At 43.7% G+C, this 57,671-nt stretch carries 45 protein-coding genes (2 of these 45 cut by a window edge); 24 read left to right on the top strand and 21 right to left on the bottom strand.

Annotated features, from left to right (window positions below; translation table 11 throughout):
• The 7 genes from BACINT_RS09760 to BACINT_RS09730 form a co-directional block, all read right to left on the bottom strand.
• Window positions 1-443: the beginning of an immunity 22 family protein gene (locus tag BACINT_RS09760; RefSeq protein WP_007662659.1), read on the bottom strand. Its footprint begins 454 nt before the window's first position; 443 of the gene's 897 nt are visible here — the first part of the coding sequence; it begins with the start codon at window positions 441-443; the stop codon falls past the left edge of the window.
• A 76-nt stretch (window positions 444-519) separates the two neighbouring features.
• Complete coding sequence (locus BACINT_RS09755; protein WP_007662658.1) at window positions 520-1,194, bottom strand: hypothetical protein; 675 nt, start codon at window positions 1,192-1,194, stop codon at window positions 520-522.
• A 42-nt stretch (window positions 1,195-1,236) separates the two neighbouring features.
• Entirely contained in the window at window positions 1,237-1,752 is a 516-nt protein-coding gene (locus tag BACINT_RS09750) for an ankyrin repeat domain-containing protein (RefSeq protein WP_007662657.1), read from the bottom strand.
• Between the two features lie 90 nt (window positions 1,753-1,842).
• Window positions 1,843-2,190, bottom strand: a complete 348-nt coding sequence (locus BACINT_RS09745) for a hypothetical protein (protein ID WP_007662654.1) — start codon at window positions 2,188-2,190, stop codon at window positions 1,843-1,845.
• A 69-nt stretch (window positions 2,191-2,259) separates the two neighbouring features.
• Entirely contained in the window at window positions 2,260-2,772 is a 513-nt protein-coding gene (locus BACINT_RS09740) for an ankyrin repeat domain-containing protein (protein WP_007558978.1), read from the bottom strand.
• 290 nt (window positions 2,773-3,062) lie between these two features.
• Window positions 3,063-4,283, bottom strand: a complete 1,221-nt coding sequence (locus BACINT_RS09735; protein WP_007662653.1) for an IS91 family transposase — start codon at window positions 4,281-4,283, stop codon at window positions 3,063-3,065.
• 116 nt (window positions 4,284-4,399) lie between these two features.
• Complete coding sequence (locus BACINT_RS09730; RefSeq protein ID WP_007565622.1) at window positions 4,400-5,518, bottom strand: tyrosine-type recombinase/integrase; 1,119 nt, start codon at window positions 5,516-5,518, stop codon at window positions 4,400-4,402.
• 312 nt (window positions 5,519-5,830) lie between these two features.
• Here BACINT_RS09730 and BACINT_RS09725 point away from each other — a divergent pair, with 312 nt between their 5' ends.
• From BACINT_RS09725 to BACINT_RS09705, 5 genes are all read left to right on the top strand, one after another.
• Window positions 5,831-7,288, top strand: a complete 1,458-nt coding sequence (locus tag BACINT_RS09725; protein WP_007558960.1) for a DUF3945 domain-containing protein — start codon at window positions 5,831-5,833, stop codon at window positions 7,286-7,288.
• 3 nt (window positions 7,289-7,291) lie between these two features.
• Window positions 7,292-7,507 carry a hypothetical protein gene (locus BACINT_RS09720; protein ID WP_004319199.1) on the top strand — a complete coding sequence of 72 codons (216 nt, stop codon included), beginning with the start codon at window positions 7,292-7,294 and terminating at the stop codon, window positions 7,505-7,507.
• Window positions 7,508-7,522: 15 nt separating this feature from the next.
• Complete coding sequence (locus BACINT_RS09715; RefSeq protein ID WP_007662652.1) at window positions 7,523-9,622, top strand: type IA DNA topoisomerase; 2,100 nt, start codon at window positions 7,523-7,525, stop codon at window positions 9,620-9,622.
• A 143-nt stretch (window positions 9,623-9,765) separates the two neighbouring features.
• Window positions 9,766-10,215, top strand: a complete 450-nt coding sequence (locus BACINT_RS09710; protein WP_154291651.1) for a DUF1896 family protein — start codon at window positions 9,766-9,768, stop codon at window positions 10,213-10,215.
• A complete protein-coding gene (locus BACINT_RS09705; protein ID WP_007662650.1) occupies window positions 10,202-16,324 on the top strand; it encodes a helicase-related protein in 6,123 nt (2,040 codons plus the stop codon). The genes BACINT_RS09710 and BACINT_RS09705 overlap by 14 nt, the downstream gene beginning before the upstream one ends.
• A 63-nt stretch (window positions 16,325-16,387) precedes the next feature.
• On the opposite strand, the gene BACINT_RS09700 is transcribed toward BACINT_RS09705, so the two are convergent.
• From BACINT_RS09700 to BACINT_RS09675, 6 genes are all read right to left on the bottom strand, one after another.
• Window positions 16,388-17,401, bottom strand: coding sequence for a PDDEXK nuclease domain-containing protein (locus BACINT_RS09700; protein ID WP_007662649.1), 1,014 nt, complete (start codon window positions 17,399-17,401; stop codon window positions 16,388-16,390).
• A gap of 135 nt (window positions 17,402-17,536) precedes the next feature.
• Window positions 17,537-17,863 carry a helix-turn-helix domain-containing protein gene (locus BACINT_RS09695; RefSeq protein ID WP_004295487.1) on the bottom strand — a complete coding sequence of 109 codons (327 nt, stop codon included), beginning with the start codon at window positions 17,861-17,863 and terminating at the stop codon, window positions 17,537-17,539.
• Window positions 17,864-17,866: 3 nt separating this feature from the next.
• Window positions 17,867-18,178: a helix-turn-helix domain-containing protein gene (locus BACINT_RS09690; RefSeq protein WP_004295488.1), complete on the bottom strand. Its 312-nt coding sequence runs from the start codon at window positions 18,176-18,178 to the stop codon at window positions 17,867-17,869.
• A gap of 398 nt (window positions 18,179-18,576) precedes the next feature.
• The gene (locus BACINT_RS09685; RefSeq protein WP_007662647.1) at window positions 18,577-19,437 is read right to left on the bottom strand and encodes an RteC domain-containing protein; all 861 of its coding nucleotides are present in this window, start codon (window positions 19,435-19,437) and stop codon (window positions 18,577-18,579) included.
• Between the two features lie 105 nt (window positions 19,438-19,542).
• Entirely contained in the window at window positions 19,543-20,400 is an 858-nt protein-coding gene (locus tag BACINT_RS24780) for a helix-turn-helix transcriptional regulator (RefSeq protein ID WP_007662646.1), read from the bottom strand.
• 358 nt (window positions 20,401-20,758) lie between these two features.
• Window positions 20,759-22,147 (bottom strand): MFS transporter, encoded by a 1,389-nt coding sequence (locus tag BACINT_RS09675; RefSeq protein ID WP_007662645.1) that lies wholly within the window; start codon window positions 22,145-22,147, stop codon window positions 20,759-20,761.
• Between the two features lie 159 nt (window positions 22,148-22,306).
• Here BACINT_RS09675 and BACINT_RS09670 point away from each other — a divergent pair, with 159 nt between their 5' ends.
• The gene (locus BACINT_RS09670) at window positions 22,307-22,720 is read left to right on the top strand and encodes a BT0820 family HAD-type phosphatase (protein WP_007662641.1); all 414 of its coding nucleotides are present in this window, start codon (window positions 22,307-22,309) and stop codon (window positions 22,718-22,720) included.
• 92 nt (window positions 22,721-22,812) lie between these two features.
• Here the strand turns inward: BACINT_RS09670 and BACINT_RS09665 are convergent, their stop codons facing one another.
• The 3 genes from BACINT_RS09665 to uxaC all read right to left on the bottom strand — a co-directional run bounded on the left by BACINT_RS09665 (window position 22,813) and on the right by uxaC (window position 27,916).
• Window positions 22,813-25,149 (bottom strand): GumC family protein, encoded by a 2,337-nt coding sequence (locus BACINT_RS09665; RefSeq protein WP_007662639.1) that lies wholly within the window; start codon window positions 25,147-25,149, stop codon window positions 22,813-22,815.
• 32 nt (window positions 25,150-25,181) lie between these two features.
• Window positions 25,182-25,886 (bottom strand): polysaccharide biosynthesis/export family protein, encoded by a 705-nt coding sequence (locus BACINT_RS09660; protein WP_007662638.1) that lies wholly within the window; start codon window positions 25,884-25,886, stop codon window positions 25,182-25,184.
• 623 nt (window positions 25,887-26,509) lie between these two features.
• On the bottom strand, window positions 26,510-27,916 hold the full coding sequence (gene uxaC, locus BACINT_RS09655) for a glucuronate isomerase (protein WP_007662636.1): 1,407 nt from the start codon (window positions 27,914-27,916) through the stop codon (window positions 26,510-26,512).
• Between the two features lie 237 nt (window positions 27,917-28,153).
• Between uxaC and BACINT_RS09650 the strand changes: the two genes are divergently transcribed.
• The 4 genes from BACINT_RS09650 (at window position 28,154) to BACINT_RS23310 (ending at window position 34,864) form a co-directional block, all read left to right on the top strand.
• Window positions 28,154-29,215: a LacI family DNA-binding transcriptional regulator gene (locus tag BACINT_RS09650; RefSeq protein WP_007662635.1), complete on the top strand. Its 1,062-nt coding sequence runs from the start codon at window positions 28,154-28,156 to the stop codon at window positions 29,213-29,215.
• A 40-nt stretch (window positions 29,216-29,255) separates the two neighbouring features.
• Complete coding sequence (locus BACINT_RS09645; RefSeq protein WP_007662634.1) at window positions 29,256-30,695, top strand: tagaturonate reductase; 1,440 nt, start codon at window positions 29,256-29,258, stop codon at window positions 30,693-30,695.
• 373 nt (window positions 30,696-31,068) lie between these two features.
• Window positions 31,069-31,587: a hypothetical protein gene (locus BACINT_RS09640; protein ID WP_007662633.1), complete on the top strand. Its 519-nt coding sequence runs from the start codon at window positions 31,069-31,071 to the stop codon at window positions 31,585-31,587.
• A complete protein-coding gene (locus BACINT_RS23310) occupies window positions 31,565-34,864 on the top strand; it encodes a DUF6443 domain-containing protein (protein ID WP_007662632.1) in 3,300 nt (1,099 codons plus the stop codon). Before BACINT_RS09640 ends, BACINT_RS23310 begins: the two co-directional genes overlap by 23 nt.
• 664 nt (window positions 34,865-35,528) lie before the next feature.
• Here BACINT_RS23310 and BACINT_RS09630 read toward each other — a convergent pair.
• Together BACINT_RS09630 and BACINT_RS09625 are read right to left on the bottom strand one after the other, a co-directional pair.
• The gene (locus tag BACINT_RS09630) at window positions 35,529-36,050 is read right to left on the bottom strand and encodes an FHA domain-containing protein (protein WP_007662631.1); all 522 of its coding nucleotides are present in this window, start codon (window positions 36,048-36,050) and stop codon (window positions 35,529-35,531) included.
• Between the two features lie 48 nt (window positions 36,051-36,098).
• Window positions 36,099-37,232, bottom strand: coding sequence for an HU domain-containing protein (locus BACINT_RS09625; protein WP_007662629.1), 1,134 nt, complete (start codon window positions 37,230-37,232; stop codon window positions 36,099-36,101).
• A gap of 268 nt (window positions 37,233-37,500) precedes the next feature.
• Between BACINT_RS09625 and BACINT_RS09620 the strand changes: the two genes are divergently transcribed.
• The 14 genes from BACINT_RS09620 (at window position 37,501) to BACINT_RS09555 (ending at window position 52,392) form a co-directional block, all read left to right on the top strand.
• The gene (locus BACINT_RS09620; RefSeq protein WP_007662622.1) at window positions 37,501-38,304 is read left to right on the top strand and encodes a polysaccharide biosynthesis/export family protein; all 804 of its coding nucleotides are present in this window, start codon (window positions 37,501-37,503) and stop codon (window positions 38,302-38,304) included.
• A gap of 12 nt (window positions 38,305-38,316) precedes the next feature.
• Complete coding sequence (locus BACINT_RS09615; RefSeq protein WP_007662621.1) at window positions 38,317-39,873, top strand: GumC family protein; 1,557 nt, start codon at window positions 38,317-38,319, stop codon at window positions 39,871-39,873.
• 4 nt (window positions 39,874-39,877) lie between these two features.
• Window positions 39,878-41,062 (top strand): hypothetical protein, encoded by a 1,185-nt coding sequence (locus BACINT_RS09610; RefSeq protein ID WP_007662619.1) that lies wholly within the window; start codon window positions 39,878-39,880, stop codon window positions 41,060-41,062.
• On the top strand, window positions 41,037-42,347 hold the full coding sequence (locus BACINT_RS09605) for a lipid II flippase MurJ (protein WP_007662618.1): 1,311 nt from the start codon (window positions 41,037-41,039) through the stop codon (window positions 42,345-42,347). The genes BACINT_RS09610 and BACINT_RS09605 overlap by 26 nt, the downstream gene beginning before the upstream one ends.
• Before the next feature lie 11 nt (window positions 42,348-42,358).
• Window positions 42,359-43,366 (top strand): glycosyltransferase, encoded by a 1,008-nt coding sequence (locus tag BACINT_RS09600; RefSeq protein WP_007662617.1) that lies wholly within the window; start codon window positions 42,359-42,361, stop codon window positions 43,364-43,366.
• A complete protein-coding gene (locus BACINT_RS09595; protein ID WP_007662616.1) occupies window positions 43,332-44,225 on the top strand; it encodes a glycosyltransferase in 894 nt (297 codons plus the stop codon). The genes BACINT_RS09600 and BACINT_RS09595 overlap by 35 nt, the downstream gene beginning before the upstream one ends.
• Window positions 44,226-44,236: 11 nt before the next feature.
• On the top strand, window positions 44,237-45,427 hold the full coding sequence (locus BACINT_RS09590) for a glycosyltransferase (RefSeq protein ID WP_007662615.1): 1,191 nt from the start codon (window positions 44,237-44,239) through the stop codon (window positions 45,425-45,427).
• Window positions 45,428-45,466: 39 nt separating this feature from the next.
• Window positions 45,467-46,489, top strand: a complete 1,023-nt coding sequence (locus tag BACINT_RS09585; RefSeq protein WP_021967698.1) for a radical SAM protein — start codon at window positions 45,467-45,469, stop codon at window positions 46,487-46,489.
• Window positions 46,486-47,583: a glycosyltransferase family 4 protein gene (locus tag BACINT_RS09580; RefSeq protein WP_007662613.1), complete on the top strand. Its 1,098-nt coding sequence runs from the start codon at window positions 46,486-46,488 to the stop codon at window positions 47,581-47,583. Before BACINT_RS09585 ends, BACINT_RS09580 begins: the two co-directional genes overlap by 4 nt.
• 56 nt (window positions 47,584-47,639) lie before the next feature.
• A complete protein-coding gene (locus tag BACINT_RS09575) occupies window positions 47,640-48,260 on the top strand; it encodes an exopolysaccharide biosynthesis polyprenyl glycosylphosphotransferase (RefSeq protein ID WP_007662612.1) in 621 nt (206 codons plus the stop codon).
• A gap of 61 nt (window positions 48,261-48,321) precedes the next feature.
• Window positions 48,322-49,701, top strand: a complete 1,380-nt coding sequence (locus BACINT_RS09570) for a capsule assembly Wzi family protein (RefSeq protein ID WP_007662610.1) — start codon at window positions 48,322-48,324, stop codon at window positions 49,699-49,701.
• Window positions 49,702-49,705: 4 nt separating this feature from the next.
• Window positions 49,706-50,254 carry a dTDP-4-dehydrorhamnose 3,5-epimerase gene (gene rfbC / locus BACINT_RS09565; RefSeq protein WP_007662608.1) on the top strand — a complete coding sequence of 183 codons (549 nt, stop codon included), beginning with the start codon at window positions 49,706-49,708 and terminating at the stop codon, window positions 50,252-50,254.
• A gap of 5 nt (window positions 50,255-50,259) precedes the next feature.
• The gene (locus tag BACINT_RS09560) at window positions 50,260-51,573 is read left to right on the top strand and encodes a UDP-glucose dehydrogenase family protein (RefSeq protein WP_007662606.1); all 1,314 of its coding nucleotides are present in this window, start codon (window positions 50,260-50,262) and stop codon (window positions 51,571-51,573) included.
• Between the two features lie 21 nt (window positions 51,574-51,594).
• Window positions 51,595-52,392 carry a DUF4738 domain-containing protein gene (locus BACINT_RS09555; RefSeq protein ID WP_007662604.1) on the top strand — a complete coding sequence of 266 codons (798 nt, stop codon included), beginning with the start codon at window positions 51,595-51,597 and terminating at the stop codon, window positions 52,390-52,392.
• A gap of 13 nt (window positions 52,393-52,405) precedes the next feature.
• Here BACINT_RS09555 and BACINT_RS09550 read toward each other — a convergent pair whose 3' ends face one another.
• The 3 genes from BACINT_RS09550 to BACINT_RS09540 form a co-directional block, all read right to left on the bottom strand.
• Window positions 52,406-53,692, bottom strand: coding sequence for a DEAD/DEAH box helicase (locus BACINT_RS09550; RefSeq protein ID WP_007662596.1), 1,287 nt, complete (start codon window positions 53,690-53,692; stop codon window positions 52,406-52,408).
• A 79-nt stretch (window positions 53,693-53,771) separates the two neighbouring features.
• Window positions 53,772-55,409 carry a RagB/SusD family nutrient uptake outer membrane protein gene (locus BACINT_RS09545; RefSeq protein ID WP_007662594.1) on the bottom strand — a complete coding sequence of 546 codons (1,638 nt, stop codon included), beginning with the start codon at window positions 55,407-55,409 and terminating at the stop codon, window positions 53,772-53,774.
• Between the two features lie 11 nt (window positions 55,410-55,420).
• Window positions 55,421-57,671, bottom strand: the 3' portion of a protein-coding gene (locus BACINT_RS09540) for a SusC/RagA family TonB-linked outer membrane protein (RefSeq protein WP_007662592.1). Its footprint extends 482 nt past the window's final position; only the last 2,251 of its 2,733 coding nucleotides appear in the window; the start codon falls outside the window, past its right edge; the stop codon is at window positions 55,421-55,423.

Raw genomic sequence — 57,671 nt, 5'->3', positions numbered from 1 at the left:
TCGGTTGTGCCAATCCAAATCATATATTCTAATCCAGCATTAGACCCTTGCATTCCTTCAGGCGACAGTTCAAACTCAAACGTACCAAGATAAGTCATGGTTGTGGTATTCTCTGCCTTCTTAGGAGATATACCCTCACGACAATTATAGCAGATAACAGCATTTGCCATTGTAATATTTTTATCAGCTATCGACAGACTTATCTTTTGGGTATCAGCAGGAATAAGGTTAAGTAATCCTGCCAAGCCGTCAGATGTGAATTTCATAATAAGAAAATCCTCGTCATAATCCATCACGCCCAGTTCCTTGCAGAACTGGCAGCGAAGTTCCTTATTATCTTCATCGTAATCTTTCCACCATTGGCGGAAAGCCGATTGATCCATATATTTCTCAAAGTCAGCTTCGGAATCGAATTGACCGACCCATATCATTATCTTACTCATTTTCTTTTTTTATTTTTCAAGCGACTAATGTTCGGCGGATAAACCACCTTAAAAGTTTCATCTGTTTGTTATCGACCTATTTTATTTTTAGTTTTTGACTATATGCAAGTATTACAAAACGATTATCTAATCCACAATCAATTACATCATTCTTTTCTAATTGAGAATAGGCTTTTACAAATCTATTTCGACATTTACTTGAATGTATGTAATGATTGAAGTAGTTCTCGGCTTGTTCCTTTTCACCATATCTCAACATATATGGCAGGGCAAGGAGAGAGTCTTTCGTGTATTGATTGAAACAACAGCCATGTTGCGTAATGAAGTCAATAGCCATTTGTCTATTCTCAAATAAATCAAATATCGGACAAGCATATTTTTCAAGTAAATCAATTATTGTTTTTATTGATGGAGCATAGCTTAGTCCGGCAAGATCCCAAGATTGATATTGATTTATTGGCGATAGGTATCCAATATGATTATGATATACTAAGCCATCATCATTGACATTGAGATTCTCTTCTTGCACCCACTTTTTCAAGTTTTTACAGGTAATCGTAATCAGTGGATATATAGCCACACTACAAGATGAATTATATACACTTGAACGAAACCATATTTCAAAAGTCAAATTTTTGTCTTTTGAAATCTTTTTCAAACATTGTCCATTTTTAGACGGCTTAAATCCCATTGCGATAAAAGGAATAGCTATCTCATTGCAGGCTTTAATAAATATATCTCTTGGTTTCATTTCTTGTTCTTTTCAGGTCGATAATGTTTGGCAGCGTTCCACTTATTCAGTCGGTTTGCTGTTTGTTATCAAATTCTCATTTATCCATTTCTTTACTTTTTTCGTTACAAATGACATTGGAGAAACACCTGAATTATTATTCACTGTTATATCTGCACCATTTTCCAATAATGTAATCGCAGATTTGTCATTTCTATCAAAAATGGCAATGAATAGCGGGGTACGACCATTTTCTTCTTGGATATTTAAGTTTGCCTTTGACCCTGCAAGAAGTTCTATAATTTCCGGGCTATTCTCTTGAGCAGCGAAATGCAACGCCGTCCACCCAGAGTCATCTTGCAAATCCAAATTCAAACCATTCATTTTGTATTGCTTTATTAGTTCAATGGCAAACGTACTCTTTCCTTCGACAATGAAATTCATTAATAGATTTCTTCCATCTCTATCCACAAAATCACATCCATACTTATCCACAAATGATATGACTTTTGTAAAATCATCTTCGTCGAATAATTCAAACATCAGATCTTCTGCTTCTTCGTTATATTTTGTACTCATAACTGCTTTATTTTAGAATTTGATAATGTTTGTCAGCGTTCCGCTTATTCAGTCGGTTTGCTGTTTGTTATCAGAACAAAATGAATGATTTTATAAAAGCATAAATTCATTTGCTTCCACGTCAATAGCCCTGCAATTCCAATGCGAGCATAATTGTTTCACGAAGTGCAAGATTGCTTCTTCATTTTCACCTCCATGAAAACATAGATGTATATTTTCAATACTTTCATTATCGTTCCAAGAAATCTCCACGCCACACTCGTTGTCTAATTGCAGTATCATTTCGCTATCCGACAAATTATCATCAGAAATAATAAAAGTGTTCTGCATCCAATCCACGAACGCATTTCTATCTGTTATAGGCAGTGTTTCATCCACATCCGACAAATCTGATTCATCGTTCAATGGCGTTTTTATTAAAATGATAGACCAACTCATATTTTTTTATTTAATTAGTTCATGTTCTATTTTTTATGCACTGATAATGTCCGGCAGCGTGCCACTTGTTCAGTCGGTTTGCTGTTTGTTATCGTTGTTAAAGAATCTTCTTACATCATAATTTGCGATAGTTCTTGCCAATGATTTAGGAGATACTCCATTGTTGTTCTCTATATCGGGATTAGCTCCATTTTTCAAAAGGTGTTCGATAAAAAAGCCATCTCCCTTGTATTGCATAACAGCTTCCCATAAAGGAGTATTACCATTTGCATTTTGCATATCTATATCTGCATTATGATTCAGGAGTAATTCAAAAATACCTTTCAACTGATATTGAACAGAAAGATATAATGCAGTGCGTCCGTCTTTCCTTTTTTCATTTATATCCAACCCTTTTTTTACAAATTCGGGTATAATTACACCTGCGGGATGTACGATACTCTTGTAATTCATTATATAGTAATGAAGTAGATTACTCCCATATTTATCTTTACTATTTATGTCATAATCTATTAGAGCTTGTATAAACCTGTTTGAGTCATCACTCAATAATTCAAGTTTCATATCTTCTATTGTTCTCATTTCTTTGATTCTAATGTAAACAACGATAATGTTTAGAGGATAGCCGACCGTTTAGGGCGGTTCATCCTCATGTTCGAGACAATTTTTATTTCCTTTATTACATACTATATAGAACTTCAATTTTTGACTGCTGTTTCCGGCAGAAAGAGGTGTGAAGTTCATGCCCGCACCCCGTTCGTTTCATTACTGCTCTTATCCGTATTTCATTCATTTTTCAGTTCTCCTTTCTTTCTTTTCATGGGATTTCACTGTTCTTGTTCACGGCAGGACATAGCTATCCCATGTTGCTGTCATGCCGCTTTTTTCCGGTGTATGTCGCAATGCTCCAGTATTACCGTGTATGTCATGCCGCCACCCGTTACCGTGGTATGGCTGTAAACTCTCGTCCGTCCGCAACGTTCGCAGAAGTACGGGTTTTCATATCCGCTTTCTGCCTGTTGCAACTCAGCTTCCTCTATCTCGCTTTCATCCCGTCCGAAGTATTCTTCCGGCAGGCTGCCTTTATTGGAATAGAAGCCGTAGTACCTCACGATGCGGAAATAGCGCAGTGGAACGTGTTGCAGCAGCCGGGGGAAGAACTCCCGGTAGTGCAGTGTCAGTTCCTTTTCAACCGGGTTCCTCCTGTCGGGTGAGTTTTTGTAATCACGGTAACGGAATGAAATGTTTTCGCCGTCCATTGCCGTAATCTTGTACTCGCTCAGACACGCCCGTTTGGAATACCTGCCCACATATTGTATCACCTGTTCCGGCATCTGTATGGGCTGCTCCAAATGTACAATCCAGTCCTTTTTGTTCACCACCTTTTTGATGAAGCCCATAAACTCCATGCGGTCGTGGAAATCATGCTCCAACCTGCCCGCATCGAACAACCCTATCAGGGCGTGTTCAAACTTGTAGCGGAATACCTTACAGATAGAGGGGATATGCACGTAGTCATGTTCGGGGATGACTATCTTACCGTCGTTATCTATGCCGCCCCATGACATAATCATGTGCGTGTGTACATGGAGCTGTTTCGTTTCCCCGTAGGTATGCAGTACGGCAATCACTCCGGTTTTCAAGCCGAACTTGTGCATCATCCAGTCTTTCAGCGTTTCAGCCGAAGTACGCATCAGTATATTCAGCATTTCTTTCCTGTTGCGCTTCACCAAGTCCAGCAGGATATGCGGCAAGGTCATCACCACATGGCGGTGCGGCACCCGCAGCATCTTTTCTTTCATGCGTGCCGCCCATTTCAGCGTGTCACGCCAGCCGCATGACGGGCAAAAACGGTGTTTGCAACTATGGCTGATTTCCCGTACTTCCCCACAATCGGGACAAACGTATGTGTCTATCCCCAAAGTGGTTGTGCGACATACACGGATAGCGTTCACCGCCTTGTACTGTTCGGGGGTGATGTACTCCGCCGGGTGCTGTGCGTATTCATCCCACCACCGATTGAAGAAATCGGACAAGCGGTACTTCTTTTCTTTGCAACCGTCTGTATATATGTCGTTTAGCACTTCTTTCATAGCTCGCACACAAATCCTTTTTTACTCTATTTCAACATCTAATCTTTTGATTATTAGTTGTTTATTGTCTTGAACGTTATACTATCAGCCGATTTGGCTGTTATTTTCTTTAAGTATCAGACCTCGTCTTCCTCCATCAACAGATCGTCCAACGGGCTTTTGATATTGCTTTTGAAAGTGTCGGCTATGTGGACATACCTTTCCGTTGTCTTGATGTTGTTATGTCCCATAAGCTCTTTCACAATCTTGATGTCGGTTCCTTGCTCCAGCAAGTGGGTGGCGAACGAATGGCGCAGCAGGTGCGGATAAATCCGTTTCGTGATTCCCGCTTCCCGGGCCGCTGCCTTCAGCCGTTTCGACACGATACTCTCGGTGAAAGGTTCGCCCGGTCTGTGTTCAAAAAGCCACACTTTCGGTTTGTATAGTCTGTTATATTCCGTCAGCTTTTTCATCAACGGTTTTGATAGCAGGGTGTAGCGGTCTTTTTTTCCTTTACCCTGCCGCACCCGTATCAGGGAGCGGGATTCGTTGATGTCGCCGGGTTTCAGTTCCAGCAGTTCGCTGATGCGCAATCCTGCGGAATAGAGTATGGAGAACATGCAGAAGAAGCGCAGGTCTGTCACCGTCGCGTCGAGTATCTTCTTTATTTCCTCCTTGCTCAACACGTCGGGCAGCGTCTTCTCCCGTTTGGCACGGTTCACCTTGTAACACCGCCGTTCCTGACCGAGAACTTTCTCGTAATAGAACTTGATGGCGTTGATACGCTGGTTTTGCTGGCAGGAGGATATGTTTTTCTCGTGGATGAGATACAGCAGGTAGTCGTTTATCTCGCCGGGGGTAACCGTTTCAATCTTACGCCCCTCGAAATGCTGTTGGAAATCGCGGAAATAGGAGGTATATACCCTTACGGTATGGTCACTGTAACGCACTTGCTGAAGTTTTTCCAGATAGCCTTCCGGCAGTGGCGGCCGTTTGTCTTCCTCTTTACGGGGGGCGGTTTCCTTGATGGCAGAATAGTCTATAAACGCCATTTTCACATAGCGGTCGAAGAACTCGGCAAGCACGAAATCTTCTGCCGGCAGATAAGCCCTGCCGCCGACAAGCAGTACGTTTTCTTCCTTCGACAGCGACAAGCGGATGTCATTGTCATTACCGAAAGTCACTTCGACAAATTCTCTCCCGTTTCTTATCACCGGAGAAAGTTTGATCTTGGTTTTTGGGGTATATATTTCCATGCCTCACGTTTTGTCGGATATTGAAACCCGTTTTCGCAAATTTATAAAAAAACACGGGTTATCCATGCGCTTTATTGACATTTAACAATAGATCCCGACTACCTGACAATAAGGTGAGGAGCCACGAAAATACCCTCTGCCAAATCCGTCCTTCCCGGCACTCCGTTTCTCCGATTTCCTCTGCCCTGCGCCACAAGCGGCCACTTCTGTGCCCGATGCTTCCATAGCCTTTCCAACTCTTTTACGTTCAGCCGGTTCCCCTTACTTTCGTTCCCGCATCGCTATTGGTGCTAACTAAAAACACTCGTAATTATGGACGAAAACGTAAAGAACGACGCTAAACAAGTCATGCTCGTTCAGAATGCCGACGACGGACGACTGCAAGCCGTTACCGGCGTGGATCGGGACGGCAATATCCAGACCGCCGACCCCACGGATCAGAATGTGGCGAGCCTGCTGAACGTGAACACGCAGGATTCAGCCCTCGAAGCCTTCTTCAAAAAGTTCATGGAACAGGCCCAGAACCCCGTCCACACGGGTATCTTCGTCATGACGGAGAATGCCCTGAACAAACTTATCCGCATCGACTTCGACCCGGAGATTCTGGAAAATTACCGTATCGACCCCTCCGAACGGCTTCAGACGCAGGAGCAGCGGCAGTTCGAGCCGCTGGACGTCACGAAGATAGACCTGGCGGATATGGAGAAGAAAGGTATCCGCATGGAGGACATCGAGCCGCACCTGAAAGCCATGTCTTACGGACATAAATCCAACGGGCTGGTGGAGATGAACCCCGAACTGGAGAACGGGATGCGTGTTTCCACCAAAGGGCGCGTGTCGCTCGAAGAGCAGGCGGACGGCTCGCTGCGCGTCGTGCCGCATTACTGGCAGGAACGGCCCGACCTCGACGCCCCCTTCCACGGGGTGCTGCTCGACGAGGAGGCGAAAACGAACCTGATGAACACCCGCCACGCCGGGAAAGTGATCGACCTGGAGCTGGAGCCGGGCAAGCTCACGCCCTGCTACGTGTCGATAGACAAATGGACGAACACGCTGGAACCCATGCCCGTTTCGCTACTCGAAAAACGTGCCCGCATCAAGGAGGCCGACCTCTCGGAAGGCAAGCAGATGGATTTCTACGGCGGCGGCAAGGTGTTGCTCGAAGGATATACCACCCGCGCGGGTTATAAGCGGGATGCCTATATCCAAATCGACGCGGCCGAACGTAACTATTCCTTTACCTACGACGGTTTGGATCGCAACCGCTACGCCCAGGAGAACAAGGAGATTTACCGCCAGAAGGCCGCCGAGAAAAACGGACGGCAGGAAACTACGGCCTCCGAACGACAGCCCACGCTCACGATTCACCGGACAATCCTCAAAGCCTCCGTGCCCAAAGAGGCTTATGACCAGTGGACGGAAGCGGTGAATGATCCCTCCAAGCGGGCGGATGTCAAGGCTTTCTACATCAAGGGCATGGTCAAGGACGGGCAGGGTGAGCCGTTCAACGCCTGGGTCAAGCCCAACTTCGAGCGTAACAAGATGGACTTCTTCCGCTGGAATCCCGACCGTGCGAAACGGCAGGGAGCGGAGGTCAAACCCGCCGTTGAAAGCCGTACCCAGGTCGCCGTCAATTCCGAGGGCAAGACCGTCGAAGCGGTCAAAGGTGTGAAAGAGCCGCTCAAGCAGGGACAGCAGGAAGCCACCCCGACGCAGAAGAAAAATTACCGCAGCAGCAAAAAGAGCAACTCCAAAGGTGTCAAGGTATAACGTATGAAATGGTTCTACATGCAGGCCGGAGCCATGCCGCTCCTGATCGCGGCGCTGGCCGCCTTGTACCTCCGGCCGGGTAAACGCAGCCCCCCGGAGGAGGCGGACGACGGACGGCAGTATTACGACGGGAACGGCAACCATGTCTATTACGACCGCCGGCTGATCGCCCGTCCGGAAAAAGAGAAAGAAGAAGAACTACAAGAAAACAACCACTGAAAAATCCGAATCATCATGCAAGTAATTATCGCAGAAAAGCCCTCGGTGGCGCGTGAGATCGCCGCCATCGTGGGAGCCACGAACCGTAAAGACGGTTTTATCGAGGGAAACGGCTACGCCGTAACCTGGGCCTTCGGCCACCTGGTCGGGCTGGCAATGCCCCAACAGTACGGCATCGCGGGTTTCCGCCGGGAAAACCTGCCTATCCTGCCATCATCGTTCATCCTTCTGCCCCGGCAGGTTCGGGAGGGTAAAGAGTATAAGGCCGACCCGGGTGTCGTGAAGCAGCTCGGTATTCTCCGGGAATTGTTCGGCATGGCCGAGCGCATCATCGTCGCGACCGACGCGGGGCGTGAAGGGGAGCTGATCTTCCGCTACATCTACTCTTACCTGGAATGCCGCACCCCTTTCGTGCGGTTATGGATCAGCAGCCTGACCGACCGGGCCATCCGCGAGGGGTTACAACACCTCCGCCCTGGCAACGAATACGACAACCTTTACCTCTCGGCCAAAGCCCGCAGCGAAGCCGACTGGATCGTCGGTATCAACGCCTCGCAAGCGCTTGCCGTGGCTGCCGGGCGGGGCGTCTGGTCGCTCGGACGGGTGCAGACCCCCACGCTGGCGATCATCTGCTCCCGTTACCTGGAGAACAAGGCGTTCAAGCCCGCCACCTATTTCCGGCTGAAGCTCTCCACGGCAAAGGAGGGCACGGAGTTCACCGTCCTCTCCACGGAGAAATTCGACGGCAGGGAGAAGGCGGAAGCAGCCCGCGCCGAGGTTATCGGCGCCCGAACGGTACGCGTCGTGAACGTGGAGCGCAAGGAGGCCAGGGAACAGCCGCCTCTCTTGTACGACCTGACGACACTCCAGAAAGAGGCCAACAGCCGGTATGGTTTTTCGGCAGAAAAAACGCTCGACATCGCCCAGTCGCTTTACGAGAAGAAGTTCATCACTTATCCCCGTACCGGCTCACGCTATATATCGGAAGATGTGGCCGAGGAGATTCCGGCACTCATCGGGAACATGACACGCTATCCCCGTTTCGCGGAATACGCGGGCCTGATGGATACCGCATCTCTCTCCCGCCGAAGCGTGGACAACGAAAAGATCGCCGACCACCACGCGCTGCTTCCCACCGAGAACCTCCCCTCCGAACTGGATGCCGACCACCGCATCGTCTATGAGATGGTCGCGGGGCGGATGCTCGAAACCTTTTCCGGGGCCTGCGTGAAAGAAAACACTTCCCTTACCCTGCAAAGCGCGGGGCATGATTTCACGGCCCGCGGCAGTATCATGGTCGAGACGGGCTGGCGGGCCGTCCTGAATGAACCTGTCGAGGAGAAAGAGGAGGACATGACCCTCCTTCCCGACATCGTGCAAGGCGACGAGCTGCCCGTCAAAGGATGCGTCACGGAACAGAAACAGACCCGGCCGCGCCCCCTTCACACGGAATCGAGCCTGCTGGCGGCGATGGAAACCGCCGGACGCGAACTGTCCGACGAGGCCGAACGCGAGGCGATGAAGGATGCCGGCATCGGCACGCCCGCCACCCGTGCCGCCATCATCGAAACGCTCTTTGCCCGCGAGTATGTCAGGCGAGAGAAAAAGTCGCTTGTACCCACGGACAAGGGACTGGCCGTGTATGCCGTGGTCAGGGACAAGAAGATCGCCGATGTCGCCATGACGGGCGGCTGGGAACTGGCCCTCTCGAAGATCGCTACCGGGGAGATGGACGCCCCGACGTTCCATCGCGGTATCGAGGTCTTCGCCTCGCAAATCGCCAAAGAACTGCTGGAAGCAAGAATCGACGGCGCGGAGAGTGACACAGCCTGCCCGCGTTGCGGCAGGCCCGTGGTGTTCTATCCCAAACTCGCCAAGTGCCAGAATCCCGATTGCGGCCTGACCGTATGGAGAACCGTGGCCCGCAAGGAGCTGACCGACAAGCAGCTCGCGGAACTGCTGACCAAAGGCAAAACCGGCACGATCCGGGGATTCGTCAAAAACGGCGGCGGGACGTTCGACGCGGCCCTCACGCTCGATGACCAGTTCAAGACCTCGTTCGTTTTCGAGCCGCGCGATACTCCCAGGCAGGGAAAGAGGAACAAACGGAAATAATCGTTACCTTTGCCACTGGAAAAGACCTGTCATAACGAGATACGCTTGTTTGATAAGGATTTTTTCAGTGGTCGGCGCTTCGGGTGGGAACCCGGGGCGCCTTTCTCTTCCCCGATTATCAACGACCACTAAAAATTCTTATCATGCCAGACAAGCAACACCATACCCCCACGGGGGAATTGTCCTATTACGGACTTTCGTTACTATCCTACCTCAAGGACAGCCACCCGGAACTCATCGCCGAAGGTGAGTTCATCGCCGAGCGGGCCGACAGCGCCGCCCAAGCGTACAGCGAGGCGATCCGTTCGGGCTGCAACCACATCGAGGCCGAAGAAATTGCCCGCGAGGAACTCTGCCGCGGACTGCACTTTTCACCCTACAACACGCTGGTAAACATCCTCTGGAGGGAATTCGAGGCGGAGATTCCCGAGGATACCGCCCGGCAGGCGGCTCTACGCCTGCTGCCCCTCTGCCGCGGGGTGCTGGAGAAGTACGACCTCACGGACGACTTCGCTGACACGCCCGACTACGAACTGTTCTATACCGAACTGACGGGAACCGTCCAAATACTTCTCGAAGATGGCATTCAATAAGAAAACCCACCTCCGCCAGAATATCGACGCGCTGAAGACGGCCTTCACGCTCGACAGGGAACGGCGGGCGCCGACTCCCGAAGAAGAAAGGACACTCGGCGCATACAGCGGCTTCGGCGCCATCAAGGAAGTGCTGGAAAACCCCACCGGGAAACCGGACAAGGACGGCATGGCAACGCTCGTGGCCGAGTTGCACGAGGTCATCAGGGCGAATACTCCCGACGAACGGGAATACAAGCGCTACATGGACGGGATCAAGAACTCCGTCCTGACGGCTTTTTACACGCCCCCGAAAGTGGCAGACGCCATCGTGGAGGCGATATGGGACACGCGGATTGCCCCCCAACGTATTCTTGACCCCAGTGCGGGAACGGGGGTTTTCGTCAATGCCGTGGATTTCCACGACCCCTACGCGGAGATCACCTGCTTCGAGAAAGACCCCGCCACGGGGTTGATCCTGAAGCACCTGCACCCCGAAAAACGGGTGCGGATACAGGGATTCGAGCGCATCGAACCCAAATACGCCGGTTACTACGACGTGGCCGTGAGCAACATCCCTTTCGGGGACGTGGCGCTCTTCGACCCGTTCTTCTCCACCCATACCGACCCCGTGCGGCGGCAAGGCACACGGGCGCTGCACAACTATTTTTTCATGAAGTCCGTCGATATGGTACGCGAGGGCGGCCTGGTGGCATTCATCACCTCGCAGGGAGTATTGAACGCCGAGCAGGGACGCCCCGTGCGCGAGTGGCTGATGAACCGCTGCGAGCCCGTATCGGCCATCCGGCTGCCGAACAACCTCTTTACAGAACACGCGGGGACGGAGGTCGGCAGCGACCTGGTTATCCTGCAAAAGAAAGCCGCCACGGGGGAACTGTCCGAACGGCAGCGGGATTTCATCGAATCCCGCAAGCTGTCGAACGGCATCCGGATAAACAACCTTTTCCAGTCGTTCGACAGGGTGATCCATACCGAGGCCAAAGTAGGCAAAGACCCCTACGGCAAACCGGCGATGGAGTTCACCCACGCGGAGGGCGTGGACGGCATCGACCGGGAGATGCGGCGTATGCTCTCGGAGGATTTCAACCGGCATTTCAACGAGAGTTATTGCCTGGAACATGCTCCGGAACAGACACCCGGTACACCGAAGCGGGAATTGTCCCGTCCCCGTCAGGCGGAACGCCAGCGTGCCGAAAGACACGAGCCCCGCCTTGCCGGAGAAATCGTCAAGGAGATTATCGCCGACGCCCGTAACCTTCAGCAGCAACGGGAAGAGGAGGAAAAACGCCGCGTCGTCGCCGAAATGGCGGCGCAGGGCTACCATGTCGATACCGAAACCGGGGAGATTACCCGAATCGAAAACAAACCCGGACAAGCGTTACCGGATTCTGCCGCCACATCCGCCGGAGAACCGACCGGGGAGGATCTGGCCGACTTCGGGGCCTGGTCGAAGGAGCGGGAGAATCGCTTGTGGGAGCAACACCCGCCGAAACCCGAAGATTTCGGCATGGCGGATACTCCCGTGCAGCACGTGGGCGGAACAACGGAACCGAAACCGCGGGAGGGCTTCGCCGGGTCGCTTTTCGACACGGTGGAAACGGCGGCTCCCGCACCTGCCACCCAAGCTGCCGAACCGGTAAACGTGCAGCAGGAACCGTTGCTGACGCTCTACGACCTGTTCGGCTTCAGCGCCGAGGAGCGGCGGCAGGCAGAACTCGGTATATCCAAGAAAAGGAACAGCCGCCGGGGAGCAAAGCGGAAGACGCCCCGACAACCCTCATTATTCGCCCCAGCCTCCTCTCCGGAGGAACAGAAGAGCGAAATGCCGAAAACGACGCCACCGGAGCGTGATCCCGAAGACTTGTATGCCTCCCTGAACTGGGAGGACAACCCGCCGATCAACGGCTTTTACGAGATGATGATGTCGCTTACCCCGGAACGGAGGGCGGAACTGCGCCGACAAAGCACCCGGCAGCAGGAAACCCCGGAACAGCGGGAACGGCAGGCGGTACGCCCCCCGACGGAAGCCCCGAAAGACAGACGGGAACAAGCCGCCGGTACGCCGAGAACGGGCAGCTTGTTCGACACGCCGGACAATCCGGAGGAGGAAGAACCCGGTAAAGAAACGCCGCAGATACGGGAGGCGGATATGAAACCCCGCCCGTTCGAGGGGGAGGTCGCCCCCTATTTCCGCGAAGGGACACTCGTCACGGACGGACAAAACCGGGTCGGCTACCTGCGGGGGATTGAATCCCTGCAACCCATGTTCCACCCGCTGGAACTCACGCCTGCACAACGGACGAAAGCCTCCATGTATATCGAGATACGCGATGCCTATTACCACCTTTATAACAACGAGGCGGAAACGCTGACGGCGAACCCCGCCCTGCGGGAGATGCTCAACCGGCTTTACGACAATTTCACCGAACGCTTCGGACGGCTCAATGACAAACGCAACCTCGACCTGATCAAGATGGACGCGCGGGGAACGGAGATTCTATCGCTGGAGCGTTACATCGACGGCAAGGCACGCAAAGCCGACATCTTCGAGCGTCCCGTGGCCTTCAATCCCGATGAGATCACGCACGCCGACGACGCTTCGGAGGCCCTTGTGGCCAGCCTGAACAAGTACGGCCGGGTGGAACCGCACTACATGGCTTCGCTCACGGGAACTACCGTGGAGGGAATACTCGGGGAACTGAAAGGACGCATCTATTACAACCCGGAAACGGACGGCTACGAGGTTGCCGACAAGTTCATCGCCGGCAATGTCATCGGGAAAGCCGAACGGATCGAGGCGTTCCTGCGGGAGAATCCCGACCACGCCCCGGCCCGGGAATCGCTGGAGGCTCTGCGCGAGGCGACGCCCAAACCCATCGCTTTCGACGACCTGGACTTCAACCTGGGCGAACGGTGGATTCCAAAAGGTGTTTACGAGCGTTTCGCCTCCTCGCTCTTCGATACGGAGGTGAAGATCACCTTCGCCTCCAACCTGGACGAGTACGGCGTGAAGGCGGAAGCGACGAACGTGAAGATCACGGAGCAGTATGCCGTCAGCGCGCAGACCCGTAAGTACAACGGCCTGCACCTTTTGAAACACGCCCTGCAAAACACTTCGCCCGACATCACCAAGACCGTCCTCAAATGGGTGGACGGCGAACGGCGGGAGGTCAAAGTGCGTGACGGGGAGGCCATACAGCTCGCCAACAGCAAGATAGACGAGATCCGGGGTGCTTTCCCCGAATGGCTGCGCGAGCAGTCGTCCGACTTCAAAGACCGCCTGACAGACCTCTATAACCGTACTTTCAACTGTTACGTGCGCCCGAAGTACGACGGGACGCACCAGGAATTCCCCGACCTCGACCTCAAGGGGCTGGGAATCGACAAACTGTATGACAGCCAGAAGGACGCGATATGGATGGACAAACTGCTCGGCGGCGGGATAATCGACCACGAGGTGGGCGGCGGAAAGACCCTTATCATGTGCTGCGGGGCCTACGAGAAGAAACGCCTCGGGCTGGCCAATAAACCCATGATTATCGGGCTGAAAGCCAACATCCATGAAATAGCCCGGACGTTCTGCACCGCTTACCCAATGGCCAAAGTCCTCTACCCGGGCAAGGAGGATTTCACGCCCCGGAAGCGTGAGCGCATCTTCCGGGAGATACGCAACAACGACTGGGACGCCGTGATCCTCTCGCACGAACAGTTCGGCATGATACCCCAGTCCCCGGAGATACAGCAGGAGATATTGCAGGCCGAGCTGGACTGCGTGGAGGAGAACCTCGAAGTGCTCAAAGCACAAGGCAGGGACGTTTCCCGCGCCATGATGAAAGGGTGTCAGAAACGCAAGGCCAACCTGGAAGCCAAGTTGCAGAAGGTGGCGCACGCGCTGGAAACACGCAAGGACGACGCCGTGGACTTCCGCCTCATGGGTATCGACCACCTCTACGTGGACGAGAGCCACAAATTCAAGAACCTGACTTTCACGACCCGGCATGACCGGGTGGCGGGCCTCGGAAATCCCGAGGGGTCGCAGCGGGCGCTCAACATGCTTTTCGCGCTGCGTACCATACAGCAGCGCACGGGCCGCGACCTGGGGGCGACGTTCCTCTCGGGAACGACCATCTCCAACTCGCTCACGGAACTGTACCTGCTTTTCAAGTACCTGCGCCCGAAGGAACTGGAGCGTCAGAATATCCGCACCTTCGATGCCTGGGCGGCCATATTTGCCAAGAAAACCATCGACTACGAGTTTTCCGTGACCAACGAGGTCGTGCAGAAAGAACGGTTCCGATATTTCATCAAGGTTCCCGAACTGGCCATGTTCTACTCCGAGATTACAGATTACCGCTCGGCGGAGGATATAGGGATCGACCGACCGCAAAAGAACGAGATATTGCACAATATCCCGCCAACACCCCAGCAGACGGAGTTCATAGAACGGCTGGTGCAGTTCGCCAAATCGGGCGATGCCACGCTCCTGGGCCGTCTGCCGCTCTCGGAGCGGGAGGAAAAGGCGAAAATGCTCATTGCCACAGACTACGCCCGCAAGATGTCGCTCGATATGCGTATGATAGACCCCGAACTATACAGCGACCACGTGGACAACAAGGCGAGCCACTGTGCCCGTATGATTGCCGGTTACTACCGCCGTTTCGAGGCGTACAAAGGTACGCAGTTCGTATTCTCCGACCTGGGAACCTACAAACCCGGAGCGGGGTGGAACGTCTATTCCGAGATACGGCGTAAACTCGCGGAGGATTACGGCATACCCCAAAGCGAGGTGCGGTTCATCCAGGAGGCGACCTCGGAAAAAGCGCGCAAGGAGATGATCGCCGGTATGAATGCCGGGAAAATCCGCGTACTCTTCGGATCGACCGAGATGCTCGGGACGGGAGTGAACGCGCAGAAACGCTGCGTGGCGATACACCACCTGGACTGCCCCTGGCGTCCCAGCGACCTGGAACAGCGCGACGGGCGGGGAATACGCACCGGGAACGAGATCGCCAAACTCCATGCCGACAACAAGGTGGACGTGATATTATACGCCGTCGAGAAGTCGCTCGACGCCTACAAGTTCGGGCTGTTGCACAACAAGCAACTGTTCATCCGCCAGCTCAAGACCAACAACATGGGAAGCCGTACCATCGACGAGGGGGCCATCGACGAAAAGAGCGGCATGAATTTTTCCGAGTATGTCGCCGTCCTCTCGGGAAATACAGACCTGTTGGACAAGGCCCGCCTGGAGAAGAAGATTGCCACGCTCGAAAGCGAACGCCAGGCATTCGTGCGCGGTAAATCATCGAGCCGCTACAAGCTGGAGCAGATCACGGAGAAGATAGAGAAGAACAACGACCTGATACGGCGTATCGGCAAGGATCTGGAACACTTCAAGGCCCGCGTCGAGTTCAACGAGGACGGCTCGTACCGCAATCCCGTGAAACTGAACGGGCTGGAAACCTCCGACCCCAAGCTCATCGGGAAACAGCTCAACCGTATCGCCGAAACGGCACGCACGCTCGACAGGCTCGAACCCATCGGGAGCCTCTACGGGTTCGAGCTGCTCGTCCAGAGCGAAACGACCGGGAAAGACGGGCTCGACCTGGTGCAGAACCGTTTTTATGTCCGGGGTGAAGGGGATTATCTATACCAGTATAACTACGGGAATATCGCCTCCGACCCGCGACTGGCGGCGATGAACTTCATCCACGCGCTCGCGACCATCGAGCCGACACTGGAGAAATTCCGGAAAAAGAATGAGGAACTGGAGAAAGATATTCCCGTCCTGCGGGAAGTGGTGGAAAGTTCCTGGCGCAAGGAGCCCGAACTGACGGCCCTAAAAGCTGACCTGACGGAAATAGACCGCAGGATACAGCAAAGCCTCAAACCGATAGAAGAGAGCGAGGGAAAGGAGGCGGAGGAGGATAACGACGTGTGCCGGGAACGGCATGACACGGCGGAAGAGCTCCCGAAGGAAGACAACACGGCGACCCGTATTCCTTCCCGGCTGCGGCAGATTGCCGACGCCTCCGGGGGGCGCATCGTCATCGCGGGCGTGGGCAGCCCGCCGGAGAACGGCCCTGCGAAGAAAGGGATCAAGATGTAAACGAAAAGCCGACGGAAGTACAGATTTCCGTCGGCTTTTTTCATATGCCCGTGAGCGTTGTTGTCACACTTCCTGCAAGAGTGTTTGCAGCTCCTCCTGCGTGGGAAGATAGGTCATGTACTGGGCGGCGAAGACCTGCTTTTCATCTTCGGGCAGCGTGTAACGGACGACCGCGTCGTTTTTCTCCGCGCAGAGGACGATACCCACCGGAGGGTTATCCCCGGGATTCATCAACTCACGGGTGTAGTAATTGACATACATCTGCATCTGCCCCAAATCCTGGTGGGTCAGCTCCCCGGATTTCAAATCTATTAAAACGAAACAACGGGCCAGGTAATTGTAAAAGACCAGGTCGATGTAGAAATGCTTGTCGTCGAAGGAGATACGCTTCTGTCGCGCGACGAAGGCGAAGCCTTTCCCGAGTTCGAGCATGAAGCGCTGCAAGCGGCTGATGAGCAGTTGCTCCAGATCGGTTTCCAGAAAATGCTCTCCCTGCGGGATCCCGAGAAACTCCAGGATATACGGGTCGCGGATGATCTCTTTGGGTTCGACACGCCCGGGTTCGGTACGGGAAATTTCCTCTTTCACGGCTTTCTTGTCTCGGCTGGCCAGCAGGCGGTCATAGAAAAGCGTGTTGATTTGGCGGTCGAGCTGCCGGACACTCCAGTTTTCCTTGACGCACTCGTGCAGGTAAAAATCACGGGCGGCATCGCCCGACACCTTGAGAAGCGTGCGGCAATGCGACCAGCTCAATTTATCACACAGCGTGTGATATTTCGGGTAGCACTGGTAAAACTGCCTCATGTACCGCAGGTTGGTGGCCGTGAACCCGTTTCCGAACTCCGCCACGAGCCGCCTGGAAAGGGTGTTGATGACAGCCTTGCCATATCCGGCACGGTCGGTTCCCTGCTGCTCGTACTCCACTATGTATTTCCCTACCTGCCAGTAAGCCCTCACGAGGGTCGAATTGACATGATGTATCACCTTTGCGCGCGCTTCCTGCAAGATATGGCGCACGTTATGCAGCAGCTCTTCCTCCCCTTTGTCGGCAGGATGTATTTTATCTGTTTCTTTCATTGTTCATTATTATATAGGCTTCCAAGTGCAAACATACTGATTTTACGGCAAATATCGAGCGGTTGCACCGTCATGTCGTGCCTTATTCCATGTATCTCCGCGTTTTTCCATGACGCCGGACTCTCGGGACAGGGCCTAACCGGAACCGGCAGGACGATCCTTTTTCAGCTTGCGGAAATTACTGAAGTTACGCTCGATGAACCGCAGGACGTCCGATTCCCGGTAGAAGGTCTTGTGATAGATCATCTCGTAAGGCAGCTCTCCCGAGGTGCGGTAACGCTGGAGTGTGCGCTTGCTGATATTGAGCATACGGCACAGGTCGTAATTGTCCAGAAGACGCTCCCCGTCAGGCAGGATGGAAAGCGGTTGCTCCACGTCCCCCGCGCACAGCTTCTCGATACGTTCCAGCCGTTCCGAGAGCCGCTGCATCCATCCGTCGAAATATTCCTTGTCCAGAAACATGGCCTACTCCTTTGGTTGGTTCTTGCGCCGCACGGAACGCTCCTTCAGCACACGGCGGATTTCCGTGAGGGAATAATACAGCTTCCGGTTGATGGCCGAATAGGTGATCACGTGATCCGAGCGGAGGCGTTGAAGGGTACGCCCGCTGATGCCCAGGTAACGGCAGACCTGCTCGCCGTCCATCCATTCGTCGTTTATATACTCCTTATTCCATGCACGCCCCTTTTCAGGGAGAGAGGCGATTGCAGCCTCTATTTTCTCTATACGCCCGACAAGCTCGTTATAGGCTCGCGAACCGATCACTATGATTTTCATACTTCTTTGTTTTTTAGTCTGTTACAAAGGTCGGGCTTATATGGACAGCTTAAAACGAGGTCGGTACGACTTTTTTTTGATAATTTGCAGTGAACTGATTCTCAATGGTTCATGCGGTGAAGAAGGCAGTGTTTTTTACCGAAATCCGCGGCCCGTACTCGGTATTTTTATTGGCAGAAATGCGATAGCATACTGTGATTCAACGCTTAACGGTGTTCTAATCCGGACGGGGCTACAACGGAACACCCGTATCGGCTCCTTATACGGGTGCAAATACGGGCGTTCGGGAAAGTTCCTTTCGAGAGTTACGGGGGAAAACCGACCTCGGTTCTTTTGTTATATACAACGCTGATTATCAGTGTTTCTATAAGGAATAGAGTGCTTTACCGGTTCATGTTCTACTCGGAATTGCCGTTTTTCTTGTTTCGCTTCCACGTCTGCATACGTTTAAGCAGGGCCTCTTTCGCCTTGTCAAGCCACGGTGTCGGGTTGTTTCGGATTTTCATATCGCAGAATGTCCTCGAAAGGTTCATGTCGAGGTGTACGTTGAAAGCGTTGGAAATGTAGCTGGCAAGTTGCGTGAGTGGCACATTGCCGAAACAGCCTTTACTGTCGAGCAGGTAAATAAGTTCCGTCAGATCCGTCTTCGAGTCCTGCCATGTCGGACGCACGTCAGACAATGGCAGAACCATGTTCCGGAGGTTCGTGCTCTCCAGTGATTCCAATTCGCCCATAAGATAAACCGACAACATATCGTTGGCCAGGATTTTAGCCACCTTGAAATCCGCGTTTGTCGAAAACTGCGGGTCGAGTTCATAGTAGAAGGTTTCCAGGTATTGCTCCGTGTCGGTCTGCCCGCGCAGGAAATAGAGGCTGTCCAGGTGTGTGGCGCCGCTGCGGAAATAGCGGATAAAGTCGAGGCGTTTCTGCGTGTACGCGTTGATGGCCCGAACATGGGCGTCCAGGTACTCCCGTTGTGCCTCGATACTTCCTACCGGACGGTTCATCTCGATATTATAGAGCTTGCGGTAATAGATCAGACGGCAAAAAAGACGGGGTTTGATTTCTTTGAAGAACGTTATCTCCTCGTCATCGTTTTGAAAACGGTAGCCGATGATATATTGTTTCAAACGGTCGAACGCTTCTCCCAGGACACGTGACGCTTCAAGCGACTTTTTCAACACGTCGGTATCCCGCGATTCGATGCGTTCGATACTCCGCAGGACTTCACTGTTTAATTTCTCTATAAATACAATCATAATCCGTCTTGTTACTTTCGCGCATAAAGTTAGCGAATCGAAAAGCCGACGGATTACGATTTTTATCTTTCTCTTCGTTTTTTTATCACGAGGCCGATTTTAATGTCAGATCCGGCCTTCCTGGCGGATGGAAGTGGGATTGCTCCCCATATTCCGCTTGCAAAAGTCCGTAAAGTGGGATTGGGCGGAGAAACCGCACATGTAGGCTATTTCCTGCAACGTGTAGTGTGTCGTCCGCAGCAACTCCCCGATACGTTCGATACGGCGCTGACGTAACCACGAGGAGGCCGAGCAGCCGAAAACCCGCTGGAAACGCCGGCGGAAGGTAATCGTGCTGGAATACCCGCAAACCCCGGCGAGTTCCGTGACGTTATCCGAGGCAAGATAATTCGATTTGACACGGGAGATGAACTCGTAATCGTCCCCCAGGTGCAACAGTTCCTCGAACTCCCCGACATCGGCGGGAGTGAGATGTTCATAAGAGACGTCGAGCATTTTCAGCATGACAGCAGCGTTACATTCAACGGGCATACCCAATGTCTTACGGGCTTCACGCAGGTAATTCTTGAACCGCAGCCGCAGCGTGTCGTGATGCGGGTAGGAACACTGGGACAGAATGGTGCAGACCGTCCGCAGTTCATCGACACAACAATAGCCGAAATACCACGTTACAAGACGCTCGACATAATGGACGGCATGAAACTCCTCCGAAAGCATCAGAAGAAGCAGGAACGGGGTGAAATCCTGGTATTCCCCCGTTATGGGACGGGGTGCTTCGTCAAGCAAGGAGGCGATGTCCCGCATCAGCAAAGAATCTCCCGAGTACGCTTTTATTTGTTCGGAACTGCGGGCATAATCCCGGTAACGCGATATGACCGCCGACAAAGAATTGAACTTCACGGCGTGAACGCCTTCTATAAAGGAAGGGCGAAGACTGTTGTAAATGGATAAGTCGGTTTGCATAAGTCATTTCTATAAAACGGAGCCGCATCCCCTTGTTGCCAAAGCTCCGCAAGTCATTACTTATGAACCGCTTGGAACACGGTACGAATCCTAATTACAAATATATCGCATCCGACAATCCGGAACAAATATCAGCAGGCAAAAATGAAAATAAACCTCGTTATTTTTGATTTTTACCTGCAATAATATTATATTTGCAAACAAATAAGAGTTGTTTGACAGCATGAGAAATATAGTGTATCAAAGCACTTTACCAATTTCTTATCCGTTGCCCATTCTCATGCGAGTTTCTTTTAATCTATTTGTAGTCAATTAAATACCTTCAGACTACATCAAATATACTAAAAAAATGAGATATTCAGACCTTGGCTTTCTTCTTTTTGTTGATGGATTGGGTGATTTTGGCAAATACTAACAGTGCCAGTGCAGATATCAGACCGATAGCGGCGAAATAGTACCAGATATAATGCGCATTGGTGCTGGCAGCCTCCCATGCTTCACGAGTCTCAAAGAGGACAGGATCGGGACAGTATTTTGTCAACAATACTCCGGCGATACCAAAACCGAAGATGGAAGAGAGGAAGGAATGAAGATGGCTAAATCCGAGATACATACCTTCTTCACCCTTAGGCGCTTGCAGGGAGAAGTACTCCAGATAACGCGGTGAAATAAAACATTCTGCCAAAGCCTGTATCACGATACCCGCTATCATCATTAATGTGATATTGCTCATTCCGCTTATCACGTCATTTCCAAGCAGGTTACCGCATGCCATCAGCAGAGCCGAAAATGGGATAAGGAACATACCGATATTCATGGAAGTAATAGCTGACCGTTTTGCCATCAAACGCGTCACGAAACTAACGCAGCAAACCACTACAAACGGATTTACATTGGCTATCCAACCCGGCTTGGCAGTTTCGCCCGCCATACGGATTACATATTTAGGCATCGTAGCGTATAACTGTTGCTGCACCATCCAGAATCCCGTTATAATCAGGATAAGAATCAGCAGACGCCAGTTTGTAATGATGCGCAGGAAACCCTGACCGATTTCACGCATACTTTTTCCTTCGCCTGCCGTATGGGTAGATTTATAGAGCAGAACAACGGAAAGTAATGCCAATATTGTCATCGTAGCAGAGAAATAGTTGATATAGATATACGCCTGCTCTCCAATAACATTCCGCAACGGGTCAATCACTGTTTTTCCGGTAAATGCACCAATATTCACCATCATATAAAAAATGGAATAACCGCGTGCACGATTTGCTTCCGTAGTTTCTTTTGCCACTGAAGCCGAAATAATGGATTTGATAAACGATCCGCCCACCATGATAACAAACAGCACAGGAACGATCATCCAGCGGCTATCGCTATCCGGCAGTCCGGTGAAACGGGTTGCTTTGCCATATTCCACCAAACCGGCAGCTTCCAGCAGGGTAGGGAGAATTCCTAACCCCAAATATCCGACAGACAGCAGCGAAAAAGCAACAATCATGGATTTCCGGAAACCTATCTTATCGGCATAAGCACCCGTGAAGATAGGCAAAAGATAAAGACCACCGGAAAATAAACCGGAAATCATACTCGCTTCAAGGTCGTTGAAGCCTAAAATAGAAGAAAGATAAATGGTGAGAACGATAAAAACGGCATAATACGCCATACGTTCGAACAGTTCGACCGTGTTGCTTACCCAAAAGGCTTTAGTGAACCCTTTAGATACATTTTTGGGTGATTGAGTCATCCTAATATTATGTTGTTAGTGAAAAATTAAGCGCAAAAATACATTTTTATGAAATTATATGCAAATTTCTTTCATATTTGCCTATTGTAAAAGTGAGAGAACGCTTTGTTTTTTCAATAAGATTCGTATCTTTGTTCTGTAATTTTTCAGCATAAAACTATGACAATAGCAGTTGATTTCGACGGAACTATAGTAGAACATCGCTATCCCCGTATCGGTAAAGAAATCCCTTTTGCAACAGACACTTTAAAACTGTTGCAGCAAGATCAGCATAAGCTCATCTTATGGAGTGTGCGCGAAGGTGAGCTTCTGGAAGAAGCCGTTGCCTGGTGCAAAGAAAGAGGAGTGGAATTCTATGCTGTCAATCGTGATTATCCCGAAGAAAAGCAGCAGGACTGTGGATTTTCCCGTAAACTGAAAGTAGACCTTTTCATTGACGACCGCAATCTGGGCGGATTGCCCGATTGGGGACTTATCTATCAGATGATTAAAGAACATAAAACGTTCCGGGATATCTATACGCAAGGTAATATTCCTGCGGAACAGGACAAAAAGAAGAAGTGGTGGTTTTAGAAAATACCGTCCGGACTTTACCTAACCTATGAAAGTCCGGAACAGTATCTTCATTGAGAAGAAAAAAAGTGAGATGAAAAAATGAGTGTATATTACTTATGCTTTTTATGAGTATCTCTGTAACCATAACTATCTCCGTAGCCATATCCGTAACCATATTTCTTTTCCGCCAGATTACCAGCATTCACTACCAAAGATATTTGGTTCAGTTGCCCTGACCGCTGTATCTCTACAATTTCAGACAACACATTCTTGTGCGTATAATTCATGCGGCACACATAGAGTGTGAAATCAGTCACCTTGCTTAGGCTCAGTGTATCACTAATCAATCTTACCGGAGCCGAATCCACAATGATATAATCAAACTGTTCACGAAAATACGCGAATGCTTCTTTCAATCGGGCTCTCTCCAACAGTTCTGCCGGATTAGGAGGGATAGGTCCGGCAGGCGCAACGAATAATTGTTCGTGTACCCCTGATGGGAAGATTATATCTTCCAGCTTTATCTCATTGTCCGAAAGGTAACTGGTCATACCTACATGACTCTTTATTCCGAAGTACTCCGCCAGTCTGGGACGACGGATATCCAGACCTACTACCAGTACCCGGCATCCCAGAAAAGCAAAGGTCAGAGCCAGATTGATGCTGATGAAACTTTTTCCTTCTCCGCTGATAGTGGAGGTCATCAGGATACACTTTTTATCGCCATCTTCGGTTAGAAAGCGCAGATTGCTTCTCATGCGGCGAAAAGATTCTTCCATGATACCGTTTTGTCCTTCTTCAATGCGATCACCTTCTTTGGTATAAGGAATAATCCCCATCACAGGGATTTGTGTACTCTCAACTTCTGCTACCGACCTAATTTTAGTACGGAAAATTCCTCCGAACAAAATAACTCCTGCCGTCATAACACATGCCAGAAACAGACTTCCGGCATAGATCATCATACTTCGCGGAGCTATCGGTCTGTCAGCAGATAGGGGAGCATCAATCACTCTTGCTTTGTTCATTGTGGCTGCCAAAGAAATAGCTGCCTGTTCACGCCGTTCAAGTAACATCAGATATAGGTTTGCCTTAATTTGCTGTTGACGGTCTATGTTATTGAACTCCCTTTCCTGCTTCGGCATATTTCCGATACGGGAGTTGAAATAATCGGTTTTACGTAGGATGTCAGTGCGCGCGATGCCGAGTCCGTCTTTTACACCGACCACAGAACTCACCACATTTCTTCTCAGCGCATCAATGCGAATATCCTGATTAACAACCGTCGGATTATCTGCCTTCATGGTGTTCATCAGCCGCTCACGTTCCAGCAGTTCCTTGTTATATTCGTTAATCAGTTGCATCAGCTCCGTATCGGCAATACCCGTATTTACCGGTAGTAGAGAGAAACGGTGTTTATCATCCAATAGATAATTATAAATATAGTTAGTCATATTTAGTTGCATCTCCACATCCAGCAACTTCTTTTCGTACTCATTGTTTGTATTCAGATCCAGAGTCATGTTGGTTTTCAAATCGCTCAGACGTTCTTTTTGTTTGTATTGCTCCAGATGCTTTTCTACAAATCCCAATTCGTTGCTGATACTGTCCAAACGTTCTTCCAAAAAGATGAGTGTATTTCCTGTCACCTTATTCTTATCATCCATTGCATCCCGGTTATAGACTTCGATCAACTTGGCAAGAAAGGATTCCGCACGATCCTTATCCGTATCCTTGAAGGTCAGACTGATGATGGAAGTTTTCTTCGAAGTAGTAGTGACCACCAGCTGACCGGAATAATCGTTCACGGCATCGATAGGGCGGGAAATGCTTATCTTTATGGCTTCGGAAAACTGATGTCCGGGCAGTAATCTTAAAGTACATCGTCCGGCAGGAGTTTCTACAAAAGCAGGGAAACCTGTGAAAATCTCCGTTACACATATATCGTCCAAGGCACTGCTCACGGTATAGCGTTCACCTGCCTTCTCCACTTGTATCAGCAACGTTCCGCTCAATGTATCCATGGATGCTTTATCCATAGAAGCAATGATGGGCGGCATAGTGGTTTCATTATAGAAAAGTCCATCTTTCACCTTGTACTTTGTATGCAGATTCAGCTCATTAATCACTTGTAGCAGGATAGAGCGTGAACGCAATATCTCCATTTCATCTTCAATCTGCGTATTTGCAGAGGTGAGGGAAGAAGGAGCGACTTTCTGAAACAACTCGTCGATGGCCTTATTGCTTCCTTCCGAATCCTTGATGACAACAGAAGCCGTTGCCTGATAGACGGGAGTGGTTACATGTACATAAATGTATGCGCCGGTAAGTGCTACCACAGCAGCTAGCAGAAACCACCGCCAGTGCGCCAACAGTTTGTAGAAAAGTTCAATCAGGTCTATTTCTTGTTCCTGCATTTGATTACTGTCCATATGATTGGTGTTCATATATAGATTGTATTAGTAGTGATTTATACTTTTTATCGTAAAATGTTAACCATTAACCCCGCCAGGGATATGAGAATAGAGGTTATGGAGATCAGAAGATTGGTGGAAGAACCAATGTTGGCACTCTGTTTCTTTGCCTTGTTCGGCTCCACGTAAACGATGTCATTCTGCCGTAGATAAAAGTCGGGGGAATAAATAATGTTTTCATCATTCAGGTTGATGGTGACAAGATTTTGTTTGCCGTCTACAGTGCGGATAATGCGTACATTATCACGCTTCCCGTATATGGTCAGATCACCCGCCATTGCTACAGCTTCAAAAACATTCACCTGTTCGTTATTTACGGTATAGACTCCCGGGCGGCTTACTTCTCCAATTACGGAAATCTTATAGTTTACCAACCGGACAGTCACGATGGGACGCTCTTTCAAGTAACGTTCCAGTTTCCCCACAATCAGTTCAGAGGTTTCCTGAGTAGTCATTCCGCCTACTTTCAAAGTGCCGAGCACAGGAAAAACTATTTCCCCCTGATTATTCACCAGATAGTTTTGCAGGGTAGGTTGTGAAACTAAATTAGTGGAATTAATTCCGGTTTGTGAAGCAGGTACCACTAAATTGAAAGGCAAGGCGGCTTCCGGTTCAGAACAACTGACGGAGATGGTAAGCAAATCTTTAGGCATGATGTGGGCATCATATTCTATAAGAGTGTCCCGGAATTCCTCATTCAGCTTTTGCAAATAGGATACTTGCCTGCTTGATGAACAGGAAGAACAGAGCAGGCACAGAAAAGTTGCCGCACATAAGGCAGATATAGTATTTCTCATCATGTATATCCGGTGTCGAAAGTCCCATACGACACCTATAAATAAAATGAAAGCGTGGGAACTGTTGCCATTATCTGTCAAAGAGGTATCGCCAAACACCCAAGACACAGATAATGAGGCAACAGCCCACGCCCTACTATACATTTAGATATACAGTGAGTATGAGCGTTTTGTTGCCTATTATTCTCGTGTCTTTTTGAAATTGGCGATTTCCTTTGACAAGAATAATATGGTAAACGCTTCTAACTATTTAATATGTAACGCCTTAGGAGTATATCAGAATAACCCTAAAGATGTCGCAAAGTTAATGAATAATTTATAAAAGCCAATAACATCGGAAAAAATTCTCTCTCGTATATATAATATCTCATGTAAGTCTAAAGGATATATCAGTTATTATTAAAAGATAATGCTACTTACACCCGGGTGTAAGCAACACTATTCTTTAAAGAAGCGATGGCTGCGTATAAAAGAAAAGGAGCGCATCAATATAACTTTGATGCACTCCTTGCTATGGGTAAAAAGTAATTCTTCTCTTAGAACTTGAAGAAATTCTTTGCATTATAGTAGCTGATATCTTCAATCATCTGGTTCACGCGGTCCATTTCAGAAGCCGGAATTTCACCATTTTCAATATCACGGCCAACAAGATTACACAATGTACGGCGGAAATATTCATGACGCGGATAGGAGAGGAATGAACGAGAGTCCGTCAACATACCTACGAAACGGCTCAACAGACCCAGTACGGAAAGAGCATTCATCTGTTTCTCCATACCGTCTTTCTGATCGAGGAACCACCAGCCGGAACCAAACTGTATCTTACCCGGAATCGTGCCATCCTGGAAGTTGCCCAACATAGTGGCAATAACTTCATTAGCGCACGGATTGAGGTTATAAAGAATAGTCTTCGTCAACTTGCCTTTGGAATTCAAGCGGTCGAGGAATTTAGACATTGCCTTAGCAGTAGTAAATTCACCGATAGAATCGAAACCGGTATCAGCACCAAGCAACTTGAACATCTTACTGTTATTGTTACGGATAGCGCCATAGTGGAATTGTTGTGTCCAGCCTTTTTCCCAGTCCATTTCACCGAAGATAACCAGCATAGCTGATTTGAATTTCAGGATTTCTTCCTTAGCCAGTTCCGTTCCACCATATACCTTATTAAATATAGCTTTGATTTCAGCATCTGTATAGTCTTCTGCATAGAATTCTTCAATACCGTGGTCGGACAATTTACAACCTTGTTCAGCAAAGAAGTCATGACGCTTGCGCAAGGCAGCTATCATATCATCGAAATTAGAGATAGCAACACCGCTTACTTCAGCCAGTTTCTCAACGTATGCACGGAAGTCAGCAGGAACTTCTACAGCCATTGCCTTGTCAGGACGCCATGTCGGCAACATCTTGATTTCAAAACCACTTTCGCGTGTTTGAATATGATATTCCAGAGAATCAATAGGATCATCCGTAGTACAAACAGCTTCCACATGATAACGGCGCATCATGCCACGAGCAGAGTATTCCGGTTGAGCCAGCTTCTCATTACACTCGTCATAAATCTCACGGGCAGTCTTCGGGCTCAGGATCTTATCGATACCGAACGCTGTCTTCAACTCCAGGTGTGTCCAGTGATACAAAGGATTACGGAAAGTATAAGGAACGGTTTCAGCCCACTTTTCAAATTTTTCCCAGTCGGAAGTATCCTTACCTGTGCAGAAACGTTCGTCTACACCATTGGTACGCATAGCACGCCATTTGTAATGGTCGCCGCCCAACCAGATTTCAGTCAATGACTTAAACTGATAGTCGTCTGCTACCATTTTAGGGATTAAGTGACAGTGATAATCGATAATCGGCATCTTGGCCGCATGTTCATGATACAACTTCTGTGCGGTTTCTGTCTGCAACAGGAAGTTTTCATCCATAAATTTTTTCATTCTACTGTGTTTTTAGTATATAAAAATATTACTTTCTCTTTTCTATACCTATATAGTATTGATTGTAAAGCTAATAGGCAAGATATTGGTTTTTGCTTTTATTAACCGTTATCGAACACAAAAGTAGAAAATTTACTTGGAGAAACAAAATAATTCGTATCTTTGCCGCAAATATTTATAATATTTAAGTTTTAGACATTGAACCTTTAGTGCCTTAAAACGAATGAAACAAAGAATATGGAAAACAAGAACTACACCATTAAAGACATTGCCCGCATGGCGGGTGTTTCTGCCGGAACTGTGGATCGCGTGTTGCACAATCGGGGAGATGTTTCTGTTGCCAGCAGGGAGAAGGTTCAAAAAGTGCTTGATGAGATAGACTATCATCCTAATATGTTTGCCATTGGTCTGGCAGCCAAGAAGCGCTACCGTGTTCTGTGTATTATACCTTATTATGTGGAACATGACTATTGGCATTCCGTTGCAGAAGGCATCAACCGTGCCGCACAAGAGTTGCGTCCTTTTAATGTAAGCGTGGACTTTTTGTGCTACCATCATGCCGACCGGCTTTCTTATGAAAAAGCCTGCGCGAAGCTCCGCAAAGAAATAGTGGATGCCGTATTGATCGCCCCCAATTTCCGTGAAGAGACAATATCGCTGACATCTTATCTGGAAGGGAAAAAGATACCTTACGCATTTGTCGACTTTAATATAGAAGACACCCATGCACTCTGCTACATCGGCCAGGACTCCCAAACAAGCGGGTATATGGCTGCTAAAATCCTGATGCGCAAGTACAAGGAAGGACAGGAACTGATACTATTTCTTAATAATAAAAAGAATAGCCCGGCAGAAATACAGATGCAACGACGCATGGACGGTTTCATGAATTTTATTGCACAGGAACATGAGAATCTGGTGGTTCACGATGTAGTACTGAATAAAGAAGATGATGAAGCCAACCGCCGGACATTGGAAGATTTCTTTGCCGCACATCCCAAGGCAGTATTAGGAGCCGTTTTTAACTCACGTGTCTACCAGGTGGCAGGATATCTACAGGAAACAGGACACCATTTGGAAGGATTGGTTGGATATGACCTTCTGCCCAAAAACGTGGAATACCTGAAATCCGGTGAAGTAAATTATCTCATTGGACAACGCCCGGGACTGCAAGGATACTGCGGTGTAAAAGCTCTGTGCGACCATGTCGTATTCAAACGTCCGGTGACCGGTGTAAAGTATATGCCTATCGACATCCTGATGAAAGAAAACATCAATTTCTATTTTGAATTTGAATAAACATCATAATATCAATCATTTAAAAAACGTTTTTTTAAGCATGAAAGCATTAAACAAACAGACCGCTTCCAAGGCTCAGCGCCCGGAACGTATCATTCAATTCGGTGAAGGAAACTTCTTACGTGCATTTATCGACTGGATCATTTATAACATGAACGAAAAGGCTGATTTCAATAGCAGTGTTGTAGTAGTTCAACCTATCGAGAAAGGTATGGTAGACATGCTGAATGCACAGGATGATCTTTATCACGTAAACCTGCAAGGATTGGATAAAGGAGAAACTGTCAATAGCCTGACAATGATCGACGTTATCAGCCGTGCACTGAATCCTTACACTCAGAACGATGAATTCATGAAGTTGGCTGAGCAACCGGAAATGCGTTTTGTAATCTCCAACACAACGGAAGCCGGTATCGCTTTCGATCCCTCCTGCAAACTGGCTGACGCTCCGGCTTCTTCTTATCCGGGCAAACTGACCCAACTACTGTATCATCGTTTCAAGACATTCAACGGTGATAAGAGCAAAGGTCTGATTATCTTCCCTTGCGAACTTATCTTCCTGAACGGTCATAAGCTGAAAGAAACCATCTACCAATATATCGAATTATGGCAATTGGGTGATGAATTCAAGACTTGGTTTGAAGAAGCATGTGGTGTATACGCTACGCTTGTTGACCGTATTGTTCCGGGATTCCCGCGCAAGGATATTGCAGCAATTAAGGAAAAATTACAGTATGATGATAATTTGGTGGTACAGGCTGAAATCTTCCACCTCTGGGTCATCGAAGCCCCGCAGGAGATTGCCAAAGAATTCCCTGCTGACAAGGCTGGTCTGAATGTATTATTCGTTCCTTCTGAAGCACCGTATCACGAAAGAAAAGTAACGTTGCTGAATGGCCCTCACACTGTTCTTTCTCCGGTAGCTTACTTGTCGGGCGTAAACATTGTGCGTGATGCTTGTCAACATCCGGTTATTGGTCAGTACATCAATAAGGTAATGTTCGATGAGTTGATGGAAACATTGAACTTGCCGAAAGATGAGTTGAAGAAGTTTGCGGAAGATGTATTGGAGCGTTTCAACAATCCGTTTGTTGACCATGCCGTTACCAGCATTATGCTGAACTCTTTCCCGAAATATGAAACTCGTGACCTGCCTGGTTTGAAGACTTATCTGCAACGCAAAGGTGAATTGCCTAAGGGGCTGGTTCTCGGTTTGGCCGCTATCATCACATATTATAAAGGTGGTGTTCGTGAAGACGGTGCTGAGATCACCCCGAACGATGCTCCGGAAATCATGCAATTGCTGAAAGACCTGTGGGCAACAGATGATACTCAGAAAGTAGCCGAAGGCGTACTTGCTGCAACTTCTATTTGGGGCGAAGATTTAAATAATATCTCGGGACTTACCGCTGCTGTAAAAGCTAATCTGGATTCTATTCAGGAAAAAGGAATGTTGGAAACAGTAAAGGGAATTCTTTAATTAATCTACAAGTATCACAAAGGAGATAGGGCGGGGCGGAGGCTTCGCCCTATTTTTTTATGTTAAAGAACAGAACTGTGCATTTCATACTCAAATAAATTCTCTTTGTCACTTCTTTTGGGTATATTTAGAGCGTTAACTATTAAAAATCAAATGACTATGGGAAAGACATTATGTACTATTCTCGTGGGGTTCTTATTCCCTTTATGTGTTTATAGTCAAACCTTGAACACATCTTATAATCTCCCTCGCTCAGGAGACAAACTAATGAAATGTCAGATAACCACTATTCAACCCAATAAAGGTACAAGGGGAAACATATTCATTTATTTATAATGGAGAACAACCGTTGCCATATAAAACATCCTTCGCTATGGATTATTGGGGATTTTACAATGGCGCAGAAAATATATCTTCACTTACCGGTTACCGCCACACACTTATACCCTCTATTGAAGGATTAGGAATTAATCAAGACGCACTTATAATTCAGGGACAGGAGCTACCAGCACAAACAGCTGTCAGGAATGCGAGTCGTAAATATATAACGGCTAATATGCTAAAAAAAATAACATACCCGACGGGAGGTAGTGTAGAATTCGAATTTGAACCTCATACTTTTACTAATGCCAAAGTCATTTCAAAAGAAGATTTAGAAAAGTATGCTCCTAAATTGGCATATTTAAATACGGTGAATAACAATAATGCAGAGTTTTCCACTCCATTTGTAACTTTCAATATTCCATTTGCACAAACTGTAACCATAAATGTAACAGTCCGTTTTGATGATTATTCAGCGAGTCAAGTCGAAGGTTCAGGAACAATTATCAGGCAGGTTGGTTCTACCGGAGGAGGTATTCTAAAATCATGTGACATCACAAAATGTAACTGATGAACATTCATATCATGTTGTTGAATCATTTACATTGGAAGCTGGGGATTATGTAATGTCATCTACTTTAGCGTCAACAGTTCCCAATCAAGGTTACACCGCCCGTAATGTTAGCGCTGCAACATTAACTTACAAATCACAAATATTCAATGTAGATATAGACACTTTGGAACATATTGGTGCCGGAGTGAGAATAAAAACTATTACCCAAAGGAATAATACAGGAGAAATCTTAGAGAGAACCAAATATCTTTACGAATTGGATAATCATAAAAGTTCCGGTCTGTTGATGATTCCTATTAACTTTGTGACTGATCATAATATCCGTCATGGTCTGGATAATTGTCCTATACATAGCATAGTAGACCATCAATTTCGCAGATATGATGCACAAACAGATGCTACACTTTGCTATTTTCCAGAGAACTACAGTGGACGCTTAATCAGGAAAAGTACATATGATGCAAATAATAAACTCGTAAAAGAAGAAATTAATGAATACTCCATTGCCAATAAGGCTAAAGAATTAGTCAATATAAAAGTCATAGACAATTATGTTGGTCCTGTAAATCATTGCCTTTCAATTGAAGCACATCCTTATTATAATCCATATATATATAATGGACGTTTTTTTATAACTTTATATCCATACATTGCTTATGACATCCAGTTAACTCAACAAACAGAAACTGAGTATTTCAATTCAGTACCAATAAGCAAAGAAAAACTTTATACATATAATCAACGTAATCAAATATCAACCTGTCAAACAAATACCAGTCGTTCCGACTACATTCAGGAGACATATAAATATGCTGCCGATTCTTCTTTCTATAAAGATCACTTGGACTATAATGTACTTACTGCAATAATGAGATATAAACGTACATCAGGCAGTTCAACAGCCATTTTAGAAAATAAGTATGGAAATGCATTTACTAAATTCACATTGCTTTCAAGTACGGAGTCAAGCAATATATCACCCAAAAGACGTACTGTTTCATATAAGTATGATAGTAAATGGAATCCTGTCGAAGTAACCTATCAAGACAGTTCGTCGGTTGTTTATTTATGGGGATATAAATATTCCCGGATTATTGCAAAAATTACTAATATTACATATGCCAAAGTACTGTCTCGATTAGGAGAAAGTTCGTTGAATACTCTGTGTAGCTCTAATATCCCCAATAGTACTTCACTCTATAATTTGCAAAATATATTTTCTGATTGTGAAGTTACCACATGGCTTTATAATCCATCATACGGAGTTAGTGAAGTAAGGTCACCCAATGGATTAAAAACATTCTATGAGTATGATGCTATAGGCAGAGTTTCTGAGATATTAGATTTAAACAGAAAAACAATCATGTCATTTCAATATCAGTTATCCCATAATGGAACATCACAAAATTTCTTCAAAACTCGTACTATGATGAATGAGGAAGGAAATAAATATATGGAAGTATATAGTTATTATGATGGTTTAGGTCGCCCATACCAGACAGTGGAATGTAAAATCACTCCATTCCAAACTCATTTAATCACTTTACAAGAATATGATGCTGCAAATAGGAAAACATATACATGGTTACCCGTTGAGTCTGCTACCAGTACATATATGCCATCTGCTTCTGTTAAAGCTCAAGCTGTAGCTGATTATGGAGATACACATCCTTATACAAAGACAGAATACGAAGCTTCTCCTTTGAATAAAATAGTCAATCAATACGGAGCAGGGGAAGATTGGAATAATCACCCTGTACACATTGAATATATGACAAACACCACTTCTTCTCCATTGAACTGTCTTAATTACATGGTTAATGACAACGGAACTTTGGTGTCCAGCAATCAGTATTACGCCGCAGGACAGTTATATGTAACCAAAAGTACTGATGAAGATAATAACGTTGAGTATACTTTTACAGATAAGTCGGGACATACCATATTAACACGACAAATCTCAGGAAGTCAAATTCTTGATACATATTATGTGTATGATGGACTTGATAATTTACGATACGTTCTTCAACCGATGTATCAGACAAATGCCAATCTGAATATGTATGCTTTCCAATATAAATATATGGGAAGACAATTGTGCATAGAGAAAAAGATGCCGGGAGCAGAAGCTATTAAATATGTATATGATAAGTTGGACAGACTCATATTCTCGCAAGATGGCAATCAACGGTTACAAAACGAATGGACTTTCTATTTGTATGATAGGTTGAATCGTCTTACAATACAAGGCATTTGTATGGAAATAGACCGGCTAAATTTAATTCCCGATGTAGTAGTAACTTGCTACAGAGAAAATAGCAATACAGGTTTGGGGGGAAGTGGATATTATTCTACATTTATACCGATTGATAAGGTCAAAGAAATACATATTGTGAATTATTACGACGATTATAAGTTTTGTTCATTAACAGGATTTTCCGGTGTACCACATTTCTCAATGGGCAGCAATGCCAAAGGCTATCTAACCGGTAATGTCGTTACTATTTTGGAAGATGGTAAGAAACTATATTCCGCTAATTATTACGATGTCAAAGGCAGAATGACAAAAAAGGTCTCAAGCAATCATATGAATGAATATGAAGTGGATAATATTACTTATTCCTTTACTGATAAACCATTAACAGCAAGTCATACACATACAGCAATAAATGCAACAGAATTATATACTTATGTTTATGATCATGCAGAACGCCTGCAAGAAGTAAGACACAAATTAAATGAGAATAGTGAAGTAAAGCTTGCTATCAATACCTATGATAAGTTAGGGAGATTAAAAACCAAAACACATCATGGCACTTCAGGACATAAGCTGACTTATGAATATAATATACGTAATTGGTTGACCCAAATCAACGGAAGACTTTTCGAACAAAATCTTTATTATAACACAGGGAGTGGAAGTCAATGTTATAATGGCAATATTGGAAGTATGACTTGGAAGAGTGGGGAAGACGGTATACGTGGTTATAAGTTTACTTATGATAATATGAGTCGCATGAGAAATGCTATTTATGGCGAAGGGACAAGTATCACTCCTTCTACAGGAAAAAAATTCTCAGAGAATGTGATCGGTTATGATTATAATGGAAACATTACCGGTCTACAAAGATATGGTAAGGTAAGTGGAAGTACTTATGGAAAGATTGATGATTTATCCATAACATATGTGGGCAATCTGATTCTGTTGATGTGTCCGGACGTTATATTCCCGAATTATCAGGTATCCATTTTTTATATAGTCGAGACAGTTTAATCAACAGACAAACAAATGAAAAATATTACAATCAAAAGTTCGTAAAAAAATAGAAAGCATACACTAAAAGCTACTAATTGTGACTAAAGAATACATCTGAAGGAGGTTATCAGGGAATTCAGCGATCAATAAAAAGTTGGCTCAGGTTACTCTCACTACTCTCACTATTAAAGTAGCTTATTGATAATTAGACTATTAAGTGTGGGTGAGAGTAAAAATCCGGTGTGAGAGTAAACCGCTTACTCTCACTTTCTGAATTTGCATTTTTATGGATTAACTTATTATTTTACAATGAAATACCCAGTATTTAGTATCTATATTGAGGCTGTCTGTAATCTGGTGTTTTTTTAGACTTTTCTTCCCGCGTAAACGATGAATATGTCTCATTGCTATGATTTCTTGAGAAACTTGAATGAGAGATTAATAGGTTTTACATGAGAGATTGTATTATTCTGTCTTAAGGAAGATCCTGTTCAACCTTAGAAATTATCAGCTATCAACCTTGGTTAACAGGCCTATCAACCAAGGTTGATAGAGTTGTTAACCAAGGTTGACACCTTTTCAGAGTTACTGCAAATACACAAAATCAATGAGGTAAAGTAAAGTGAAGCCTGGTTGCTATTCAGTTAGCATCAAAGCTTCTGCCGCAGAATGAATGGGCCGACTATTCCGCCGTACGCAAAATGAACGTCGTAGCTCCAATGGTAACAATGGCTCCGTCTTCAATGCGAATGCGATCTTTATTTCCTAGTATTTCATTATTCAGGAAAGTTCCGGTCAGACTGGGAGCATCCTGCAGAGTATAAACAAGCACGCCTTGCTTATTGCGCTTCACGTTAATAATGCAGTGACGACGATCCATACTCATATCCGAAGTTTCAATGGGAGTATTGATATTAGTACCAACACAACGACGCCCAATCACATTATTGCCCTCTTGCAAAGGTAACACTTGCTTAAATCCGAATACATTCTCAATCACCGTAATGCTACCGAAAGCATCCTTGAATTCTTCTTCGTCAGGACGTTCTTCTTTTTGAGGAGCACGCATTTTGGTTTTTCCCAGACGAATACTAAATTGCTTACCACAATGCTCACAAACGAAAACCAAAGATTGGCCTTCGCTATATTTTGTTTCATCAAATAAAAGATAGTTCTCACATTTAGGGCAACGGATACGCTTCATGACAATTACAAATTAAAGAATTAAAAATTAAAGCAAAGTAAATGCTTCCTACTTCTTCAAAACCCAAGCATTCTTATATGTTTCATCCTGGCGAATTCTAGCCAATGCTTGATAGGCTTCTACTTCCGTCCCGCAAGATTCAATGCTAACACGCATTTTACCATCACCGACAATCGCTTTTGCACCCTTAAAACCTTTAGAAATCAACTGAGCAGCCATTGTTTCTGCATCTTGTTCAGTTCCAACGCTGGCAATGATAATATGATAAGGTCTTTTAGGAGTTGCAATAACCGGTTTAGCTGTAGCAGGCTGTACATTCTGCTTGGGAGCTTCAGTCGTTGTAGCTGAATGGGAGGCTTCTTCCTTCACTTTTGTTTCAGAAGCAACAGCTGGTGTTTTGCCAACCTTAACTTCTCTGACAGCAACAGGAGCTACAACTTTCTTAGTTCCGGCTTGTTTATCTGTTGCAGATTTGCGTGTAGGAGTATTCTGCTTTACAACAATCGGTGTAATGGCCAGAGATTGTTTTTCTATTTTTTCAAATAATTCATCCGGAAGTAATTTTGCATAGTTTTCCTCTATCACTTCTGTATTTTCTATCGGAGTAGAAAAAAAGAAAGAAAGCACTATAGCAGCTACTATTGCAGCAGCATTTGTCAGATATGCACGATTAATTTTGATTGCGAAAGTACGCTTTTCTTCCTTAACAACAGTAGGCATTGAATAAGAAACAGCCTTTTCTGCCTGTGGCTTTCCCAAAGCAGATAATTCCTTCATTTCAAATGCATCCAAGCCGTATAAATAGGGAGTTGTGATTTTATTATCGTATGGTGCGAAGTCGAAAGTGTTATGAATCGTATAACGTACTTCGCCAACATTGGGCAAATCAACCTTACCTTCTTCGTGTAAAACAGAAATCAATTCATTCACTTTACGTTCTACCATCTTGGTAGCATCAGAAAAGTTGGTTCCATATACAGACATATAAGATTGAACCAGCAAACCGTCATTCATCTTCAGTTGTGGGTTAAAACCGATGATACGGGTAGGAGGCAGGAAAATATTCTCTTCTTTCACTCTCGTAGCCGGAGCATAATGAGCAACAAATCCTCCCAAACCCGGAACAATGACGCAGTCATTTTCCAATAACAAAGTTTCTATATGTTGTGCCAATTCAATCATGGTACAAAAGTAACGGAAATCTCGGATATAAGCCAGTTTCAGGGCATTTTTCTTTCAACAACTTATCAACAATATGGAATAACACAATGCTTTCTTTGAATAAAAGCCAGCTAATTCGTTAATACCTACACGAAAATACTATATTCTACCTTGGAGCATTAATGCACAAATAATAGACAATTCAACAATAAACTCATAAAACTAACGTTTATTGGCATAAGAAAGCTATTTTTGCAACCGATCAATCTATAAAATATAAAAATATACGATGAAGATTAAAACGCTGATATTTGCTTTTACTATTATATTATTGACGTCGTGCAAAACGACGACTAATAACATCACCTATTTTCAGGATTTGAATAACCAATCGGCAGTTACTACAGGAAAAGCTGTGAATTATACTCCGCGTATAGCTCCCGATGACCAATTATCCATAACTGTATCAGGTATGGACCCTAATGCAGTCGCCACATTCAACATACCACTTGCCAGCTATCTGGCACCTGGAGAAACAAATGTGACCTCCACACCTGTACTTCATACATATCTGGTCAATTCACATGGAGAAATTGACTTTCCAGTATTAGGTAAACTTCAAGTTGGTGGAATGACACGTAGCGAACTTACCGATATGATGACTAAAAGGATTTCTGCCTATGTAAAATCTCCAATTGTTACAATACAAATACGGAACTTTAAAGTCTCTGTATTAGGAGAAGTAAACAAACCAGGAACCGTAAATGTACCTAATGAGCGCTTATCTATACTTGATGCTCTTGGCATGGCAGGTGACTTGACAATTTATGGAAATCGCACCAATGTGCTACTAATTCGCGATAATAATGGACTAAAAGAATATCATCGTTTTGACCTTACTTCTGCAGAAATGCTAACATCTCCTTATTACTATTTGCAGCAAAATGATGTTCTCTATGTAGAACCAAACAAAGCACGAAAAGGAAATGCGAAATATAGTCAAAATGGGCAGTTTAACGTATCATTGGCTTCAACTATAATTAGCGCTTTATCTGTATTAGCATCACTAGGTATCGCATTGTTAGTAAAATAACCTCTTTTGTTTATGAATGACGAAAATATACATATTGGAAAGCTATTAAAACAGTTTCTTTGCTATTGGAAGATCTACATACCCATTGGAATTATCTGTCTGATTACCGCTATATGCTTTCTGATAGTCACACCTAAAGAATATGAATTTACTGCTCGGATGCGACTAATTGGCAACAACCATGGTATGATGTCTGAGTTGAAAATGTTAAAAACCAGTGGTATTAGTGCATTACTTGGGGGTAGTACTTCAGGCATTAGTATAGAAGATGAGATTATTGTACTAACATCACGTACTAACATGACCAAAGCCATTCTTCAAACTAATTACCAAATGGAGATACGGCAACAACGTGGTTTGAAGAAAGTATTACTTTATGGAAAAGATGTCCCCTTTACCGTTCTTTTTCCTGAACAGTTTTTAGATACTATCAGTGAACCGGTAAAGATAAAAATGACATTATCAAATGGAATGATGCAGTCAGCAAAAATTCAATCAGAGCTATTTGAAACCATGAAAGTGCAAGATCAATCTTTACCTTGTCGCTTACAGCTTCCGATTGGTACAATAATGCTTGCTCCCAATAGTGAGATTTCAACTTTTGACAAACAAACATTCAATATAAAGATCACTCCGTTGCAAAAAGTTTATGAAGATCTATATAAAAAGATAACAGCTGGGGCAGAAGAAACTATTTCTGATATCATATTATTGAGTTTTGACAACGAAAACAAACAGCGTGGACGTGATTTTCTGAATGAATTAATGTCTGTTTTCAATCAATACTCAAGAAATGTAAAAGTACAAGAAGCGGAACTTAACGCCCAATTTGTAAGAAGTCGCTTGGATACAATCACTACGGAACTTGCCTATCTGGAACATAAAATTGAAACTTACAAGAAACTGAATAACATTCCAGAACCCACACTGTATGCCAAGGTTGCCATGACAGGAAAACAAGAATTAGAAAGTGTGATTTTAGAAATTGAAGCACGTATAAAAATGATGGATTATGTAGTGGAATATATGCAAAATCCAGAAAATGAATATGCTTCTATTCCTGCCTTTGAGGGAATAGGAGAGAAATCTATCGCTTTGTATAATCAATTAGTACTTGACCGTGAACGTCTACTACTTGCTTCTGAAAAAGGGAATCCAGCCTTATTGCTTGCCGATAAACAATTGGCAGAACAACGTAAAATGTTGTTGGAAACAATCGCTGCAACTCGAAATAGCATCAAAGCCAGTCTAAATGAACTCAACAAGAAAAATCATATATTCAACAGTCAACTGAGTGAACTGCCCACACAGGAACGAGAATATATTGAGATGAAACGCCAACAGAAAATCAAGGAAACGATTTACCTGTTCCTCATGCAAAAATTACAAGAAAAGAGTTTGATAAACTCTCCAGATGAACAAGCTGGAAGAATAGTGGATGCTGCTTATTGTTCGGCAAAACCCGTTTTTCCCAAGAAATTGATTGTATTGGCAATAGCTTTTATAATAGCTTGCATCCTTTCCTTAATTAGTATTTATTTGAAAGTATTCGTTTTTACAAAAAGATAATCTCATGCTTTCACAGCTAGTCTGCTCAAAAAACAATTTATTCTTTGCCTTTCTTGTGGCAGGCTACATCTTTGGTGTCATCTTATATGATTTCATAGAATTTAAATATACTGATGAATTAATGGCACTTTTCCTATGTTTATTTGCAGGCATTGTGGTTTGGGAAAGAAAAGCATGGAAAGAGCTGATTCCTGTGACGATTGTTGTTTTCATCTTCTTTTTTTATACCATTTATTCATTTATAATACAGAGTAATATTCCGAAAGCCATTCTTACAGATTTACTCATTCAGATAAAACCTTTTCTCGGATTTTATTGTGCCTACCTAATTGCTCCACAGCTTTCATCTTCTCAAAAATACTTTATCAGCATTCTTTGTTTAATAGTAGGAGGATTATTGATTATTGTTGGGTTATCAGGTCAAATTGATTTCGTGTTTGGACATCCTTCCCGTTTTGCAACTGCGGCTATTGCTACCGCTTTTTTATTTCTTTATTGCAGCACTTATAAATGGAGTGATATCCTTATATTCCTATTTTTGCTAACCATAGGCTTTTTCTCTACCCGAGCTAAATTTTACGGTTTTTGGGTAGTGGCTATCAGCCTTATAGTATTTACTAAATTAGGCGGCCAGATGCGCTTAAACTGGAAAAGTATTGCAGCAGGTATCCTTATATGTCTACTCGCCATTTGGTTTGCCAAAGAGAAAATAATAATTTATTATGTCGATGGAATGATGAATTCCCGCGAAATGTGGAGTCGGCCTGCCATGTTATTTACATCTGGACAAATTTTTTATGACTATTTCCCATTTGGATGTGGACTAGGAAGTTTTGGTACTTTTGCATCAGCTGAATATTATTCTCCTATTTACGAAATGTATGGACTTAACCATATATGGGGGTTATCAAAGAATATGCCTATTTTTATTTGCGATGCTTTTTATCCGGAATTAGCCCAGTTTGGAATAATTGGAGCTATATTATACTTTTTTTTCTGGTATACAATTATCCGGAAATCAGCTTCCCAAAACATACAAAAGAGTACCTGTATCTGGATGATCTTTATATTCTTTCTTATTGAGGGTATAGCAGACTCCACTTTTACACATAATCGCGGATTATTTATTTTGATAATATTAGCCCTCATGATAATAAGAAAAGATGAAGTTGAACAGCGAAACATATAAAAAAGGTGCCATTCATTCATCTTTCTTTAGTGTGCTGGCTAAAGGGGTGGCATTCATGCAACATTTACTGATTGCTTATTATTTTGGTGCCAATACCGGAACTGACTTATATTTCTATTTATTTAATCTGGTAATAATGATAGGAGGAATGATACAGACAATTACAACTTCAATCCTCATACCACAATCTATGCTATTACGACATTCTATTTCTACAAAAGCTGAAATGAAATATCTGAATGCTTTTATGTATAGCTTTATCTTTATTATTTTCTTACTCATATTTCTTGTAAGTCTTGGAGGAGATAAAGTACCGGAATTAATAACCAATTTCCCAACAGATGAGATAAAAAAATACATATCTATTTATTATGCATCTCTTATATTGATGATACTTATGGCCACCAATCTGTATCTGACAGAAATATTAGTTTCATTCAAATTTTTTTCTTTACCTTTAGTTTGCAATTTGTTACTGAATGGAGGAATTATCTTTGCTTTACTATTATTTAATAATACAATAGGTGTCGTATCTATGATATATGGAAGCTGTATAGCCAGTGTAATTAATATAATAATACTAATTATTCTCATGAGGAGGAAGTTACAGTGGAAGTTCTTTTTAGTTGATTTTTCTGTTATTTCCTCCCAATGGAAATCCATAACTGGACTAGCTATTAATCAGGGAGTGGTCATTTTTTCTTCTACTTTTCCTATGTATTTGTTATCCTATTATCAACCGGGAGTCATAACCATAATCAATTATGCACAAAAATTCATCCAGGCTCCTTTAGCATGGATACAACAATTTACAGCAGTACTACAAATAAAACTCAATAATTTAAAAAGCAATAGGAAGGAAAATGAAATCTACCAATCAGCTTCTCAGATAGCAATTCGCTTATTCTTACTCACTTTGTTTACATCACTAGTAATATTCTTATTACGTGATTTCATTGCCGAAACTCTTTTTGGATTAGGGAAAATGCCTATCGAAGCAGGAAATAAACTATCTCATCTTATCGGTTTACTAACATTCAGTATGCCTTTTACAGCTATGAGTTTAGCCTATATGAAAGTATTTTTCACGCAGGGATATATTCGGCAATATATTAGTATTATGGTATTTGTAAATATCATATCTTGTATAATGTATGCCGTCTCCATTTATTATTGGCAAGAAAACGGATATGGTTTTGTATACATATTCATCGAAATGCTTACCACATTGATAATATGGCTCTATTTACAGAAACGATTAGAGAAGAAAATACATCATTTATAATTTGAGAATATATGAACTATATTGTTTTTGATAATTTCCATGATAATAATGGATATATAGTCGAAGCACTGAGAAAAAAGGGAGTCGACATAGAAGAAATATATTCTCCAGATAGCAAATATAAATGGATTGCATGGCTAAAAGGAGTATTGAATGCTATTCTAAAGTCTTCTTCTGGCGACACATTAATATTTTGGTATGATTTTCAGGGTATTATCTTTTGGGGGGTATGTAAACTACTTTGGACAAAAAGAAGAATCATAATTCTGAATCTCTTATTGAAAAACAAACCGACTTTCAAAAATAAAATTGTATCATACTTATATAAATCAGCATTACAAGCAAATAATGTAGAAGCCACAGTAACATCCCTAGAATATGGTGAAGCACTAAATAGTCAACTAAGAATTAAAAGTTCATATATGCTTTTGCATGATGTCTATCCTTTTGACGAAAAGGAAGAAACAGAATATAAAAACTATGGAACCAAAGTATTTTGTGGAGGAAATAATGGTAGAGATTGGGAGTTAGCTATAAAAATTGGTCAAAGTATGCCGAATGTACAATTTACTTTGGTTATGCCCACTTTTATTCAAAAATATTATTCAAAAATTAAAATATCCGATAATATACACATTTTGGGGAATGTATCATTGGTTGAGTTTAATAAATTGCTACAAGAGTCATCCATTGTAATGCTTCCACTTAATACTGATGCACCTGCAGGACTCATTGTTATATTCCAGGCTGCATCGCAACAGAAAACAGTCATAACAACATCCACTCCAGTAACCAAGGAATATATTGATAACAAAACAGGAGTACTTTGTGAAAACAATATTGACCAATTTAGAAAAGAGATAGAGTATCATTTGCAACACCCTGACATTGCTAAAGCGAAAGGAAAAGCGTTGTATAACAAACTAAGATCAGAGTGCTCAAAAGAACTATATACCAGTAAACTTTATAATATTTTACTTCATAATGAAAACCGTATCGGTCATACTTGCATCCTATAATGGCGAAAAATATATAAAAGAGCAAATAGATTCTATCCTTGCCCAAACTTACCCTATTTATGAAATACTAATAGGAGATGACGGAAGTGCGGATAATACGATGAGCATTTTAAATGATTATGCATGTAAATATGGGAATATTAAAATCATATCATCGAATGGCAAGCATGGAGTCAATTATAATTTTAAGCGATTAATGGATACTGCATCTGGCAACTATATCGCTATATCAGATCAAGATGACATATGGTTTCCTGAGAAAATAGAAATAATGATGAGAGAAATAGGAACTCATGTACTTGCCTATAGTGATGCTATACCTTTCTCTGGAATGCTCATTCCTTATAATAAAGAGCAAAGTGTTGAATTTGACTCATATATACCAGAAAATAGTATTGAAGATATCATGTTTAATAATGTAGTATCAGGACACCGAATGTTGGTAAAGAAGGAATTTATCAATGAAATTCATGAATGGAACTTTGATGTTTACTACGATTGGTGGTTAGCTATTTCAGCGTCATATCGCAATAGTATAATCTACATTCCTTGCCCTTTAGTTTTTTGGCGAAGACACGATCACTCTATGACACTTCTTAGCCCCAAGAGAGAGAAAAAAATATTTAAGGTGTTTAAATTTATAAGAAGAAGACATTCATATTTTCAATCTTTGCTAAAGCTATTCAATGATTTAGGTATTGAAAATGAGAAGCAGCTTATAATATATAAATTAGCCCATAAATTTGCCTCAAGATCTGTATGCATTAATCTATATGGTTGTTTTTACTATTGCATTAAGATAAAATCAAGACTATCATATAGTACCTTTATAAAACCACTAAAAATGTGGTCTAAATGAATATATAAGCTATGAAGATTCTACTTGTCAATAAATTCCTTTATCTTCGAGGCGGAGATTGCATTCATACCCTGAATCTTGGCCAGATGTTGCGCAAAATGGGACATACCGTTCGCTTCTATGCTATGGATCATTCAAAAAACATAGAAAATGAGAATAGATTTTTTTATGCAAAAGAAATTAATTTTTTTTCTACTAAGCTATCTGGTAAATTTGAAGCTACCAGACGTATCTTATGGGGAACAGGAATAGAAAATGGGGTCCAAAAATTATTGAAAGATTTTCATCCAGATATAGTACATTTAAATAATATTCATTCTTATCTTTCACCTCTGATCGTCAAACTTGCACAGAAACAGGGCATTAAAGTGATCTGGACACTTCATGATTACAAATTGATATGTCCAACCTATAATTGTCTTTGCAAAGGAAAAATTTGTGAGGCCTGCTTCAGTAATAAAACGAATATAATACTTCGTAAATGTATGAAGAATAATCTTTTAGCAAGTGTATTAGCATGGGGAGAAGCCGTAAATTGGAATAAGAATAAACTTTCTGCATGGACAGATATATTTATTTGTCCCAGTCACTTTATGGCAAAGAAAATGCAGCAAGGAGGTTATCCAGCAGATAAATTGCAAGTTATTAGTAACTTTATAGGGGAAGAACAAGCAGAATATATAAAAAATACAACTTATCCCGCACAAGAGAAGGCTTATGCATATATAGGACGGCTTTCAAGAGAAAAAGGAATTGATTCGCTTTTAAAGGCTGCATCCCAACTACCTTATAGACTATATATTGCAGGTACCGGTCCATTAGAAGTAGAGTTGAAGAAGAAATATACTACAAATAATATTGTATTCCTTGGACACTTGACAATGGAAGATACTATAAATCTTTTAAGAAAAGTGTGCTTTACTGTTATTCCATCAATTTGGTATGAAAATAATCCCCTCAGCGTAATTGAATCTCTATGCTGTGGTACTCCTGTATTAGGTCGAGATATTGGAGGAATACCTGAATTATTAGAATCAGATAACTGTAACCTTCTTTTTACACAAGATGAAGAATTGCCGGCACTTATCACTAAAATGTTTGATACGGTTGTCTCTAATAATCGAAATGAATTATCTGCCACTTCACTACGACGTTTTTCTAGTGAGCAATATTATCGAAAGTGGCTTAAGATTGTAGAATAAGAAATAATGTTTTCGTAAATTAATAAATAGTATATATACATGAAATCTGCTATAAGTTTGCCTACTGATATGTGTATCATCGTTACATACCGCTGCCCGATGCAGTGCCAGATGTGTAATATATGGCAAAATCCTACAGATCAGCACCAGGAGATAACTCCTATGGAAATGGAAAGACTTCCTAAAGTTAAGTTTATGAATATAACAGGAGGAGAACCATTTGTCCGGGAAGATCTTGAAGAGATTGTAGAAGTCGCATTCCGCAAATCTCCCCGTGTTGTTATATCTACTTCGGGATGGTTTGAAGAACGAATCATTCGTTTGGCCGAGAAATTTCCTAAAATAGGAATACGTATTAGTATCGAAGGGCTGTCTCTAAAAAATGATGAGCTCCGGGGGAGGAATGGAGGTTTTGATAAGGGGCTCCGCACCTTATTACGTCTTAAAGAAATGGGAGTGAAAGATATAGGTTTCGGCATTACGGTATCTAATTCTAATTCCGCCGATATGCTTTCTCTATATAGATTGTCACGTTCGTTGGGAATGGAGTTCGCAACTGCCGCCTTACATAATTCATATTATTTTCATAAAACAGATAACACAATTACTAACCAAACAGAAGTTTGTGGAAATTTCAGTAAACTGATAGAATGGCAACTAAAAGAGAAGCATCCCAAATCTTGGTTCCGTGCATATTTTAACTGGGGGTTAATCAATTATGTAAAAGGGCAACCACGATTACTCCCTTGCGAAGCTGGATTGGTTAACTTCTTTGTAGATCCGTACGGTGATGTTTATCCCTGTAACGGACTGGAAAGCAAATACTGGAAAGAAAGTATGGGAAATATCCGAACTATGACCTCCTTTGAAGAACTATGGAGAAGTGAACAGGCTGAACACATCAGAAGTTGTGTGCGTAATTGCCCTAAAAATTGCTGGATGGTAGGCACTGCTGCCCCTGTCATGAAGAAATACGTGGCAATTCCCATGAAATGGGTAATAAATCAAAAAATACAATCGTTATTGGGACATCCCATAAACTTGGAGAATAAAGAAAAATGAAAATTGTTGTCACAGGTACCAGAGGTATTCCCGGCATACAGGGTGGGGTAGAGACACATTGTCAGGAACTCTATCCCTTGATTGCGGATGAACAACACGAGATCATCGTCATTCGTCGTCCCAACTATGCTGTGGATCGTTCTGTACAAATCTATAAACAAGTTGCTATTAAAGATATCAGCGCGCCCCGCAGCAAACACCTGGAAGCTTTTGTTCATACCTTTAAAGCTGTGATTTATGCTCGCAAAGTGAAAGCTGACATCGTTCATATTCATGCTGTGGGACCAGCTCTGATGACTCCTGTCGCGCGTTTGTTGGGTATGAAAGTCGTGATAACACATCATGGTCCCGATTATGACCGTGATAAATGGGGACGTTTTGCCAAGTGGATACTATGTATGGGAGAAAGAGCAGGAGTCTATTATGCCAATCATATAATTGTAATATCAGAACATATACGGCAAATAATATATCATCAGTATTCAGCAAAAAGAAACGTCACGCTGATACACAATGGAGTAAATGTACCAACGCGTGTAATTGGTACAGAATATCTTGAAAGTTTAGATTTGACAGAATATGGATATGTTTTGGCTGTAGGACGTTTTGTGAAAGAAAAAAACTTAGACCAACTGGTTGAAGCTTTCACGCAACTTTCTTCACCTTCTATGAAATTAGTAATAGCCGGAGATGCCGACTTTCAAGATGAATATGCTCAAAAGCTAAAAGAAGTATGTTGGAAACAGAAAAATATTTGCCTGACAGGTTTTATAAAAGGAGATAAACTAGCACAATTATATACATATGCAAAAGTATTTGTATTGCCATCCACCCACGAAGGTCTACCTATTGCATTGCTTGAAGCGATGAGCTATGGTTGCCCGGTACTGGCAAGTGATATTCCTGCCAACAAAGAAATAGGACTGCCTGATGAATGTTATTTCAGAAATGGCGATTTTACTAATTTGCTTCACACCCTAAAAGAAAAGATAGAAATATCTCAGAGCAAACGGATTACTTATGATCTATCATCTTATAGTTGGCATCACATTGCTCAACAGACTAAAGAAATCTATGATTCTTTAATTGTCTAAAACAATATAGGCAAAAGTTTACCGTTCTATAATTCAAAGTACGCTATATTTTAAGAATGAATATACAGTCTCCATTATATAATTTTCCGCTGCAACGGAAAGGTAACCAATTTATAAAAAGAACTCTCGATATTATATTTGCATCGATAGTTTTGATTCTTATATATCCACTGGCTTATATCATTATTGGGTGTTGCATCAAAATAATGATGCCTGGTAAAATAATCTTTTCACAAAAAAGACATGGACAATATGGGAAAGTATTTACCTGTTATAAATTCCGTTCTATGTTGCCAAATGGTGAAGCTGATATACAGCAGGCATCTCATGAAGATCCGCGTATCACTCCTCTCGGGCGTTTCTTACGTATCACCAGTCTTGATGAATTACCTCAATTTTGGAATGTTCTCAAAGGAGATATGTCTATAGTAGGACCACGTCCTCATATGCTGATACACACGGAGCAATATTGCAATATTATTCCTGAATACAACAAAAGGCTTATGGTGAAACCGGGAATAACGGGCTGGGCACAGATACACAACTTGCGTGGTGAAACGGAAAAGTTAGACAAGATGAAGAAAAGAGTGGAATATGATATATGGTATATTGAGCATTGGTCATTCTTATTAGACCTAAGAATAATGCTGAGCACAGCGAAAATCATATTTCGATAAGCCTATGCGTAAAGTCTGCTACATACTCACAATCCTGTTTTGTTTCTCTGCATCCTCCGTGATGACAGCACAAAATGGCCTGAAACAACAGAATGTTTCATCTTTCGTTGAATATGGAGCATCTGTCCACACGGGCGATAATACTCCTTTATGGCAAGTAAGTAATCAGCATGGGCTTTCCTCTATCGACAATAATACTTACTTTAGAGGTGGTGCTTTCTATACAGATACAATCCGCCAATGGAGGTTGGAAGGTGGACTGGACATGGCAGTGGCTGCAGGACTTACATCTACCTTTGTTTTGCAACAGGCATACGCAGATATTCGATACAAATGGATAGGATTACTTATTGGTAGTAAAGAGATTAATTCCCCTTTATTAAACCGAGAATTAAGTAGCGGAGGATTACTCTGGTCAGGAAATGCAAGACCCATTCCGCAAGTATGGATAGGCCTTCCTGAATATGTACAGATACTGCCACGCCTTGCCTTGAAAGCAGAAATATCATACGGATGGTTTACTGACAATAAATACCAAGAAGAAAAGGTTGGAGAAGATTTCTGGTATACCAAGAGTATCAAATACCATCACAAGAGTGGATTTCTCCGCATCGGTGTACCACAAGGTAAATGGCAACTGGATTTAGGTATGAGCCTGGATGTACAATTTGGCGGTTACAAAAGTGCCGGAATAGATGCAGGAGATTTGGGAAATAGTTGGAAAGATTATTTCAAAGTATTTATCCCGACTCATGGAGATGACAGTAGTCCGGAGGGTGAACAGATAGCTTATCAAGGTAATTTTATGGGCAGTGAGCATATCCGGATGACCTATCGTCACAATGATTTCTCAATTAGTGCCTATATGGAAAACTATTACGATGATTTCAGCGGAATGGGTAAGCTCAATGGATTTGACGGATTGTGGGGAGTCGAGTATAAATCCAATCATAAGCAAGCTATCAGTGGTTTCGTTCTGGAATATTATCAAACTACCAACCAAAGTGGTCCGATGCATGGGTTAGACTTCAGTGAGGTAAAGAAGACAGGGGGAGCCGATGACTACTATAATAATGATTGGTATCCCGGTTGGGTACATTGGGGGATGAGCATGGCCAATCCGTTGATAGCTTCTCCTATTTACAACAAAGATGGCGATATGACCTTCAAATATAATCGTGTACGAGCTATGCATTTAGGCTGGAGTGGAGACATCAGCAGTGAATGGACATACCTCGCAAAACTGTCATATAACAAAACTTGGGGAACTCCTTTCAAACCTATACCTGATATATTAGAAAATTTTTCTACTTTTGCATCAATTATCTATACTCCTCGTAAATGGAAGGGATGGAGGTTCAATGCTTCTATCGCTTTTGATACTGGAGAGATATATGGCGACAATTTAGGTTGCCAGTTGAAAGTACGAAAAATATTCTAAAGAAATGAATTACATACAGACGGAAATTGATGGCGTATGGTTGATTGAGCCAAAAGTGTTTCGCGACGAACGCGGGTATTTTATGGAAGCCTTTAAAGAGGAAGATTTTAAAGCGCACATAGGTGATGTACATTTCGTTCAGGACAATGAATCGAAATCCTCTTTTGGCGTGTTACGCGGACTACACTATCAAAAAGGAGAATACTGCCAGTCGAAACTGGTACGTGTCATTAAAGGAAAAGTTCTGGATGTGGCAGTAGACCTGCGGCGGACATCCCCGACGTTCGGCAAATATGTCAGCGTGGAACTGAGTGAAGAGAACCAACGCCAGTTCTTCATTCCCCGTGGTTTTGCACACGGTTTTCTGGTATTAAGCGACGAAGCTATTTTTACGTATAAAGTGGATAATGTGTACGCTCCACAGGCAGAAGCATCCATCCGCTTCAATGATGAAACGATAGGCATTGACTGGCCGGTTGCCGAAGAACATTTACTATTATCTCCTAAAGATAAAGCTGCTCCTCTTTTTAAGGATGCAGTATATTTTGAATAAAGAGTATGAAGATAGCTATTGTCGGTACAGGATATGTCGGTCTGGTGACTGGAACCTGTTTTGCAGAAATTGGTGTCAACGTTATTTGCGTAGACACGAACAGTGAGAAAATCGAAGCACTGAAGAAAGGTATCATTCCTATCTATGAGAGTGGTCTGGAAGAAATGGTAAACCGGAATGTGAAAGCCGGACGCCTACACTTCACAACTTCGCTGGAAAGTTGCCTGAATGAAGTGGACGTCATTTTCAGTGCCGTTGGTACTCCTCCTGATGAAGATGGAAGCGCTGACCTTAGTTATGTACTTGAAGTTGCCCGTACTATTGGCCGGAATATGCAGAAGTACATATTGGTAGTTACCAAAAGCACAGTTCCCGTTGGCACAGCTAAAAAAGTACGCGCTGCTATTCAGGAAGAATTGGATAAACGAAGCATTAACATTCAATTCGATGTAGCTTCTAATCCGGAATTTCTAAAAGAAGGTAACGCCATTAATGACTTCATGAGTCCCGACCGAGTAGTAGTAGGAGTAGAGTCCGAACGTGCAAAAAAGCTGATGAGCAAGCTTTACAAGCCGTTTTTGCTGAATAATTTCCGTGTTATATTTATGGATATTCCATCTGCCGAGATGACTAAATATGCAGCTAATTCAATGCTCGCCACCCGCATCAGTTTTATGAATGACATAGCTAATCTTTGCGAACTGGTAGGTGCGGATGTGAACATGGTGCGTAGCGGTATTGGTTCGGATACCCGTATTGGTCGTAAGTTTCTCTATCCCGGTATTGGTTATGGAGGTTCTTGCTTCCCAAAAGATGTGAAAGCACTCATTAAAACCGCTGAACAAAATGGCTACCAAATGCGTGTGTTGCATGCAGTAGAAGAAGTAAACGAACTGCAAAAAAGTATCCTTTTTGATAAGCTTTGCAAGCATTTCGACAATGACCTGAAAGGTAAAACAATTGCTTTGTGGGGGCTGGCTTTTAAACCGGAAACCGATGATATGCGCGAAGCGCCCTCACTGGTCTTGATAGATAAATTGCTTAAAGTCGGATGTAAAGTGCGTGCTTACGATCCTGCTGCAATGGACGAATGCCGCCGCCGGATAGGAGAGAGCATTTACTATGCAAGAGACATGTATGATGCCGTACTTGATGCTGATGCCTTGATGCTGGTTACTGAATGGAAGGAGTTCCGGTTACCGTCCTGGGCAGTTATCAAAAAAACAATGGAACGAGCTGTAGTGCTGGACGGGCGCAACATCTATGATAAAAAAGAAATGGAAGAGCAAGGATTTATTTATTATTGCATCGGACATTAAGAACATAAAACAGAGGGAGTTATGATAAAGTGGGGTACTATTTCTATAGTGCTCGTTATTGTGCTGACATCTTGCAATAACGTCAAAAGTGGAGAGACTTCCAGCAAGGAAGATCTGACCGCAAAGGAAATGTTGCAAGGTATCTGGATAGATGACGAGACGGATATGCCGTTAATGCGTATTAGCGGTGATACGATTTATTATGTCGACCCTCAAAATATTCCAGTTTATTGCAAGGTACTTCGCGACACAATATATGTACGAGGTAATACCCCTATAGCTTATAAAATAGACCGGCAGACAGAATACAGTTTCTGGTTCCATTCGCTTTCTGATGAAATCGTGAAATTGCATAAGTCAGAAAACCCGGAAGATACACTGTCATTCTCCAGTCAGAAAGCGGAAGCCATTCCCACTATCTCTGAAGTGGTGCAAAAGGATAGTGTGGTAATGTATAAAGGAACACGTTATCGGGGATACGTCTATATTAATCCTTCCAAGATGAAGGTAATCAGGACTACCTATTCAGATGAAGGAATTGGTATCGATAATGTATACTACGACAATGTGATTCATATCTGTGTCTATGAAGGCAAGAATTTACTGTACGGTCAAGATATAACCAAGAAAATGTTCCATACTGTCTTCCCGGAAGAAGTACTCAGCCAAATGATCCTTACTGATATGGATTTCATGGGAGTGAATGGAAAAGGCTATCACTATGAAGCTACGCTCCGTATTCCGGAAAGCTCCGTTTACCACCTTGTGGACCTGACTATTGATGCTGATAAAGAGCTACATATAAAAATGGTGGAGTAATAAAACTTCACCATTATTTCTTTTCAGGAGCTCTACCATTTCTTCCTTTTGGAGTTCCGCCTTTCTTCTTATTCCCAGCACCTTTATTTGTATTTCTGCCTCCCTTGGACGAGCGGAAGTTTCTCTTGCCTCTGCCATCATAACTACGTGGTTTGTATTCAGGTGCTTCGCCTAACTCCTCGGGTACAGCTATCTTATAAATCTCTTTCTCCAGGAAATTCTCTATTTGCTTGAAATTGCTTTGCTCCTTTTCGTTGATGAAAGTCAAAGCAACACCATCATTATTAGCACGTGCTGTACGGCCAATACGGTGAACGTAATCTTCGCTATCATGGGGAACATCGTAGTTGATCACAAGACGGATATCATCAATATCAATACCACGTGCCACAATGTCTGTAGCGACCAGAATGTTTACACGTCCGGCTTTAAATTCATGCATCACCTCCTCACGTTGAGCCTGTTCCAGATCTGAATGCATTTCACCCACATTCAACTTCATCATTTTTAGAGCTTTCGTCACCTCTTTTACCTTCAGTTTGGATGAAGCAAATATAATAACGCGTTCCGGTGTCTGCTCAGCAAAAAGGCTGCGAATGATACCCAATTTCTGATTCTCGTAACAAACATACGCTGCCTGTACGATCTTTTCAGCTGGACGGGAAACGGCAAGTTTAACTTCAGCAGGGTTGTTGAGGATAGTGTTAGCGAGTTGCTGAATTTTGGCAGGCATGGTGGCAGAAAACATGATTGTTTGCCGTTCCTTGGGCAAGTATTTCACTATCTGCATAATGTCGTCATAGAATCCCATATCGAGCATACGGTCGGCTTCATCAAGAATGAAGTAAGAGACACGCGAAAGATCAACATAACCCAAACTAAGATGAGCAATCAAACGTCCCGGAGTAGCGATTACAACATCAGCTCCCAGCATCAACCCTTTTTTCTGTTGTTCAAAAAGTACTCCGTCATTACCACCATAGACAGCTACACTACTGACAGGCATAAAATAAGAAAAACCTTCCATCTGCTGGTCTATCTGCTGTGCCAACTCACGCGTAGGCGACATAACAATACAGTTGATAGCATCTTCCGGATGGTTACCCTCCGATAGTTTATTCAATACAGGCAGCAGATAAGCGGCTGTCTTACCAGTTCCGGTCTGTGCTACGGCTATCAAATCTCTGCCTTCAAGTATAACGGGGATGGATTTCTCTTGTATAGGTGTGCACTCGTCGAAGCGCATGGCTTCCAGTGCATCAAGCACCTGATCATTCAGTTGTAGTTCGGAAAACTTCATGTTTCTTTTTATTTAGCCGCAAAGATAGGAAATAAAGTGATTAACACAAAAGAATGAAGCGACTTTGCAATCCATTCCTTTAATAGCCCGGATGCTGCTCCCATCCCGGATTCATCTGTCTGATTTTCTCTGGAATAGGGAAGACGGTAGTATATCCGTTTTCCTCGTCAGGCAGCTGCGGACGACTGCTGTAAGTACGGGTAAATTGTCCGAAACGAATTAGATCCTGGCGTCTCCAACCTTCCCATGCAAGTTCCAACTGACGTTCAGCAAGAAGATTCTCTAAAGTAGCAACACGTTCCGGTACTCCTACACGAGCACGCACTTGGTTCAGTTCTTCATCTCCATCACGCCCGTCACGAACCTTAGCCTCACTCTTCATCAATAACACATCTGCATAACGGAATAAGACAATATCATTTTCCATCAGTTTACCATCTTTCATTGCTTTATCATCAATCTCATATTTCTTCATTCGGGCGCCGGCAGTCTTTTCGTAAGGTTCATCGGATATATCTAACTTTACTTTCCACGGCTCGTAAACCAAAACAGTTCCATCATCCAATTTTACAACGTTACCTTTCAAATCGTAGACTGTACCTGCATAATAGCAGAAATCAAAACGAGGGTCTTGTAGATCGGTATCATATCCAAAGGTCTGCAGGGCTTCAATGGTAGCACTCGATCCGTTTTCACCGGATAACCCTAATGCTTTGGCATGATTATAATGGCGTGAACGGAAAAGATATTGCATCTGATTGGTGTACAGCGTTTTGCTCATAGGTACGGTAAAGATATTCTCAACGGAACTTTCATTGTATACAGCAAAATTAGCTGTATAATCCGGTTCGAGGCGATAACCAAATGCTGTGATTTTATCGCAATAAGCTTCTGCAGTCTGCCAGGCATTTATTGTAGTGCCATCTACTTCGAAAAAGATATTCTTTCCATCAGGACGAACACCATCTGTCCAGTTATTGTCTGTATAAATTTCGGCATTCAGTGCCAACTTTGCCAACAAAAAGTATGCAACAGGACGTGTCAAACGTCCGTAATAATTGCCGGAACGGTTGCTGAACTGGGCGGGCAGGAGTGGAGCGGTCTCTTGTAATTCCCTGACTACAAAGTCGAATACATTCTTACGCTCGCTCAACACAATATCTTTTGAAGCAACATTAGAGTGCAAAACCAGTGGTATGCGTCCAAACAGATCCATCAGATAATAATAGTACATTGCACGAAAAGCACGTACCTCGGCGCGATAACCGGGAAGCTCCGCATCAGAGTGGGTTAGAGCATAGGTTTCTATATGTTCCAGAGAGTTGTTACTAAGCATAATTACCTTATAAAGATATTCCCAGGTGGCCTGTATTGCATCATTGTTTACACCCCATTTATGCAGAAATAACCCTTGCCAGAAACCACCATCATACCAGTCGCCACCTCGGGTAGGCATAATGGCTTCATCAGTGGTAAAAGTATTCAGGTCGTAGATACCACGGCCGGTTCCTTGCAATCCCTGGCTATCAGCATTTCCACCTATGTAATTGTAAAGGGATGCCACTGCATTGAGATAGAGTTCAGAGATATTACTATAACCTTCCTCTTCAGGCAGTGCATCACGAGACTTTTCTTTCAGAAAACCGTCGCACGAAGTTATTCCCCAGCAAAGGGTAACTAAAATACAAAACGAATAAAATATAGAATTACTTTTCATGGCTTTAAGGTTTAGAAGTTTACACTAAGTCCGATAGTATATATACGGTATAGAGGATAATTGCGTTTATCATCTATTCCCAAAGTAGCATTTACAGACGAACTGTTTATCATAGGCGTTAAGCCCGAGTAGCCTGAAATTGTCGCCAGGTTGTTAACAGTCAGGGACAGGCGGAGCGACTGCAAGTAACGGGTATTCTTTAACGGAACATTCCAGCCTAACGTAACATAATCGAAGTTAATGTAATCACCATCTTCCAACCAGTAATCCGTAGCTGTCTGGTCTTTAATGTTCTGTGCAGGCGCTTTTTTCATGACGTTATAATCGGGGAAACTGTTCATATTCATATAAGTTAATGAAGTACCATTGTACACTTTATGGCCGAATGCACCGTTTATCTGTAGCGATATATCAAAATCTTTATAACGGAAACTGATATTGGAACCAAGTATCGTCTTTGGCACAGCCTGTCCTGCCACATAACGGTCTTCACCATCTTCCAGACTGACACCACCGCTATTCAGATCGGCAATCTGATAGGTATACCCACCATTTCCATCGGATACCAGCCCTGTGCAATGGGGCAGATAGAATACACCCAGAGGCTGACCCACAATCTGGTAAACAATATGATTGTATCCACCGTGGAATCCAGCACCATCCAGTCCGGCAAGACTCTTGTATTCTGTAGCTGAAATATGTTCGCCCTGGTAGTTTCCGTCAAGAGAAAGTAATTTGTTTTGCTGGAAAGTCAGATTGGCATTGATATTCAGTTCCATGTCTTTGGTCTTCAGCGGCGTAATGCCGATAGATAGCTCTGTTCCATAATTACGCATAGAACCAATGTTTGCCAGTAAAGTATTATAAGTAAAAGGTGGTACACTCACGTTATAAAGATAAAGCATGTCCTTCGTCTTGGAATTGTAATAATTGGCAGTCAGCAGCAATCGGTTACCCAGCAAAGCTACTTCTATACCGGCATTGAATGTCTGCTTCACTTCCCACTTCAAATCCGGATTCGTATTCCGCAACTTATCCATTGTGACTACAGGTGTAGAACCTACCGGTGCAATACCATTAGGTCGCATCAAATTCAACGTAGTATATGAATCAATGCCGTTTTGATTGCCTGCCAAACCATATCCTGCACGGATTTTCAGATTATCGATAAAAGAAAGTTTTTCCATAAACTTCTCTTTACTAACTACCCATGCAACAGATACAGCCGGGAAAAATCCCCATTTATGATTACTGCCAAACTTGGAAGACGCATCCCCACGGGCATTCACCGTAAGGATATATCGATCATCATACGTATAATTCACGCGCCCCATAAAAGAAACCAAACGAGGGTCTTCGTAGTAGGAATTAGTTCCATCCCACGGACGAATGGCACCTCCCTGAAGATTATCATAACCTAATTTGTCATTACTGAAATTTGTAACTGTTGTATAAAATCCGGAATATTTGTCTTTCTGTATCTCTGCCAGTCCTAAAACGTCAAAGAAGTGTTTCCTCCATTCTTTTTTATAAGACAGCATCAGGTTACCCAGCAATGATTCCATTTTCTTGTCTCCTCTGTATGCCTGCCCTTGTGCCCAGACAGCAACAGGCAGATACTGCGCATTTTCTACTACATTATATGTATAGGAACCGAAAAAAGTCAGTTTCCATGCTTCGGCCAGATTGAATGTCAACCGGGCATGCGTACTGATATGCGATGTAGCATTCTTGTCTTTCACATCCATCCATGCCAACGGATGTGATAACTGGCTGGCATAAGCATATCCATCCCAGCTACCGGTCTCCGGATTCTTGTGATTCGGGAAAGTAGGATTATACGAAGCAGCAGAATAGAATACTTTGTGCAGATTCACCAGATTACGTTCCTTCTGTACGGAACCAAACATACCAAGATCACATTTAAGAAAATTATCGAATACATACTGTGTCATATTCATATTCGATGTGAAGTTCTGCAACTTTTCATTGACAATCACTCCTTCACGATTCATTAGAGCGAGTGAAACACGATAATTGGAAGTATTCGTTCCTCCCGAAAACGCGATATGATGATTATGCTGTAATCCCGTTTGCTCGATCTCTTTCTGGAAATCTGTATTGTTTCCCATATCCAAAATTGAGATGCCACGCTCCTGAGCCAATGTCCGGAATTCATTTCCATTGAGCATCCTCACTGTTTTATAGCTTGAGGCAATGCCGAAACTTCCATTATAGTTAACGCTTGTACGTCCGCTGACA

The organism is Bacteroides intestinalis DSM 17393 (genome assembly GCF_000172175.1).
GTDB lineage: Bacteria > Bacteroidota > Bacteroidia > Bacteroidales > Bacteroidaceae > Bacteroides > Bacteroides intestinalis.
The sequence above is the reverse complement of the archived record's forward strand: the minus strand, read 5'-3'. Positions and strand labels throughout refer to the sequence as shown.

Coding starts and splice junctions, on each gene's coding strand:
- BACINT_RS09600 (WP_007662617.1), top strand. CDS start 42,359: ATGAACTATATTGTTTTTGATAATTTCCATGATAATAATGGATATATA.
- BACINT_RS09585 (WP_021967698.1), top strand. CDS start 45,467: ATGAAATCTGCTATAAGTTTGCCTACTGATATGTGTATCATCGTTACA.
- BACINT_RS09640 (WP_007662633.1), top strand. CDS start 31,069: ATGGATTATTGGGGATTTTACAATGGCGCAGAAAATATATCTTCACTT.
- BACINT_RS09580 (WP_007662613.1), top strand. CDS start 46,486: ATGAAAATTGTTGTCACAGGTACCAGAGGTATTCCCGGCATACAGGGT.
- BACINT_RS09690 (WP_004295488.1), bottom strand. CDS start 18,178: ATGAAAATCATAGTGATCGGTTCGCGAGCCTATAACGAGCTTGTCGGG.
- BACINT_RS09615 (WP_007662621.1), top strand. CDS start 38,317: ATGAATGACGAAAATATACATATTGGAAAGCTATTAAAACAGTTTCTT.
- BACINT_RS09545 (WP_007662594.1), bottom strand. CDS start 55,409: ATGAAAAGTAATTCTATATTTTATTCGTTTTGTATTTTAGTTACCCTT.
- BACINT_RS09625 (WP_007662629.1), bottom strand. CDS start 37,232: ATGATTGAATTGGCACAACATATAGAAACTTTGTTATTGGAAAATGAC.
- BACINT_RS09630 (WP_007662631.1), bottom strand. CDS start 36,050: ATGAAGCGTATCCGTTGCCCTAAATGTGAGAACTATCTTTTATTTGAT.
- BACINT_RS09555 (WP_007662604.1), top strand. CDS start 51,595: ATGATAAAGTGGGGTACTATTTCTATAGTGCTCGTTATTGTGCTGACA.
- BACINT_RS09705 (WP_007662650.1), top strand. CDS start 10,202: ATGGCATTCAATAAGAAAACCCACCTCCGCCAGAATATCGACGCGCTG.
- BACINT_RS09755 (WP_007662658.1), bottom strand. CDS start 1,194: ATGAAACCAAGAGATATATTTATTAAAGCCTGCAATGAGATAGCTATT.
- BACINT_RS09715 (WP_007662652.1), top strand. CDS start 7,523: ATGCAAGTAATTATCGCAGAAAAGCCCTCGGTGGCGCGTGAGATCGCC.
- BACINT_RS09590 (WP_007662615.1), top strand. CDS start 44,237: ATGAAGATTCTACTTGTCAATAAATTCCTTTATCTTCGAGGCGGAGAT.
- BACINT_RS09605 (WP_007662618.1), top strand. CDS start 41,037: ATGAAGTTGAACAGCGAAACATATAAAAAAGGTGCCATTCATTCATCT.
- BACINT_RS09750 (WP_007662657.1), bottom strand. CDS start 1,752: ATGAGTACAAAATATAACGAAGAAGCAGAAGATCTGATGTTTGAATTA.
- BACINT_RS09685 (WP_007662647.1), bottom strand. CDS start 19,437: ATGATTGTATTTATAGAGAAATTAAACAGTGAAGTCCTGCGGAGTATC.
- BACINT_RS09675 (WP_007662645.1), bottom strand. CDS start 22,147: ATGACTCAATCACCCAAAAATGTATCTAAAGGGTTCACTAAAGCCTTT.
- BACINT_RS09720 (WP_004319199.1), top strand. CDS start 7,292: ATGAAATGGTTCTACATGCAGGCCGGAGCCATGCCGCTCCTGATCGCG.
- BACINT_RS09740 (WP_007558978.1), bottom strand. CDS start 2,772: ATGAGAACAATAGAAGATATGAAACTTGAATTATTGAGTGATGACTCA.
- BACINT_RS09730 (WP_007565622.1), bottom strand. CDS start 5,518: ATGGAAATATATACCCCAAAAACCAAGATCAAACTTTCTCCGGTGATA.
- BACINT_RS09595 (WP_007662616.1), top strand. CDS start 43,332: ATGAAAACCGTATCGGTCATACTTGCATCCTATAATGGCGAAAAATAT.
- BACINT_RS09665 (WP_007662639.1), bottom strand. CDS start 25,149: ATGAACACCAATCATATGGACAGTAATCAAATGCAGGAACAAGAAATA.
- BACINT_RS09645 (WP_007662634.1), top strand. CDS start 29,256: ATGAAAGCATTAAACAAACAGACCGCTTCCAAGGCTCAGCGCCCGGAA.
- BACINT_RS09695 (WP_004295487.1), bottom strand. CDS start 17,863: ATGTTTCTGGACAAGGAATATTTCGACGGATGGATGCAGCGGCTCTCG.
- BACINT_RS09610 (WP_007662619.1), top strand. CDS start 39,878: ATGCTTTCACAGCTAGTCTGCTCAAAAAACAATTTATTCTTTGCCTTT.
- BACINT_RS09650 (WP_007662635.1), top strand. CDS start 28,154: ATGGAAAACAAGAACTACACCATTAAAGACATTGCCCGCATGGCGGGT.
- uxaC (WP_007662636.1), bottom strand. CDS start 27,916: ATGAAAAAATTTATGGATGAAAACTTCCTGTTGCAGACAGAAACCGCA.
- BACINT_RS09620 (WP_007662622.1), top strand. CDS start 37,501: ATGAAGATTAAAACGCTGATATTTGCTTTTACTATTATATTATTGACG.
- BACINT_RS09735 (WP_007662653.1), bottom strand. CDS start 4,283: ATGAAAGAAGTGCTAAACGACATATATACAGACGGTTGCAAAGAAAAG.
- rfbC (WP_007662608.1), top strand. CDS start 49,706: ATGAATTACATACAGACGGAAATTGATGGCGTATGGTTGATTGAGCCA.
- BACINT_RS09575 (WP_007662612.1), top strand. CDS start 47,640: ATGAATATACAGTCTCCATTATATAATTTTCCGCTGCAACGGAAAGGT.
- BACINT_RS09700 (WP_007662649.1), bottom strand. CDS start 17,401: ATGAAAGAAACAGATAAAATACATCCTGCCGACAAAGGGGAGGAAGAG.
- BACINT_RS09570 (WP_007662610.1), top strand. CDS start 48,322: ATGACAGCACAAAATGGCCTGAAACAACAGAATGTTTCATCTTTCGTT.
- BACINT_RS09745 (WP_007662654.1), bottom strand. CDS start 2,190: ATGAGTTGGTCTATCATTTTAATAAAAACGCCATTGAACGATGAATCA.
- BACINT_RS09550 (WP_007662596.1), bottom strand. CDS start 53,692: ATGAAGTTTTCCGAACTACAACTGAATGATCAGGTGCTTGATGCACTG.
- BACINT_RS24780 (WP_007662646.1), bottom strand. CDS start 20,400: ATGCAAACCGACTTATCCATTTACAACAGTCTTCGCCCTTCCTTTATA.
- BACINT_RS09710 (WP_154291651.1), top strand. CDS start 9,766: ATGCCAGACAAGCAACACCATACCCCCACGGGGGAATTGTCCTATTAC.
- BACINT_RS09670 (WP_007662641.1), top strand. CDS start 22,307: ATGACAATAGCAGTTGATTTCGACGGAACTATAGTAGAACATCGCTAT.
- BACINT_RS09560 (WP_007662606.1), top strand. CDS start 50,260: ATGAAGATAGCTATTGTCGGTACAGGATATGTCGGTCTGGTGACTGGA.
- BACINT_RS09725 (WP_007558960.1), top strand. CDS start 5,831: ATGGACGAAAACGTAAAGAACGACGCTAAACAAGTCATGCTCGTTCAG.